The 56,513-nt window shown below is 62.7% G+C and carries 51 protein-coding genes, 2 tRNA genes and 1 pseudogene (1 of these 54 cut by a window edge); 33 read left to right on the top strand and 21 right to left on the bottom strand.

From position 1 onward, the window contains the following. Positions 1-116: 116 nt before the first annotated feature. The 4 genes from purH to htpX all read right to left on the bottom strand — a co-directional run bounded on the left by purH (position 117) and on the right by htpX (position 6,229). Entirely contained in the window at positions 117-1,733 is a 1,617-nt protein-coding gene (gene purH, locus ACWUKX_RS11545; RefSeq protein ID WP_456006775.1) for a bifunctional phosphoribosylaminoimidazolecarboxamide formyltransferase/IMP cyclohydrolase, read from the bottom strand. A gap of 231 nt (positions 1,734-1,964) precedes the next feature. Beyond that, complete coding sequence (locus tag ACWUKX_RS11540) at positions 1,965-3,689, bottom strand: heparinase II/III family protein (protein WP_456006772.1); 1,725 nt, start codon at positions 3,687-3,689, stop codon at positions 1,965-1,967. A 138-nt stretch (positions 3,690-3,827) separates the two neighbouring features. Beyond that, positions 3,828-5,222, bottom strand: a complete 1,395-nt coding sequence (locus tag ACWUKX_RS11535; RefSeq protein WP_456006770.1) for an RsmB/NOP family class I SAM-dependent RNA methyltransferase — start codon at positions 5,220-5,222, stop codon at positions 3,828-3,830. Further along, positions 5,213-6,229 carry a zinc metalloprotease HtpX gene (gene htpX / locus ACWUKX_RS11530; protein WP_456006768.1) on the bottom strand — a complete coding sequence of 339 codons (1,017 nt, stop codon included), beginning with the start codon at positions 6,227-6,229 and terminating at the stop codon, positions 5,213-5,215. Before htpX ends, ACWUKX_RS11535 begins: the two co-directional genes overlap by 10 nt. Positions 6,230-6,337: 108 nt before the next feature. On the opposite strand from htpX, the gene ACWUKX_RS11525 reads away from it, so the two are divergent. Further along, positions 6,338-6,577, top strand: a complete 240-nt coding sequence (locus tag ACWUKX_RS11525; protein ID WP_065011324.1) for a DUF1674 domain-containing protein — start codon at positions 6,338-6,340, stop codon at positions 6,575-6,577. A 21-nt stretch (positions 6,578-6,598) separates the two neighbouring features. Here the strand turns inward: ACWUKX_RS11525 and ACWUKX_RS11520 are convergent, their stop codons facing one another. Next, positions 6,599-7,270, bottom strand: coding sequence for an HAD-IA family hydrolase (locus ACWUKX_RS11520; RefSeq protein WP_456006765.1), 672 nt, complete (start codon positions 7,268-7,270; stop codon positions 6,599-6,601). A gap of 174 nt (positions 7,271-7,444) precedes the next feature. Between ACWUKX_RS11520 and ACWUKX_RS11515 the strand changes: the two genes are divergently transcribed. From ACWUKX_RS11515 to ACWUKX_RS11505, 3 genes are all read left to right on the top strand, one after another. Continuing rightward, positions 7,445-8,314, top strand: coding sequence for a transglutaminase-like domain-containing protein (locus tag ACWUKX_RS11515; RefSeq protein ID WP_456006762.1), 870 nt, complete (start codon positions 7,445-7,447; stop codon positions 8,312-8,314). A gap of 343 nt (positions 8,315-8,657) precedes the next feature. After that, positions 8,658-10,076: a pilus assembly protein TadG-related protein gene (locus ACWUKX_RS11510; protein WP_456006760.1), complete on the top strand. Its 1,419-nt coding sequence runs from the start codon at positions 8,658-8,660 to the stop codon at positions 10,074-10,076. Positions 10,077-10,634: 558 nt separating this feature from the next. Beyond that, entirely contained in the window at positions 10,635-11,903 is a 1,269-nt protein-coding gene (locus ACWUKX_RS11505; RefSeq protein WP_456006757.1) for a class I SAM-dependent methyltransferase, read from the top strand. Between the two features lie 59 nt (positions 11,904-11,962). On the opposite strand, the gene acs is transcribed toward ACWUKX_RS11505, so the two are convergent. After that, entirely contained in the window at positions 11,963-13,918 is a 1,956-nt protein-coding gene (gene acs, locus ACWUKX_RS11500) for an acetate--CoA ligase (protein ID WP_456006754.1), read from the bottom strand. 305 nt (positions 13,919-14,223) lie between these two features. Between acs and ACWUKX_RS11495 the strand changes: the two genes are divergently transcribed. After that, on the top strand, positions 14,224-14,496 hold the full coding sequence (locus tag ACWUKX_RS11495) for an usg protein (RefSeq protein WP_065011174.1): 273 nt from the start codon (positions 14,224-14,226) through the stop codon (positions 14,494-14,496). Between the two features lie 172 nt (positions 14,497-14,668). Here the strand turns inward: ACWUKX_RS11495 and ACWUKX_RS11490 are convergent, their stop codons facing one another. Together ACWUKX_RS11490 and ACWUKX_RS11485 are read right to left on the bottom strand one after the other, a co-directional pair. Next, a complete protein-coding gene (locus tag ACWUKX_RS11490) occupies positions 14,669-15,703 on the bottom strand; it encodes an aldo/keto reductase (RefSeq protein ID WP_456006752.1) in 1,035 nt (344 codons plus the stop codon). 135 nt (positions 15,704-15,838) lie between these two features. After that, positions 15,839-17,023 carry an MFS transporter gene (locus ACWUKX_RS11485; protein ID WP_456006749.1) on the bottom strand — a complete coding sequence of 395 codons (1,185 nt, stop codon included), beginning with the start codon at positions 17,021-17,023 and terminating at the stop codon, positions 15,839-15,841. A 137-nt stretch (positions 17,024-17,160) separates the two neighbouring features. Between ACWUKX_RS11485 and ACWUKX_RS11480 the strand changes: the two genes are divergently transcribed. After that, a complete protein-coding gene (locus ACWUKX_RS11480) occupies positions 17,161-18,069 on the top strand; it encodes a LysR family transcriptional regulator (RefSeq protein ID WP_456006747.1) in 909 nt (302 codons plus the stop codon). 71 nt (positions 18,070-18,140) lie between these two features. On the opposite strand, the gene ACWUKX_RS11475 is transcribed toward ACWUKX_RS11480, so the two are convergent. Together ACWUKX_RS11475 and ACWUKX_RS11470 are read right to left on the bottom strand one after the other, a co-directional pair. Beyond that, positions 18,141-19,190, bottom strand: a complete 1,050-nt coding sequence (locus ACWUKX_RS11475; protein WP_456006744.1) for an aldo/keto reductase — start codon at positions 19,188-19,190, stop codon at positions 18,141-18,143. A 227-nt stretch (positions 19,191-19,417) separates the two neighbouring features. Then, on the bottom strand, positions 19,418-20,080 hold the full coding sequence (locus ACWUKX_RS11470) for a YggS family pyridoxal phosphate-dependent enzyme (protein WP_065011178.1): 663 nt from the start codon (positions 20,078-20,080) through the stop codon (positions 19,418-19,420). 145 nt (positions 20,081-20,225) lie between these two features. On the opposite strand from ACWUKX_RS11470, the gene leuS reads away from it, so the two are divergent. Next, entirely contained in the window at positions 20,226-22,850 is a 2,625-nt protein-coding gene (gene leuS / locus ACWUKX_RS11465; protein ID WP_456006741.1) for a leucine--tRNA ligase, read from the top strand. Further along, positions 22,837-23,424: an LPS assembly lipoprotein LptE gene (gene lptE / locus ACWUKX_RS11460; protein ID WP_456006738.1), complete on the top strand. Its 588-nt coding sequence runs from the start codon at positions 22,837-22,839 to the stop codon at positions 23,422-23,424. The genes leuS and lptE overlap by 14 nt, the downstream gene beginning before the upstream one ends. A 107-nt stretch (positions 23,425-23,531) precedes the next feature. On the opposite strand, the gene fsa is transcribed toward lptE, so the two are convergent. Next, a complete protein-coding gene (fsa, locus tag ACWUKX_RS11455) occupies positions 23,532-24,185 on the bottom strand; it encodes a fructose-6-phosphate aldolase (protein ID WP_029349054.1) in 654 nt (217 codons plus the stop codon). A gap of 91 nt (positions 24,186-24,276) precedes the next feature. Here fsa and ACWUKX_RS11450 point away from each other — a divergent pair, with 91 nt between their 5' ends. From ACWUKX_RS11450 to lepB, 9 genes are all read left to right on the top strand, one after another. Beyond that, positions 24,277-26,460, top strand: coding sequence for a primosomal protein N' (locus tag ACWUKX_RS11450; RefSeq protein WP_456006735.1), 2,184 nt, complete (start codon positions 24,277-24,279; stop codon positions 26,458-26,460). A 111-nt stretch (positions 26,461-26,571) separates the two neighbouring features. Continuing rightward, positions 26,572-26,967: an AGROH133_08824 family phage infection protein gene (locus tag ACWUKX_RS11445; protein WP_456006734.1), complete on the top strand. Its 396-nt coding sequence runs from the start codon at positions 26,572-26,574 to the stop codon at positions 26,965-26,967. A 246-nt stretch (positions 26,968-27,213) separates the two neighbouring features. Continuing rightward, positions 27,214-27,774 carry a F0F1 ATP synthase subunit delta gene (locus tag ACWUKX_RS11440; protein WP_456006731.1) on the top strand — a complete coding sequence of 187 codons (561 nt, stop codon included), beginning with the start codon at positions 27,214-27,216 and terminating at the stop codon, positions 27,772-27,774. Continuing rightward, entirely contained in the window at positions 27,774-29,303 is a 1,530-nt protein-coding gene (gene atpA, locus ACWUKX_RS11435) for a F0F1 ATP synthase subunit alpha (RefSeq protein WP_029349046.1), read from the top strand. Before ACWUKX_RS11440 ends, atpA begins: the two co-directional genes overlap by 1 nt. A 33-nt stretch (positions 29,304-29,336) precedes the next feature. Beyond that, positions 29,337-30,221 (top strand): F0F1 ATP synthase subunit gamma, encoded by an 885-nt coding sequence (locus tag ACWUKX_RS11430; protein WP_456006727.1) that lies wholly within the window; start codon positions 29,337-29,339, stop codon positions 30,219-30,221. Positions 30,222-30,294: 73 nt separating this feature from the next. Beyond that, positions 30,295-31,866: a F0F1 ATP synthase subunit beta gene (gene atpD, locus ACWUKX_RS11425; protein ID WP_287330275.1), complete on the top strand. Its 1,572-nt coding sequence runs from the start codon at positions 30,295-30,297 to the stop codon at positions 31,864-31,866. After that, on the top strand, positions 31,866-32,105 hold the full coding sequence (locus tag ACWUKX_RS11420; protein WP_456006725.1) for a hypothetical protein: 240 nt from the start codon (positions 31,866-31,868) through the stop codon (positions 32,103-32,105). Before atpD ends, ACWUKX_RS11420 begins: the two co-directional genes overlap by 1 nt. Beyond that, a complete protein-coding gene (locus ACWUKX_RS11415) occupies positions 32,105-32,512 on the top strand; it encodes a F0F1 ATP synthase subunit epsilon (RefSeq protein WP_455840120.1) in 408 nt (135 codons plus the stop codon). Before ACWUKX_RS11420 ends, ACWUKX_RS11415 begins: the two co-directional genes overlap by 1 nt. Positions 32,513-32,604: 92 nt before the next feature. After that, positions 32,605-33,567, top strand: coding sequence for a signal peptidase I (gene lepB, locus ACWUKX_RS11410; RefSeq protein ID WP_456006722.1), 963 nt, complete (start codon positions 32,605-32,607; stop codon positions 33,565-33,567). Between the two features lie 51 nt (positions 33,568-33,618). On the opposite strand, the gene ACWUKX_RS11405 is transcribed toward lepB, so the two are convergent. Further along, the gene (locus ACWUKX_RS11405; protein ID WP_456006720.1) at positions 33,619-35,103 is read right to left on the bottom strand and encodes a mannitol dehydrogenase family protein; all 1,485 of its coding nucleotides are present in this window, start codon (positions 35,101-35,103) and stop codon (positions 33,619-33,621) included. A 176-nt stretch (positions 35,104-35,279) separates the two neighbouring features. Here ACWUKX_RS11405 and uxaC point away from each other — a divergent pair, with 176 nt between their 5' ends. The 9 genes from uxaC (at position 35,280) to recQ (ending at position 44,670) form a co-directional block, all read left to right on the top strand. Then, complete coding sequence (gene uxaC, locus ACWUKX_RS11400) at positions 35,280-36,689, top strand: glucuronate isomerase (RefSeq protein ID WP_456006718.1); 1,410 nt, start codon at positions 35,280-35,282, stop codon at positions 36,687-36,689. A gap of 36 nt (positions 36,690-36,725) precedes the next feature. Further along, positions 36,726-37,703, top strand: coding sequence for a TRAP transporter substrate-binding protein (locus ACWUKX_RS11395; RefSeq protein ID WP_456006716.1), 978 nt, complete (start codon positions 36,726-36,728; stop codon positions 37,701-37,703). Positions 37,704-37,779: 76 nt separating this feature from the next. Next, positions 37,780-38,334 (top strand): TRAP transporter small permease, encoded by a 555-nt coding sequence (locus ACWUKX_RS11390; protein ID WP_456006780.1) that lies wholly within the window; start codon positions 37,780-37,782, stop codon positions 38,332-38,334. A gap of 4 nt (positions 38,335-38,338) precedes the next feature. Beyond that, positions 38,339-39,619, top strand: a complete 1,281-nt coding sequence (locus ACWUKX_RS11385; protein ID WP_456006714.1) for a TRAP transporter large permease — start codon at positions 38,339-38,341, stop codon at positions 39,617-39,619. A gap of 9 nt (positions 39,620-39,628) precedes the next feature. Continuing rightward, complete coding sequence (locus tag ACWUKX_RS11380; protein WP_455840124.1) at positions 39,629-40,405, top strand: FadR/GntR family transcriptional regulator; 777 nt, start codon at positions 39,629-39,631, stop codon at positions 40,403-40,405. 27 nt (positions 40,406-40,432) lie between these two features. Beyond that, positions 40,433-41,290 (top strand): 5-dehydro-4-deoxy-D-glucuronate isomerase, encoded by an 858-nt coding sequence (gene kduI / locus ACWUKX_RS11375; protein WP_456006712.1) that lies wholly within the window; start codon positions 40,433-40,435, stop codon positions 41,288-41,290. Beyond that, positions 41,287-42,054 (top strand): 2-dehydro-3-deoxy-D-gluconate 5-dehydrogenase KduD, encoded by a 768-nt coding sequence (kduD, locus tag ACWUKX_RS11370; RefSeq protein WP_456006710.1) that lies wholly within the window; start codon positions 41,287-41,289, stop codon positions 42,052-42,054. The genes kduI and kduD overlap by 4 nt, the downstream gene beginning before the upstream one ends. A 19-nt stretch (positions 42,055-42,073) precedes the next feature. Then, complete coding sequence (locus ACWUKX_RS11365; protein ID WP_456006707.1) at positions 42,074-42,412, top strand: cupin domain-containing protein; 339 nt, start codon at positions 42,074-42,076, stop codon at positions 42,410-42,412. Between the two features lie 419 nt (positions 42,413-42,831). Next, on the top strand, positions 42,832-44,670 hold the full coding sequence (gene recQ / locus ACWUKX_RS11360; RefSeq protein WP_456006705.1) for a DNA helicase RecQ: 1,839 nt from the start codon (positions 42,832-42,834) through the stop codon (positions 44,668-44,670). A 59-nt stretch (positions 44,671-44,729) separates the two neighbouring features. Here the strand turns inward: recQ and ACWUKX_RS11355 are convergent, their stop codons facing one another. Beyond that, positions 44,730-45,053: a hypothetical protein gene (locus ACWUKX_RS11355; protein ID WP_029349021.1), complete on the bottom strand. Its 324-nt coding sequence runs from the start codon at positions 45,051-45,053 to the stop codon at positions 44,730-44,732. Between the two features lie 105 nt (positions 45,054-45,158). Next, the gene (locus ACWUKX_RS11350) at positions 45,159-46,082 is read right to left on the bottom strand and encodes an alpha/beta fold hydrolase (RefSeq protein ID WP_456006702.1); all 924 of its coding nucleotides are present in this window, start codon (positions 46,080-46,082) and stop codon (positions 45,159-45,161) included. Positions 46,083-46,261: 179 nt separating this feature from the next. Between ACWUKX_RS11350 and ACWUKX_RS11345 the strand changes: the two genes are divergently transcribed. Then, positions 46,262-47,236, top strand: coding sequence for a Tim44 domain-containing protein (locus ACWUKX_RS11345; RefSeq protein ID WP_456006778.1), 975 nt, complete (start codon positions 46,262-46,264; stop codon positions 47,234-47,236). Between the two features lie 24 nt (positions 47,237-47,260). Here the strand turns inward: ACWUKX_RS11345 and ACWUKX_RS11340 are convergent. Next, positions 47,261-47,781 (bottom strand): annotated as a pseudogene (locus ACWUKX_RS11340) (class I SAM-dependent methyltransferase); the annotation flags it as partial. Positions 47,782-48,089: 308 nt separating this feature from the next. Beyond that, a complete protein-coding gene (locus ACWUKX_RS11335; RefSeq protein ID WP_456006700.1) occupies positions 48,090-48,320 on the bottom strand; it encodes a hypothetical protein in 231 nt (76 codons plus the stop codon). A 414-nt stretch (positions 48,321-48,734) separates the two neighbouring features. Here ACWUKX_RS11335 and ACWUKX_RS11330 point away from each other — a divergent pair. Further along, positions 48,735-48,811: transfer RNA gene (locus tag ACWUKX_RS11330), tRNA-Arg, on the top strand. Positions 48,812-49,211: 400 nt separating this feature from the next. Here the strand turns inward: ACWUKX_RS11330 and ACWUKX_RS11325 are convergent. Further along, a complete protein-coding gene (locus ACWUKX_RS11325) occupies positions 49,212-49,988 on the bottom strand; it encodes an alpha/beta fold hydrolase (RefSeq protein WP_456006698.1) in 777 nt (258 codons plus the stop codon). 145 nt (positions 49,989-50,133) lie between these two features. On the opposite strand from ACWUKX_RS11325, the gene ACWUKX_RS11320 reads away from it, so the two are divergent. Then, complete coding sequence (locus ACWUKX_RS11320) at positions 50,134-50,604, top strand: MarR family winged helix-turn-helix transcriptional regulator (protein ID WP_456006696.1); 471 nt, start codon at positions 50,134-50,136, stop codon at positions 50,602-50,604. 171 nt (positions 50,605-50,775) lie between these two features. Here the strand turns inward: ACWUKX_RS11320 and ACWUKX_RS11315 are convergent, their stop codons facing one another. Together ACWUKX_RS11315 and ACWUKX_RS11310 are read right to left on the bottom strand one after the other, a co-directional pair. Beyond that, on the bottom strand, positions 50,776-51,555 hold the full coding sequence (locus ACWUKX_RS11315) for an SDR family oxidoreductase (RefSeq protein ID WP_456006693.1): 780 nt from the start codon (positions 51,553-51,555) through the stop codon (positions 50,776-50,778). Further along, positions 51,552-51,881, bottom strand: coding sequence for a nuclear transport factor 2 family protein (locus tag ACWUKX_RS11310; RefSeq protein WP_456006691.1), 330 nt, complete (start codon positions 51,879-51,881; stop codon positions 51,552-51,554). Before ACWUKX_RS11310 ends, ACWUKX_RS11315 begins: the two co-directional genes overlap by 4 nt. A 127-nt stretch (positions 51,882-52,008) precedes the next feature. On the opposite strand from ACWUKX_RS11310, the gene ACWUKX_RS11305 reads away from it, so the two are divergent. Beyond that, on the top strand, positions 52,009-52,905 hold the full coding sequence (locus tag ACWUKX_RS11305; RefSeq protein ID WP_456006689.1) for a LysR substrate-binding domain-containing protein: 897 nt from the start codon (positions 52,009-52,011) through the stop codon (positions 52,903-52,905). Between the two features lie 334 nt (positions 52,906-53,239). On the opposite strand, the gene ACWUKX_RS11300 is transcribed toward ACWUKX_RS11305, so the two are convergent. Beyond that, on the bottom strand, positions 53,240-53,956 hold the full coding sequence (locus ACWUKX_RS11300; protein ID WP_456006687.1) for a pentapeptide repeat-containing protein: 717 nt from the start codon (positions 53,954-53,956) through the stop codon (positions 53,240-53,242). 471 nt (positions 53,957-54,427) lie between these two features. After that, positions 54,428-54,517 (bottom strand) — tRNA-Ser (locus ACWUKX_RS11295). 323 nt (positions 54,518-54,840) lie between these two features. Between ACWUKX_RS11295 and ACWUKX_RS11290 the strand changes: the two genes are divergently transcribed. From ACWUKX_RS11290 to ACWUKX_RS11280, 3 genes are all read left to right on the top strand, one after another. Next, the gene (locus tag ACWUKX_RS11290; RefSeq protein ID WP_456006685.1) at positions 54,841-55,494 is read left to right on the top strand and encodes a 50S ribosomal protein L21; all 654 of its coding nucleotides are present in this window, start codon (positions 54,841-54,843) and stop codon (positions 55,492-55,494) included. 100 nt (positions 55,495-55,594) lie between these two features. Continuing rightward, entirely contained in the window at positions 55,595-55,864 is a 270-nt protein-coding gene (gene rpmA, locus ACWUKX_RS11285) for a 50S ribosomal protein L27 (RefSeq protein ID WP_023678077.1), read from the top strand. A gap of 118 nt (positions 55,865-55,982) precedes the next feature. After that, a protein-coding gene (locus tag ACWUKX_RS11280) for a GNAT family N-acetyltransferase (protein WP_065011195.1) crosses the window boundary here: on the top strand, positions 55,983-56,513 show its 5' portion. It continues 57 nt past the right edge of the window; 531 of the gene's 588 nt are visible here — the first part of the coding sequence; its start codon is at positions 55,983-55,985; its stop codon lies off the right edge, out of view.

The raw sequence follows: 56,513 nt of genomic DNA, 5'->3' as shown, positions 1-56,513 counted from the left end.
CCCAAACAAGACGCCAAATCCCCCGCAAACAAGCGAACAACCGCTGCAATCTCGCCGCCGCCAGATTTCGCTCGCAACTGTGCAACAGCCCCACAGGGGGAGAAGGGAAGAGGCGCTCAATGCCTGAAATGCCTCACGCCGGTAAACACCATAGCGATGCCGTGGGCGTCGGCGGCGGCGATGACATCGTCGTCGCGCATCGAGCCACCCGGCTGGATGACGGCGGTAGCGCCGGCTTCGATCGCAGACAGCAGCCCGTCGGCAAACGGGAAAAAGGCATCCGAGGCGACGACAGAATTTTTGGTCAGCGGCTCGGCCAGACCGGCAGCCTCGACCGCGTCGAGCGCCTTGCGCGCGGCGATGCGTGAGGAATCGACCCGGCTCATCTGGCCGGCGCCGATGCCGACGGTGGCACCGTCTCTGACATAGACGATGGCGTTCGACTTGACGTGCTTGGCGATGCGGAAGGCGAATTTGAGATCGGCCATTTCGGCCGGCGTCGGCGCGCGCCTGGTCACCACTTTCAGGTCGAGGTCGTCAACCACCGCATTGTCACGGCCCTGGACGAGCAATCCGCCGGAAACGGATTTCACGGTGGTGCCGGCCGCGCGCGGATCGGGCAGGCCGCCGGTGACAAGCAAACGCAGATTTTTCTTGGCGGCGACGATGCCGATTGCTTCTTCCGAGGCGCCTGGCGCGATAATGACCTCGGTGAAGGTTTTGACGATCTCTTCGGCGGCCTCGGCATCGAGGGTCCGGTTCATCGCGACAATGCCGCCAAAGGCCGACACCGGATCGCAGGCCAGCGCCTTGGCGTAGGCCGCCTTCAGCGAGGCGCCTTCGGCGACGCCGCACGGGTTGGCATGTTTGATGATGGCGACGGCGGCGGAGCGGGCCGGATCGAACTCGCCGACCAGTTCGAAGGCGGCGTCGGTGTCGTTGATGTTGTTGTAGGAAAGCTGCTTGCCCTGAAGCTGGCGCGCAGTCGCGACGCCCGGCCGCTTGTCGCCGTCGACGTAGAAGCCGGCGCTCTGGTGCGGGTTCTCGCCGTAGCGCATCACCTGGTCCAGCCTGCCGCCGAAGACGCGCCAGGTGGGATGCTCGATCTCCAGCGCTTCGGCGAACCAGCCGGAAATCGCCGCATCATAGGTGGCGGTGCGGGCGAAGGCCTTGGCCGCCAGCTTCTTGCGGAAATCCAGCGAGAGCGAGCCGAAATTCATCTCCAGTGCGTTGAGCACCGAGGCATAGTCCTCGGGATCGGTGACGATGGCGACATAGGCGTGGTTCTTGGCCGAGGCGCGGATCATCGCCGGGCCGCCTATGTCGATGTTCTCGACGATCGAGGCGTAAGCGGCGCCGGAGCGGCGGACATCCTCGAAAGGGTAGAGATTGGAGACGACGAGATCGATCGGCTCGATGCCATGATCGCGCATCGCCGCGGCGTGTTCGGGATCGTCGCGCACGCCGAGCAGCGCGCCATGCACGGACGGATGCAGCGTCTTGACGCGGCCGTCCATGATCTCTGGAAAGCCGGTAAGGTCGGAGACGTCGCGGACGGCCATGCCTGCCTCGGCGATCGCCTTTGCCGTGCCGCCGGTGGAGACCAGCTCGACGCCGGCCGCGGCCAGCGCCCTGGCGAAATCGATGAGCCCGGTCTTGTCGAAGACGGAAAGCAGCGCGCGGCGAACGGGAACGAGGTCGGGCGCGGGAATGTTCTTGGCGGCGACGGCCATGGGCTGGCGGCCTTTCACGGCTGGTTGGGAAAGTGTCCGCGCGCCGTAGCACATGGCGACCGGAAATCAAGCCGTTAGAGCGACGTGCGTCCACTTGGACGCACAGAGTACGCTCTAACATTTTTCGGCCTACGCATCGTACTTTCCGAAAATCGATTCCGGTTTTCGGGCCGATGCGTTACAGCATCCTTTGCTCCAGGCCTGGACCATTCGCCGCTGCCACCTGCAGTCTCAGCTTTTTGCCGGATGACCGGCGATGGCCGTTCGCGTCAGTTGCCAATGGACTTCGGAAACCTCCGATGCCTTGAAGGCCAGCACGACCTGCCGGCTGCGGCGCGGGCCGCCAAGACCGGCGAAATAAATCGATTCCTCGACCTCGGGGGCTACCTCGGTGCAGGTGAACACCCATGTGTCGGCCTGTTCGGCGGTCAGCACCAGGCGGCCATGCTCGTCCTGGAGCAGGCCTATGTCGGGATGGATGTGGAAGCGTACGGTGACGAAATCGCGGCCGTTGTTGCGGATCGCAGCATTGCCCGGCCGCAGAAGGCGATCCCTGCCGGCGAGCACATTGCCGTTCGTCGACAATTTCAGTTCGCGCTCATGCAGGAAGCCGAAGCGCGCGACATAGCCGTCGTGGCGAGCGAGAAAACCCTGGCTGCCTTGCTGATCGGTGCGCTTGCAAAGCACATGCTGCGGGCCGCCGATCAACGGCATGCCGAGCAGGTCGTTGACGCGCAGCGAGTGGCTGAAACGCGCCGACGAGGTGTCGTTGATGGTGGCGGTCGAATGGGCGGCCGTGGCGCGGGCAAGCGGCCGGAATTCGGCGGCGCCATAGGTGTCGACGCCGGCGTTGACGACATAGTGGCGGCGGCCGGAAGACAGCTCGAAGGCCAGGCATCCGGCGTGCGCCGCGTTGGAAACATCGATAGGCGGCGGCGGGCCGGTATCGGCGATCACGGTGACGCCGCCCATGGAGAGGCGCTCGTAGCCCGAATGCGGCGCGTGCAGCAACGGCGCGCCGGCGGTGTCGTCGTGGCGCAGAATGGTGGCGATGCGGTCATGGATGGTCGCGCCCATGCCGTTGAAGCGGGCGAGGCTGCCGTCCTGGTGGCGAAAGAAACGCAGCGCCGGCAGCATGCGATCGATGGCGCCCATCAGCGCCGCCGGCGGCGTTTCGGCTTGATTGGCATAGGTCTGGCGCAGCGGCAGAAGATCGGCGAGGGTTTCAAGAACGGCCATCGGATTGCGGGAAATATGGCCGCCGTCCGGCAGAATCTGACGGTCGAGCTCCTCGGCGAGGTTGCGTGTCGCACCGCGCAGCGCCGATGGCGGTGCCGGCAGTGACAGAGCGGCGAAGGCAAGCGCGATGCGGGCGCGCAGCCTGTCCTTGCCGTCCGGCATTTCGCGTGCCATCGCCCTGAGATAGCGGATCTGCATGGCCAGCGATTTCAGGAAGGCGCGGTAGAAGGGAAATTCAGCGCCCTGCAGCACCACCGAGGAATGCTGCAGCCAGGCAATGACGCGCTTGGCCGTCGTGCCCGGCTCCCAGGCGACACCGGAAATGTTGCTGCCATGGATAGTGATCCAGTCGGAGACCAGCGCGCGGGCATTGGCTGCGGCAAGCTCGGTGCCGGCGGCGCGCATATGGCGCAGCCAGCGAAAACCGTGCAGCGCCTTTTGCCAGCCGGGATTGGGCACGGCAATCTGGAAGGGCGACTTGCCGCCGGTCTCGACCAGATGCCCCGACAGCGGATAGCGGCCATAATAGATCTCGAGCGCGATCTGCGGGTCGGCCAGGCGCAGGTCCGGCGGAGCGATCAACACCCGTTCCGGCGTGCGGCCGGAGTAGCGCCAGCGATGGAGCGGCCCGGCACGCAGGCGCCGGCGCGTCTTGCGCCAGAACTCCTTCGCGACAAGCGTCCATAGACGCGTCGTGCTGCTGGCAGCGATCGCCAAAAGCCCTCCTCATACCCCTCAACCCGAAGACAAGTTATATGCTTCAAGAACTTATGCGAAGGCGAATTCCATGGAGGCCTTGGCGTTCAGCCTGTTTTCCGCAGGATTCTTCCTAAAATACTCGACAAATCCTCAGCATTAGCCGGCTCTGCGAAAGCGGGCGGCGAAGAAGCCGTCCAGGCCGGACCGTTCCGGTGACCCGAGCTCCAGATCGGCGGGCGTGGTGCGCAGCGTGCCTTGCGGCGTCAGGAACGGATCGATGCCGGCGATCTCGCCCGGGCGGAGCGGATCGTCGACGATGTCCGCCGTCCCGGCGAGGAACGCGCGGTAAAGCGCCTCGCCTTCGAGCGGGTCGAGCGAACAGTTGGAAAAGACGATGCGGCCGCCGGGCCTGACCAGGGTGACGGCTCGAGCGAGCAGCCTTCGCTGCAGATCGGCGAGTTTTTCGATGTCGGCCGCTGTCTTCGTCCAGGGCACGTCGGGATGCCGCCGCACCGTGCCGGTCGAAGAGCACGGTGCATCGAGGAGAACGGCGTCGAACAGTTGTTCCGGCTCATATTTGAGCAGATCGGCCTGGACGATCTCTGCGGACAGACCAAGCCGTTCGAGATTCTGCGATAGCCGCGCCAACCGGTTCTTCGAGGTATCGACGGCGGTTACATTGGCGCCGCCGAGAATGAGCTGAGCGGTCTTGCCGCCGGGGGCGGCGCAGAGGTCGGCGACGCGCAAACCCTTGATGTCGCCGAAGAGCCGGGCCGGAAGGCTGGCGGCGGCATCCTGAACCCACCAGGCACCGTCTTCGAAGCCGGGAAGTTCGGTGACGGAGGCGCTGAGCTTTTCCACTCGCACCGTGCCGGTCGGCAGCACGATGCCGCCGAGCCGCTCGGCCCACAGCGCGGGGTCGGACTTGATGGTGAAGTCGACTGGTGCCTCGTGCCGATGAGCGGCGAGAATTTGCCTGGCCTTGTCGACGCCATAGGCGGCTTTCAGCCGGTCGGAAAACCACTTCGGCGCTTCGTCGGTGGCGGCAAGCGCTGCAGCCAACTCGGCCTGCTTGGACCGCGCCAGCGTGCGCAGCACGCCGTTGACGAGACCGGAGAAGCGCACTGTGCGCGGATCGGATTTGGCGTGGGTCACGGCAAGGTCGACGGCGGCGCTGTCGGGAATGTCGAGGAACAGGATCTGTGCCGCTGCTACATGCAGAATGTGCGAAAGCGCGGTGGCGTTGGGCGGCAGCGGCTTTTCCAGGCGACGGGCCAGCAACCCTGATATGGTCATGCGGAAGCGCAGCGCAGTAACCAGTATGGCGCGCACCAGCGCTCGATCGCGCAGGTCGAGCGCCTTGTATTGCGGATGGCCGTTCTCATGGTCGGTCAGTCCGTCTAGCGGCGTCCTCGCATCGATGACGGCGGCAAGCAGCCGTGCCGCCGCCTTGCGCGCGGCGAGACCAGCGACGGGCTCGTCGGGGCTCGCTGCATTGTTTTCATGATCGCCTGAAATTCGGTGCCGGCGTTTCGCTTGGCTCACGACCACGGACCCTTGGGTCCGGTCGGATTGCGGCCCCAGGGATTGGATTTCGGCCTGGCCGGTTCAGTCGACTGCTCAGGCTGCTCGGCTGCCTTCTCCCACGGGCCCGACGGGCGCTGCACGTCCGCCTGCCGCGGCATCGGGGCCTGCCGCTGAGCGGGGGCGGATGCCATATCCCGCGCCATCGCCTGCAAGGCCGCGATGCGGTTGTCGGTGCTCGGGTGGGTGGAAAACAGGCTGTCCATGCGCTCGCCGGAAAGAGGATTGATGATGAAGAGGTGGGCGGTCGCCGGATTGCGCTCGGCATCCGGGTTGCGGATGCGTTCGGCGCCGCGGGCGATCTTGTCAAGGGCCGAGGCAAGCCAAAGCGGCTGTCCACAGATCTCGGCGCCGCGCCGGTCGGCCTCGTATTCGCGGGTGCGGCTGACCGCCATCTGCACGATCATCGCGGCAAAGGGCGCCACGATCATCGCCACCAGCACGCCAATAATGCCAAAGGAATTGTTGTTGTCGCGGTTGCCGCCGAAAAAGAAGGCGAAATTGCCGAGCATCGAGATCGCGCCGGCAAGCGTTGCGACAACCGTCATGGTCAGCGTGTCGCGGTGCTGCACATGGGCGAGCTCGTGCGCCATGACAGCCGCGACCTCCTCATGCGACAGTTGCTGCAACAGTCCGGTGGTGGCGGCGACCGCGGCATTCTGCGGGTTGCGACCGGTGGCGAAAGCGTTGGGCTGCGGGTTGTCGATCAGATAGGTTTTCGGCATCGGCAGGCCGGCCTGTCTGGCGAGGCTCTGCACGATGGCGTAATATTCCGGCGCGTTCCTTTCGTCGACCTCGACAGCGCGGTTCATCGACAGCACCATCTTGTCGGCGTTCCAATAGCTGAACAGGTTCATAGCGGCGGCAATCAGCAAGGCGATCACCATGCCGCCCGACCCGCCGATCAGATAGCCGACGCCCATGAACAGCGCCGTCATCGCTGCCAAAAGCATAGCAGTGCGAAGTGTGTTCATTGTTTGCTCCGTTTCTGCCGGCGCTGCGGAAAAATGGTCGATCCTTGTCGGCTCATCGTTATATGATGGGAAACGTGTCACCCTGTTTCAATCCGCCGGGAAAATCGCATGATCGACGAAACCAGTAAAACAGGCGAAGCCAGCAATACAAACGCCGATCCCGGTTACGGCGCGCCGCAAAAGACGCTGACGCCGGCAGCCCGCCGCGCTTTGGCGGAGGCGGAAGCACGGCGCGAACGCTATCGCCAGCAGGAAGCCGCGGTGCCGAAGGAGATCGGCGGCCGTGGCGGCAAGGAACCGGGCCGCTATGGTGACTGGGAGGTCAAGGGCCTGACCAGCGATTTTTAGGCACGACAGGATACCGGAGGGTCAGCAGACCTCGGCGGCGCGCTCCGGCTCAATGGCGATCCAGCCGCGGTCGTCGACAGCAATGCCGATCGCGTCATAACCGGCGATCGCAGCATGCGGCGTTTGCAACGGATGCTGGTGCGTGGCGCTGATCACCACGACCGCAGCACCTGCGGCCTCGGCCGCCGATATACCGGCGGGCGCATCTTCGAAAACGAGACAGTCGCGCGCATCGACGCCCAGCCGCTCGGCCGCCAGCCGGAAGCAATCGGGAGCCGGTTTGCCGTGGGAAACGTCCTCGGCCGCGACAAGTGTGGCGGGAAGCGGGATGCCTGCGGCCGCGATGCGAAGGAGAGCCAGCTCGCGCGGCGCGGAAGTGACGATGGCCCAGCGCTCGGGCGGCAGCGACGCCAGAAACGCCGCGGCGCCGGCAATCGGAAGGATGCCGTCGATATCGGCCGCCTCGGCCTGCAGAAGCGCATCGGCCTCGCGCATTGGATCGACGCCTGGAAGCGCCAGCCGAGCGATGGTCTCGATCGCCCGCACGCCGTGGATCGTCGGCAGGAATGCGGCAACGTCGAGACCTTGCCGGCGTGCCCAATCTGCCCAGACCCTTTCTGCCGCGGCAATCGAATTGACCACCGTGCCGTCCATGTCGAACAGGAAGGCTGCGAATTTCTTGCCTGCGAACATCTGCTATCCTGGGAGATTGTTTTGGAGGGACCAAAAGCCTGTCGACGACCGTAACGTGGCGTCGGCTGCGTGGGAAGGCGCGAGATCGCCTTTTCGACAATACGAGGGAACCACGGCGATCCGTCTCGCGTTGACCGAACTGTCTTCCACGATGCTCAAAAACGGGGAACCGCGATGCTGATTCGGCTCGGCTACGAAATTGCCATCGACTGTGCTGAAGCCACCCCGGTGATTTCGCTGCTCGAGATCCACAAGGAGCGCCAAGCCGATATCAAGCGGCAGACGCGCGTGCTGACCTCGCCTTCCGTCCCAACCCGGCTCTATCACGATCTCTATGGTAACACCTGCCGCCGCGTTACGGCGCCGGGCGGCGGCTTTCGCATTCTTTACGACGCCGTCGTCGAGGACAGCGGCGAGACCGACGAGGTCAACCCGTTGGCCAGGGAAGTGCCGGTGGCGGAGTTGCCCGACGACGTGCTGTGCTATCTGCTCGGCAGTCGCTATTGCGAAACCGATCATCTCAGCGATCTGGCCTGGCAGGTTTTCGGGCATGTTCCATCCGGCTGGGCGCGGGTGCAGGCGATCGTCGACTATGTCCACAACCGCCTGTCGTTCGGTTACGGCTATGCGCGCCCGACCCGCACCGCGGCGCAGGCGCATGAAGAGCGCGTCGGCGTCTGCCGCGACTTCGCTCATCTGGCGATCACGCTCTGCCGCTGCATGAACATCCCCGCCCGCTACGTGAACGGCTATCTCGGCGACATCGGCGTACCGGTCGACCCGGCACCGATGGATTTTTCGGCGTGGCTGGAAGTGTTCCTCGACGGCAAGTGGTACACGTTCGATCCCCGCCACAACATGCCGAGGATCGGCCGCGTCGTCATCGCGCGCGGCCGCGACGCGACGGACGTGCCGCTGCTGCACAGTTTCGGCCCGCACCGGCTCAGCCTGTTCAAGGTCTGGACCTACGAGCAGGAAAGCAACCTGTTCAATCCGCCCCATCGCGGCGTCGACAGGACCGCCAGCGCGCAGATGCTGGCATAAAAGCGCAAGCGCGAACGGCATGCGCCCCTTATTGCGATAATCCGGACTGTCCTACGGATCTGATGCGCCTGATCCGCTTCGGCACAGAACCTCTGTGCCGGATCGGGATCGCGTTCTTGTGCTCCACGGCACACGTCAGGATCATGGTAAGCGCTTCGTAAACGAAACTGCCGCAGCGCCTTTTCGTTTACCGATTGTTCATCTTGCCGCATTTCGAAACCAAGCAGAAACAACGGTTTGACAATGAGCCGCTGGCGTTGGTCCCTTGGCGGCGCCATTCCGGCCGGAATCCTGCAATGCGCCTTCACACGGCTTTGAGGTCGTGGCGAATGGAGGCGGAAGCATGCGGCATTTTGGGGGTCTTGTTCACGCGATCGGCGGCTTTGCCAGAGATCGAAGCGGAAACCTCGCGGTTCTGCTCGGCATGGTCGCGTCGGTTCTTGCGCTCGGTGTCGGCTTTGCCGTCAACGTTTCCCAGCTCTACAACGCCAGGTCGAGCCTGCAAGGCGTGGTCGATGCGGCGGTGACCTCGACAGCACGCGACCTGACGACCGGCGTCATCAAGGAGGCCGATGCCAACAAGTCGGTGCAAGCGTTTCTCGATGCCAACAGCCGAGCGGGCATCCTGAACGCCGACCAGATCGTCCTCGACCAATTGGCCGTCGACAAAATCGCCAAGACGGTTCAGGCGGACGTCCATGTCAATGTCGGCCTTTATTTTCCAATTTTCGGCATGGGCGACATGCAACGTGTCGCTGCATCGACGACAGCGCTCTATTCGGACAAGACGATCGAGGTGGCGATGATGCTCGACGTGACCGGATCGATGGCCGCCAACTGGTACACCAAGACAAACAAAATTGGCGACCTGCAGGTTGCGGCTTCGAAGGCCGTGAAGGATCTGCTTAAATGGAACCGCGCCAACAGCGATCCGCGTATACGCGTAGCCATCGTTCCGTACGCCGAAGCGGTCAACACCGGCGGATTGGCCAGCACGGTCTTCGTCGAGACGAGATATGGACCAAAGGTGCCGCCGCCCATCGATGCGCCGGTTCAAGTATCGGCCACCCCCGCGCCGGACAAATGCGCCACCGAACGCAAGGACAAGGACGGCTATGCCGATTACTCACCCGATGGGCCTTACACGGAGCGATTGGATAACAATGGCAGGCGGTATCTGGCTAAGGTAAACCGCGACTATCGGATGGGGACGTGTCCGTCCGCGGCACTCGTTGCACTGACAGCCGACGAGACAAAGCTGCTCGGCACGATCGCAGGCTTCAAGGCGGCAGGCGTTACGGCCGGCGGCATCGCCGCGCAATGGGGCTACTACATGCTGTCGCCGTCGTGGCGCTCAGCCATAGCCGAAGCCGGTCAGGGTGTCGGTCCCGCCAATTTCGACAGAAGGAAGGTGGCCAAGATCGCCATTCTGATGACCGATGGCCAGTTCAATACAGCTTTTGCCAAGGGGCGCGGTGAGCCCACCTCACAGGGTCAGGGCCAGACCGCACGAAATAACGCCGAAGCCATCTGCGACAACATGAAGCGCGATGGGATCGAGATATTCACGATCGGCTTTGCCCTGAACGATCCGACCATGACGGTGAACGAGAGGGACCAGGCAAAGAGCGTGCTCAAGAATTGCTCCACGGCAGACACGTCTTCGCTGAAGCATTACTACGAGGCTGCCACGGGGGCGGAGTTGACCGCCGCATTCGACGAGATCACCCGGAACATCGAGAAGCTTACCATCAAGCGCTGACGCATCGGCTCGAAAATCGGATTGGATTTTCGCAAAGCGCGATGCACAGATTCAAAGTTTGATGCGTACTTTGTGCGTCCAAGTAGGCGCACGCGCCTCCAACGTGCCCACAGCGAGTCGGACGCGCGATTACAGAACAGGAATTGCAGGAACGGAAAAGGCCGCCGCTTCTTGCGAAGCCGGCGGCCTTCCGTGTTTCCGTCCATGGCGCGGCTCATGGCGGCGACGTTACCTTAAGGTGCTGGAGCGTCCTTTGCGCGTCCAAAGGGCGCGCGGCGCTCCAGGCGTCGCCAGCCGCGCATCTCGCGCCTTAACGGGAAGACTGCTTCCCGAAAGTGCAATCCGCTGAGGCCACGTTCTGGAAAACGAAATCACTCGACATCGGATCACCTCCTTTCGATTTGTTGAACACGCCCTCATGATGGGGTGTCGATCCGCAAATGGCAAGGCGCCATGGTGAAAATGCCGTGCGAGCTTGTCGCTGGCGGCTTGCGACTGTCCGATCGGACAGGCAAAGTCGCCGTGGAACGCCAGCGTACTGAGCAGGGGAGGACGGGGATGGAGGCAGCCGAGAGAGCCGCACGGATCGTTCGAACGGTTATCGAGACGTTGCAGCCGGGTTTCGCGGTCAGGCTGTGGACCGGCGAGCGGATCGGGCCCGCCACAGGACCCGTGCTCACCATAAACGACCAGGACATCGTCTGGCAGGTGATGCGTCGGCCCAACCTCTCGACCCTGATCGAAATGTGGATTTCCAAGACCATCGACGTGGAAGGCGGATCGCTGTTCGATTTCTACGCTCTGCCTTCGCACGGCAAGCTCAGGACGAAGCTAAAGTCGTTGCCCAAGCTCGCGGTCCTGCGTGACCTGCCGGCCGTGCTGTTTTCGAGAAAACAGATGACGGCGCGGACCGACCTTTCCGGGCGCAACCCCTTCGTCAGCGGGTCGAACAGGCAAGCGATCCAGCACCACTACGACATTTCGAACGCCTTCTACCGGCTCTTCCTCGACGAACGCATGGTCTATAGCTGCGGCTATTTCACCGATTTCGCCAATGGCATCGACCAGGCGCAGAAAGACAAGCTCGATCATATCTGCCGCAAGCTCCGGCTGACGCCCGGCGAAAAGCTGCTCGACATCGGCTGCGGCTGGGGTGCCATGCTCATCCATGCCGCGAAAAATTACGGCGTCGTCGGCCATGGCGTTTCGCTGTCGGAAGCCCAGACCCAGCTCGCCCGCGAGCGCATCCGCGCTGAGGGACTGGAGGATCGCATCACCATCGAGATAAAGTCCTATGCCGAGCTGTCCGGCTCCTTCGACAAGATCTCGTCAATCGGCATGTTCGAGCATCTGGGCCTCGCTAACCACGCCGCTTATTTCTCGACCATTCATCGCCTGCTCAAGCCGGGCGGCATCTATCTGCATCACGCCATCACCCGGCGCGACAAGGGCAGCATCAAGAAGACCTTGCGCAAGGGCCCGGAATTCAAGGCGCTGATCAAATACATCTTTCCCGGCGGTGAGCTCGACACGATCGGCATGACGCTCGGCAATCTCGAAGCGCACGGCTTCCTCGTCTACGATGTCGAGAATTTGCGCGAGCACTACGCCCGCACCTGCCGTCTATGGGCCGAGCGCCTCCACGCACGCTTCGACGAAGCGATCGCCGAGGTCGGCGAAGCCAAGGCGCGCCTCTGGCTGCTTTATCTCACCGGCTGTTCGATCACTTTCGAACGCGCCTCGGCGCAGGTTTTTCAGACCGTCGTCACCAAGCGCGCGCGGGGCCCAAGCGGCCTGCCGCCGACGCGAGCGGACCTTTATCGGTAGCGCGGGGACGAGCCGATCTCATCCAATTGGGTTTCTGCCGACCGTCGATCGGATGTTTCTTATCCCCTCTTGTTCTGCCGGTTGGCGACGAGGTCGTCGACGACCGCCGGGTCGGCCAGCGTCGACGTATCGCCGAGCGCGGCAAAATCGTCCTCGGCGATCTTGCGCAGGATGCGTCGCATGATCTTGCCCGAGCGGGTTTTCGGCAGACCCGGAGCGAACTGGATCTTGTCGGGCGTGGCGATGGCGCCGATGTCCTTGCGGACATGGGCGACGAGTTCCTTGCGCAACTCCTCGCTCGGCTTCTCGCCGGCCATCAAAGTGACGTAGCAGTAGATGCCCTGGCCCTTGATGTCGTGCGGATAGCCGACGACGGCGGCTTCGGAGACTTTCTCGTGCGAAACCAGTGCTGATTCGACCTCGGCCGTGCCCATGCGGTGGCCGGAGACATTGATGACGTCGTCGACGCGGCCTGTGATCCAGTAGTAGCCATCAGCGTCGCGCCGGCAGCCGTCGCCGGTAAAATATTTGCCCTTGTAGGTGGAAAAATAAGTCAGCTCGAAGCGTTCGTGGTCGCCATAGACGGTGCGCATCTGGCCCGGCCACGAGTCGGCGATGCAGAGGTTGCCGCTGGCAACGCCTTCCAGCACTTTGCCGTCACCGTCGACCAGTTGCGGCTTGACGCCGAAGAACGGCCGCGTCGCGGAACCTGCCTTAAGGTGGGTGGCTCCGGGCAGCGGCGTAATCAGGATGCCGCCGGTCTCGGTCTGCCACCATGTGTCGACGATCGGCACCTTGCCGTTGCCGACGACGTTGAAATACCACTCCCAGGCCTCCGGATTGATCGGCTCGCCGACCGTGCCGAGCACGCGCAGCGATTTGCGCGACGTCCTGGCGACATGGGCGTCGCCGGCGCCCATCAGCGCCCGCAACGCCGTCGGCGCGGTGTAGAAGATGTTGACCTTGTGCTTGTCGATGACCTCCCAGAACCGGGACTGCGACGGATAATTCGGCACGCCTTCGAACATCAGCGTGGTGGCGCCGTTGGCGAGCGGCCCGTAGACGATGTAGCTGTGGCCGGTGACCCAGCCGACATCGGCGGTGCACCAGTAGATGTCGCCGTCATGGTAGTCGAAGACATATTGGTGGGTCATCGAGACATAGACAAGATAGCCGGCCGTGGTGTGCAGCACGCCCTTCGGTTTGCCGGTCGAACCCGATGTATAGAGGATGAACAGCGGGTCCTCGGCCTTCATCTTCTCGGGTTTGCACTCCGCTTTCACCGTCGCGACCTCGTCGTGGTACCAGACGTCGCGTCCGGCGACCCAGCCGGTCTTGCCGCCGGTACGGCGCACGACGACAACCTTCTCGACTTTCGTTCCGGCCTTGGCGGCGATCTCAATCGCCTTGTCGGTATTGTCCTTCAACGGGATGGGCTTGCCGCCGCGCAGGCCTTCGTCGGCGGTGATGACGAAGGTTGATTTGCAGTCGTCGATGCGGCCGGCCAGCGCGTCCGGCGAAAAGCCGCCAAAGACCACCGAATGAATGGCGCCGATGCGCGTGCAGGCGAGCATTGCATAGGCGGCTTCCGGGATCATCGGCATGTAGATGGTGACGCGGTCGCCTTTCTTGACGCCGTGCTTCTTCATCACATTGGCGAGCCGGCAGACATGCGCGTGGAGCTCGTTATAGGTGATCTTCCTGTCATCGTAGGGATTGTCGCCTTCCCAAATGATGGCGGTCTGATCGCCGCGCTTCTTCAGATGCCGGTCGATGCAGTTCCACGAAACGTTGGTCTCGCCATCCTCGAACCATTTGATCGAGACCTTGCCGTCGAAGGAGGTGTTCTTGACCTTGCTGTAGGGCTTGAACCAGTCGATGCGCTTGCCGTGCTTGCCCCAGAATTTATCCGGGTTCTTCACGCTGTCGGTGTACCATTTCAAATAGGTGTCATTGTCGATCAGCGCGTTCTTCTTCCACGCCGGCTGGACGCGATGGACATGAACCTCGGACATTTTTCCATTCCCTCCCAAGACCAACTGCCAGCTTGCCCGCCGAGCAGCATCGCGGCGCAGCGGCCGCGAATTCGCGCGCATTATTAACAGTTCCGCGGTGACGGCAACATTAGACGTTGGATTCGCGCGGCGGGATGCCGCAGACGTCGTTTTCGCCGCTATCAGCACTCGACTACGATCGCTGCTAACTGCATGTTTTTGCGTCGTAAACCTGGCCTCTAACTACGAAATATCAATAGACGATTAAGCAAATAGCGCGCACAATTTCAAATTGGGAGGAAAGGAGAATCAACCAGGGGACCGCGATGCGTGACCATTCCGAAATGGACCTGATGCTCAAGGGCTATGGCTTGACCACGGCCAAGATCCTTTATCATTTTCCCGATCATCCGCATCTGCTGCAGAGCTTCATCTGGCAGGACTACGACATCGCTCCGAAATTTCCGGTGCTGATCCGGTTCATCGAGTTCTGGCAGACCAAGCTCGATGGCCCGCTGCATTCGGTGAGCTATACTCACCAGAAGCTGATCGCGCCCAACGAATGGCACAAGGTCGACGGCGAGTTCGTGCTGCATTAGGGCGTGTCGATATTCAGGTGAGGCCGGCCTGCGAATGGCGGCTTCCTGCGCTTCCGGGGCTCACGTACTTTAAGTACGCTCCGCTCCGGTTCTCGGAAGCCACCATTCTCGGCGCGACCTAACCTGAACCTCAACATGCCCTGTCGCCGGGCGTTTGAAATATCGAGCGGGGTCAGACCGCAGCCGGGCTCAGCCGGGCAAAACCCTCCTGCCGGCGATAGGGGAAATACGGATAGGGTGCGGTGACCGCGCTTGCCGCGTCGAGCTTCTTGATCTGGTCTGATGTCAATGACCAACCGACGGCGCCGAGGTTCTGGCGCAGCTGTTCCTCGTTGCGTGCGCCGATAATGACAGAGGCGACGGTCGGCCGCTGCAGCAACCAGTTGATGGCGACCTGCGGCACCGTCTTGCCGGTTTCCTTGGCGGCGGTGTCGAGCGCATCGACGACCCTGTAGAGTTGCTCGTCCTCGACAGGTGGCCCGAAGCTTGCGGTGTCGTGCAACCGGCTTTTTTCCGGCAGTGGCTCGCCGCGGCGGATCTTGCCGGTCAGGCGGCCCCAGCCGAGCGGGCTCCACACCAGCGCAGCGAGGCCCTGGTCGAGGCCTAGCGGCATCAACTCCCATTCATAGTCGCGCCCGACCAGCGAGTAATAGACCTGATGGGCAACGTAGCGCGGGTAGCCGTGCTTGTCCGCCAGGCCGAGCGATTTCATCACTTGCCAGCCGGAAAAGTTGGAGACGCCGACATAGCGCAGCTTGCCGGCGCGCACGAGACTGTCCAGCGTCGACAGCACCTCCTCGATCGGCGTTGCGGCGTCGAAAGCGTGCAGTTGCAGCAGGTCGATGTAATCGGTGCCGAGACGCTTGAGCGCGTCCTCGACGGCTTTGATGAGACGCGAACGGGAGGAGCCGGCATCGTTGGGTCCGTCGCCCATCGGCAGCGAGGTCTTGGTCGAGATCAGCACGGCATCGCGGCGGCCCTTGATGGCCGCGCCGAGCACCTCTTCGGAGGCGCCGTTCGAATAGACGTCGGCGGTGTCGAACAGGTTGACGCCGGCCTCCAGGCAGATGTCGACCAGCCGCCGCGCTTCCGTCGCATCGCTATTGCCCCAGGCGCCGAACAGCGGCCCCGAACCGCCGAAGGTTCCAGCGCCGAACGAGAGCGCCGGGACCTTCAGGCCCGAGGCGCCAAGACGTCGATAATCCATGGTTTTGCTCCTTGTATTTTGGATTTGTTTGGGATCGTCACGACCGGCGGATGCCGGCACGCCGAGCACCGAGCTGCGCATGGCCCCGAAAATCGGAACCGATTTTCGGACAAGGATCATGCGCAAAATCACGTGCTACAGCGTCCTTTGCGCGTCCAACAGGACGCGCGGCGCTGTAGTATCGAGGCGCAGCGCCAGCGCCGCCACGGCCAACGCCGAGAGCGGCAGCAGGGCGGCGACCCAAGTCACGGCGCTGAGGCCGGGGCCATGGGCGATGACCACGCCGCCGAGCCAGGCGCCGGCGGCGTTGCCGAGGTTGAAGGCGGCGATGTTGAAGGACGAGGCGAGGCTCTGGCCGGCGCCTTCAGCCTTTTCCAGCACCCACATCTGCAGCGGCGCCACGGTGGCAAAGGCGGCGGCGCCGAGCAGGCCGACATAGACGACGGCCATCGCCTGGCTGTGCAGGGCGAAGGTCATCGAGCCGAGCACCAGCGCCAGCACAACGAGACTGCCGAGAACGGAAGGCACCCGCCAGCGGTCAGCGACCTTGCCGCCGGTGAGATTGCCGGCGATGAGGCCGCCGCCGAAGACAAGCAGGATCGGCGACACGGCTGCTTCCTCAAAACCGGTGATCTCGGTCAGCAAGGGGGCGATATAGGTGAAGACGGCGAAGACGCCGGCATAGCCGAGCACAGTGGTGGCGAAGCCAAGCAGGACCGGCGCGCGGCCGAGCACAGCGAGATCGCCGCGCAGGTCGCTCTTCTCAGGCGCCGCCTGGCTGCGCGGCACCAGCAGGAGAATGATGGCGAAGGCGACGATGCCGACCAGGGTTACCGCCCAGAAGGTCGCCCGCCAGCCGAAGGCCTGGCCGAGCCAGGTGCCGAAGGGCACGCCGAGGATGTTGGCGATGGTCAGGCCGGTGAACATCAGGGCGATCGCCGAAGCCTTCTTGTTGGGCGCCACCAGACCGGTCGCAACGACCGAACCAACGCCGAAGAACGTGCCGTGGGCAAAGGCGGTGAGCACGCGGGCAGCCATCAGTGTCCAGTAGTCGGGGGCGAGTGCGCAGGCTAGATTGCCCAGCGTGAAGATCGCCATCAGCGTCAGAAGCACGGTCTTGCGCGGCCAGCGGCTGGTGGCGATCGTCAGCAACGGCGCGCCAATGACGACGCCCAGCGCATAGCCTGAAATCAACTGGCCGGCGGCCGAGATCGAGACGCCGAAATCGGTGCTGACGTCGAGCAGCAGGCCCATGATGACGAATTCGGTGACGCCGATGCCGAAGGCACCGGCGGCGAGAGCGTAAAGAGCAAGAGGCATGGCGGTTCCCACTTCGATGATAGCCAGTTTTGACGACGGGACGCCGTGTCCTCCACGCCCCGACCCGGAAGATCGTGTCGCGATGTGCTGTGAACCAGCCTTGCGTCAGGCACATCGTCTGTGAAATAGATTCACGAATGGCGAGACCCGACATCAATCGCTCAGGCGAGATCGAAGTGTTCGTCCGCGTCGTTGAGGCGGGGAGCTTTTCGGCCGCCGCTCGCACGTTGCGGATGACGCCGTCGGCGGTGAGCAAGCTGATCGCGCGGCTGGAAGCACGTCTTGGCGCGCGGCTGGTCAGCCGTTCGACGCGCAAGCTGCAACTGACCCCAGAAGGCGCGGCCTTCTTCGACAGCGGCGCGCGCATCCTGGCTGACATGGCGGCCGCGGAGCGTGAGGCGGCGGCCGGTGCTGCCCCGCGTGGACGGCTGCGCGTCAACAGCTACGTGCCGTTCGGGCAGCACCGGCTGATCCCGCTCATGCCGCGGTTTCTCGAACGCTATCCGGAAATCGCCATCGATCTGGTTTTGACCGACAATGTCATCGACCTGATGGAGGAGCGCGCTGATGTCGCCATCCGCGCCGGGCCGCTCGGTGAATCACGTTTGGTGGCGCGCAAGCTCGGGCAGAGCCGGGTGGTCGTCGTCGCCGCGCCACCTTACCTGAGGAAGCACGGCGCACCCCGAACGCCGGCCGATCTCGATCATCACAACCGGATGGGTTTCTGCTTCGTGCGCCATGTCGACGGCTGGCCTTTCGTCGACGCGGCCGGCAAGGCGGTTGTCGTCCCGATCACCGGAAACGCGCTGGTCAGTGACGGCGAGGCGATGCGGCTGATGGCGCTCTCGGGCACTGGCATCGCCCGGCTGGCGCGCTGGCATGTGGACCCCGACATCGCCGCCGGGCGGCTGATACCGCTTCTGGAAGACTTCAACCCCGGCGACGAGGAGCTCACCCACGCCGTCTATGTCGGGCAGGGCAAGCACTTGCCGGCACGGGTGCGGGCCTTTCTCGACTATTTGGTCGAGACTGTCCGGCTGACCTGAGCCTAAAGAAGATCGGGAGCCCAAAGAAGATCGGGAGCCGCCGGCTCACGAAAATCGAAGATCAGATTGAATTACTTCTTCGGCGCAAAGGGCGCTGGACGCCGGCCCGCTGCCTGACGCTCAAGCATCCAGCCCGGATATTCAGCCGGCAGCGCGCTGACCTCGTCGAGACGAGCAAGATCGTCGTTGTCGAGCTTCAACTCGGTGGCGGCAAGGTTCTGTTCGAGCTGCTCCATGCGGCTGGCGCCTATGATCACGCTCATCACGAAGGGTTTGGCCAGCACATAGCCCAAAGCGACCGTGGCGACGCTGACGCCATGCTTGACGGCGATCTCGCGCATGACGGCAACCGCCGCCCAGGCGCGGTCTTCATTGACCGGCGGGAAATTGAAGCTGGCGCGACGGCCCTCGCCATTGCCGGGGGCACCGGGTCCGTGTTTGCCGGAGAGCAGACCACCCGCCATCGGCGACCAGACCATCAGCCCAAGCTTCTCCTCGTTGAGCAGCGGAACGATCTCGCGCTCCAGATCACGGCCGGCGATCGAATAGTAGGACTGGACCGTCTCAAAACGGGCGAAGCCCTTGCGTTCGGCGATGCCGAGCGCCTTGGCGATGCGCCAGGCCGCCCAGTTCGAGACGCCGACATAGCGGACCTTACCGCTGGCAACCAGATCATCGAGCGCCCGCAGCGTCTCCTCGATCGGCGTCACCGGATCGGTGCCGTGAAGCTGATAGAGATCGATATGGTCGAGCTGCAGCCGTTCGAGGCTGCTCTCGACCGAGTCCATGATGTGGCCGCGCGAGGAGCCGCGCTGGTTCGGGCCGTCGCCCATGGCGCCATGGACTTTGGTGGCGATGACCACATCCTGCCGCTTGATGCCGAGATTCCTCAGCGACTGGCCGAGAAGCCGTTCCGATGCGCCGAAGGAATAGACGTCCGCCGTGTCGAAGAAATTGACGCCGGCGGCGAGCGAGCGGGCGACGATCTCGTCGACGGCCTTCTGGTCGAGGCTGGCGATCAGGCCCCATTGGGCGTTTTCGCCTGCGGCGCCGAAGGTCATGGTGCCGAGGCAAAGTTCGGAGACGAACATCCCCGTGTTTCCAAGTTGATTATAGCGCATGGTGCAGCTCCGGAAGTTTTGGATGACTCGGCCGATATAGGAACGATACGGTTCGTTTCCATTATTGGCGTAACGGCCTAGTGGTTCTGGACCAAGTTCCGCGACCCGACGATCCGGCGTAGTGGGGAACAGGTCAGATAGTCCAAGGACTGAGGACCGTCACCCCCGTATCGTCGAAATCGGCGATGTTGCGCGTATCCAGAATGAGGTCGTGGACGAAATGTCTGCTAGCGGCTGCCGAAAATCGCCGATCCAACCCTGACGCTTGTCGCGCCGAAGGCGATCGCGGTTTCGTAGTCGCCGGACATACCCATCGAAAGCTCCTCCACACCTGCCTCCGTGCTGAGCTTTTCCAGCAGCGCGAAGTGCGGACCGGGATTCTCATCGGCCGGCGGAATGCACATCAGACCTTCGATGGCGAGGCCGTGGACGTCGCGGCAGCGGGTGACGAAGGCGACGGCTTCGCGGGGTTCGATGCCGGCCTTTTGCGGTTCCGAGCCGGTGTTAACCTGAACGTAGAGCCTTGGTGATCGGCCTTGTCTGGCGATTTCCTTGGCGAGTTCGGCAGCGATCTTCTCGCGATCGACCGTCTCGATGACGTCGAACAGCGCGACGGCTTCCTTCGCCTTATTGGATTGCAGTGGACCGATCAGATGCAGCTCGATGTCGGGGAAGGCTTCCTTCAGCGCCGGCCATTTGGCTTGTGCTTCCTGGACGCGGTTCTCGCCGAAGATACGCTGGCCGGCTTCGATGACCGGGCTGATATCGGCGGCGTCGAAGGTCTTCGAGACCGCGACCAGCGTCACCGCGCCGGCTTGCCGTCCGGCCTCGCGCTCGGCGGCGGTGATCTTCGCCTTGACCGTGAAAAACTGTTCGACGGCGCTCGCCATGCCTATATCTGCCCCTAGTTTCTATCCTACCGGATCGCCGCAGTTGACGGGTCCGGCAATCCATGGTGAACACCGCGACGACATTTCCTGAGCCGCCGGGCATTGTCCGGCCGTTCGCGCCTGCTTTTTAAGTGAAAAACATCCGATGGCAACCGAACGATACAATCCGCGCGCATCAGAGCCCAAATGGCAGAAGGCCTGGGACGCCAAGAAGCTGTTCGAGGCTGACAACGACGACCCGCGCCCAAAATACTACGTGCTCGAGATGTTCCCTTATCCGTCGGGGCGCATCCATATCGGCCATACCCGCAACTACACGATGGGCGACGTGGTGGCGCGCTACAAGCGAGCCAAGGGTTTCAACGTGCTGCACCCGATGGGCTGGGATGCCTTCGGCATGCCGGCCGAGAACGCGGCGATGCAGAACAAGGTCCATCCCAAGGACTGGACCTACCAGAACATCGCCGCCATGCGCGAGCAGCTCAAGGTCATGGGTCTGTCGCTCGACTGGGCACGCGAATTCGCCACCTGCGATGTCGACTACTACCACCGCCAGCAGATGCTGTTCCTCGATTTCGTCGAGAAGCGGCTGGTGACGCGCAAATCCTCTAAGGTCAATTGGGATCCGGAGGACATGACGGTGCTTGCCAACGAGCAGGTCATCGACGGACGCGGCTGGCGCTCGGGCGCGCTGGTCGAACAGCGCGAGCTGACGCAGTGGTTCTTCAAGATCACCGATTATGCGCAGGATCTGCTGGACTCGCTGGAAGGCCTCGACGAATGGCCGGAAAAAGTGAAGCTGATGCAGGCGAACTGGATCGGCCGTTCGGAAGGCCTGCTGATCCGCTGGCCGCTGGCCACTCCAGTCGACGGCGAAGATGAGCTGGAAGTCTACACGACGCGGCCCGACACCATCTTCGGCGCCTCCTTCATGGCGGTCGCAGCTGATCATCCGCTGGCGAAGAAGGCGGCCGAAAGCAATCCGGCGCTGGCCAAGTTCATCGACGAAGTTCGCCATATGGGCACTTCAGTGGCGGCACTGGAGACAGCCGAGAAGAGGGGTTTCGATACCGGCATCCGCGTCGTCCATCCGTTCGACGAGGCGTGGACGCTGCCTGTGTATGTCGCCAATTTCGTGCTGATGGAGTACGGCACCGGCGCCATCTTCGGCTGCCCGTCCGGTGACCAGCGCGACCTCGACTTCGCTAACAGATACGGCCTGCCAGTCATTCCGGTGGTGATGCCGGATGGCGAGAACCAGGGAAACTTCCAGATCATCGACGAGGCCTATGTCGGCGACGGCGTGATGATCAATTCGCGCTTTCTCGACGGCATGAAACCTGATCAGGCGTTCGACGAGGTGGCGAAGCTGCTGGAACAAAAGACCATCGGCAATCGGCCGATGGCCGAGCGCAAGGTCAACTTCCGCCTGCGCGACTGGGGAATTTCGCGCCAGCGCTACTGGGGCTGTCCGATCCCGATGATCCACTGCGAGGATTGCGGCGTGGTGCCGGTGCCGAAGGCGGACCTGCCGGTCAGGCTGCCTGACGATATCGAGTTTGACCGGCCGGGCAATCCGCTCGACCGCCATCCGACATGGCGGCATGTGAAATGCCCGCAATGCGGCAAGGATGCACGCCGCGAAACCGACACGATGGACACCTTCGTCGATTCGTCCTGGTATTTCGCGCGCTTCACCGCGCCCTGGGCGAACGACCCGACCGATCCCAAGGCAGCTACCGAATGGCTGCCGGTCGACCAGTATATCGGCGGCATCGAGCACGCCATTTTGCACCTTCTCTATTCACGCTTCTTCACCCGCGCCATGCGCGAGACCGGACATGTCGATCTGGCCGAGCCATTCAAGGGCCTGTTCACGCAAGGTATGGTGGTGCACGAGACCTATCGGGTCGGCAGTGGCTCCAACAGCCGCTGGCTTGCGCCCAGCGAGGTTCGGCTGGAGGACGTCGACGGCAAACGCCGGGCCCTCGAAATCGCCACCGGTGAAGAGGCGGTGATCGGCCCGCTCGAAAAAATGTCGAAGTCGAAGAAGAACACGGTGAGCCCGGAAGAGATCACCGACGGCTACGGCGCCGACACCGCCCGCTGGTTCATGCTGTCGGACTCGCCGCCCGAGCGTGACGTGGAATGGACCGACGAGGGTGCTGCCGGCGCGCACCGCTTCATTCAGCGTATCTGGCGCTTGGTGTCGACGGCTGCCGAATCGCTCGCTGCAGTCCAGCCGGCAGCGGCGAAGGAGGGCGAGGCAGGAACTGTTTCCAAGGCCGCGCACAAGGCGTTGAAATCGGTCGGCGAGGATATCGAAAAGCTCGCCTTCAATCGCGCCATCGCCCGCATCTACGAGCTCGCCAACGCGCTCACCACGCCGCTCAACGAGGCGGCCGAAGGCAAGGCCGATCCGGCGCTCAAGGCTGCGTGCCGGCAAGCCGTCGACATCCTCGTGCATCTGATTGCGCCGGTCATGCCGCATCTGGCCGAGGAATGCTGGCAGACGCTCGGCGGCACCGATCTGGTCGCCGAACGGCCCTGGCCTGTCTATGATCCGTCGCTTGTCGTCGACAGCGAGATCGTGCTGCCGGTCCAGGTCAACGGCAAGAAACGCGGCGATTTGACAATTGCCCGCGACGCGGACCAAGGTGCCGTCGAAAAAGCGGTTCTGGCTCTCGACTTCGTGCAGAAAGCGCTCGAAGGTAAGGCACCGCGCAAGGTGATCATCGTCCCGCAGAGGATCGTCAATGTCGTTGCCTGATCCGAGGAAGACAGAAGTGGCGCATTTGCTGCGCCGTACCGCGCTGTATGGCCTGGTCGCTTCGGTTGCGCTGGTTTCGGCCTGCACGGTGCGCCCGCTCTATTCGAGCGCGCCGCTGTCGGCCGGTTCGCAAGTCGGGGCTGCCGCCGAACTCGGGTCCATCTCGGTCAAGCCGGTCAACACCCGCTACGCCCAGCAGGTCCGCAACAATCTGATCTTCGCGCTTGGCCAGGGCGCGGGCGAGCCGGCGTCGCCAGCCTATTCGCTCGATCTCGGCGTTACCGAACTTGTTGAATCCGCTGCGACCGTGCAGGTCACGACCGATGACGACGAGCCGACAGCGGGCACGGTGACATTGACCGCGAATTATGTGCTGACCGACGCCAAGACCGGCAAGACCATCGCGACCGGCAGGCGCTCGATAGCGTCGTCCTTCGACAGGCCCCGTCAGGAATTTGCCTCCTACCGGGCGCGGATCGACGCCGAAAACCGCGCGGCGCGCGAACTAGCGGACCTGCTGCGCCTGTCGATCGCCCAGGATCTGGTCAAGCACGGCAAGACAGAGGCGGGTTAAAACTTTTCGGCGTGGATCGAGGCGTTCCGGCTACGCCGAGGTCTAGTTGCTCGCGCACAAAAAAGGCCGATTGCTCGGCCTTTTTACGGGAACGCGGCGTCTTAATTTCAGCCGATCTTCTGGCCGGTCTTGGCCCAGTCTGCGAGGAACTGCTCCAGGCCCTTGTCGGTCAGCGGGTGCTTGACCAGCGCCTTCAGCGTCGCCGGCGGGGCGGTGATGACGTCGGCGCCGATCAGTGCGGCCTGCTTGACATGGTTCACCGTGCGCACCGAGGCGGTCAGGATCTCGGTCTGGAAATCATAGTTGTCGTAGATGGTGCGGATATCCGCAATCAGCTCCATGCCGTCCCAGCCGCTGTCGTCGATGCGGCCGACGAAGGGCGAGATGAAGGAGGCGCCGGCCTTGGCGGCGAGCAGCGCCTGGGTGGCCGAGAAGCACAACGTAACATTGACCATGCGGCCCTCCGACCGGATGTCCTTGCAGGCCCTCAGGCCGTCGAGCGTCAGCGGCACCTTGATGCAGACATTATCGGCGATCCTGGCCAGGATCTTGGCCTCCGCCATCATGTCCGTGTATTCGGTGGCGACGACTTCGGCCGAGACCGGGCCCTTGACGATCTCGCAGATCTCTCTGGTGACGTCGGCGATCTTGCCGCCGGATTTGAGGATCAGCGAGGGATTGGTGGTGACGCCGTCGAGCAGCCCCAAATCGTTCAGCTCACGGATTTCCTTGACATCGGCGGTGTCGACAAAAAATTTCATGACGGTCTCCTGAAGAATTTTTCATGTGCATGTCATGCACATTTGGGGTCGGACTTTGATCTAGACCAAAGTCGGGGCAAGGTCACGCCTCATGATCGAAGATTCGCCCTTTGTCGCGGCCGCACCGGTGTTGGTGCCGATGCCCGCCGAGCGGCCTTACACCTACGCCGTGCCCGCCGGCATGCGCGTGGTGCCGGGCTCGATCGTGCGCGTTCCGCTCGGTCCGCGCCAGGTCGCCGGTATCGTCTGGGACGGCGCCGTCGAAAAGGTCGATGCCAAGAAGCTGCGCCCGATCGAGCAGGTCTTCGACTGCCCGCCGATCGACCGCGCCATGCGCCGCTTCGTCGACTGGATCGCGCAATACACGCTGTCGCCGCCCGGTATGGTGGCTCGCATGCTGCTGCGGGCGCCCGAGGCCTTCGACCCGGAACCGTGGATCGAAGGGCTGCAACGCACCTTCGCCAAACCCGACCGGATGACGGGTGCGAGGATGCGCGTGCTGGAAACAGCCGAAGGCGGGCTCGCCTGGACGCGGTCCGGTCTGGCGCATGCCGCCGGCGTCTCGTCGACCGTTATCGACGGACTGAAAGCGCAAGGCGTGTTCGATACGGTTATGATCCCGCCGCGACCGGTGGTCGCAGCACCCGATCCGAATTACGCCCAGCCTTCGCTGATGCCGGACCAGAGCGATGCGGCCGAGATGCTGCGCACCAATGTCGCCGCCGGCGCATTCGGCGTCACGCTGCTCGACGGGGTGACCGGATCGGGCAAGACGGAGGTCTATTTCGAGGCGGTTGCGGCGGCGCTCGACCGTGGCATGCAGGTGCTGATCCTGCTGCCGGAGATCGCGCTGACCCATGCCTTCCTCGAGCGCTTCCAGGAACGGTTCGGCGCCAAGCCGGCGGAATGGCACTCGGACCTGCCGCCAAGGATGCGCGAGCGCGTCTGGCGGCAAGTGGCGGAAGGTGGCGTCCGCGTCGTTGCCGGCGCGCGTTCGGCGCTGTTCCTGCCGTTCAGGGAACTCGGGCTGATCGTCGTCGACGAGGAGCACGACCCGGCCTACAAGCAGGAAGACCGCGTCTTCTACAATGCGCGCGACATGGCGGTGGTGCGCGGCCATATCGGCGGCTTTCCGGTGGTGCTCGCCTCGGCCACGCCGTCGGTCGAAAGCCGGGTCAATGCGAGCCAAGGCCGCTATAGCAGGGCGGTGCTTTCGGCGCGCTTCGCCGAGGCGGCGCTTCCCGACCTGAAGACGATCGACATGCGCCGCGCTCCGCCGGCGCGCGGCGGTTTCCTGTCGCCGGTGCTGCTTGGCCATATGCGGCAGACGTTGGAGAAAAAGGAACAGTCGCTGCTGTTCCTCAACCGGCGCGGCTATGCGCCGCTGACGCTGTGCCGGGTCTGCGGCCATCGCTTCGGCTGCCCGGTCTGCTCGGCCTGGCTGGTCGAGCACCGCTTTCGCGGCCAGCTCGTCTGCCACCATTGCGGACACAATGAGCGACGGCCCGATGCCTGCCCGGAATGCGGCACGCTTGATCATCTGGTCGCCTGCGGGCCGGGGGTCGAACGCATCGCCGAAGAGGTCGTCGCGCATTTCCCCGACGCCCGAACCATCGTCTTGTCGTCCGACCTGATGGGTGGCGTGCGGCGGCTGAGGTTAGAGCTCGAAGCCATCGCCAACGGCGAGGCCGACATCGTCATCGGCACGCAGCTCGTCGCCAAGGGCCACAATTTCCCAAACATGACCCTGGTCGGCGTGGTCGACGCCGATCTTGGCCTGGCCAATGGCGATCCGCGTGCCGCCGAGCGCACCTTCCAGCTGCTCAGCCAGGTAACCGGCCGCGCCGGCCGTACCGGCAAGAAGAGCCTTGGCCTGCTGCAGACCTTCCAGCCCGACCATCCGGTGATGCGGGCGATCGTCTCCGGCGATGCCGAGGCCTTCTACGAACGCGAGATTGCCGAGCGCGAGCGGGCGGCGCTGCCGCCCTTCGGCCGGCTCGCCGGCGTCATCGTCAGTGCGGCGACGCGGGCGGAAGCCGAAGGGCACGCCCGCGGCCTGCGGAGGGCGACGCCCCAGGCCTCCGACCTGTTCGTGCTCGGCCCGGCCGAGGCGCCGCTGTCGCTGATCGGCGGCCGCCATCGCTTTCGCCTGCTGATCCAGGGCGAGCGGCGCGCCGACATGCAGGGGTTCATTCGCACCATGCTGGCCGAGGGGCCGAAGATACGGGGCTCGGTGCGGGTGCAGGTCGACATCGACCCGCAGAGCTTTTTGTGAGAGGCCGTCAGCTCACAGGCTTTCCGTAATTCGCCGGCGCCATCTGGCGCATGTTTCTTCCTTCGCTAGAATGCCCGAAATTTCGAAACAGCCATTTTGCGAGGGGACAGTATGGAATTTGCATTTCCGTGGCCGATGAGCCAGGGCGAGTGGCTGGCGTGGTCGAGCGGTGTCGTGACCTTGCTGTTCGGCCTGCTGCTGTTCCTGGCGCCGGGGCTGGCCTTCCGGATTCTGCGGCTGCAGGTCAAGCCTGAGAAGGCGGCAGCGATCGCCGAAGGGCGCGGCCGGATGTCGGGTTTTTATCTTGGCGTCAGCCTGTGCTGCATTCTGCTGGCGCAACCGCTGCTCTACATGGCGCTTGGCTTTTCCTGGCTGTTCACCGCCTTCGGCCGCCTGCTGTCGATGATGTCGGACGGCGCCAACACGCCTTTCAACTGGGCGTCCATCGTGGTGGAACTGGTGCTGGCGGCGCTGCCGCTTGCCTTCGCCTTCGGCTTTGTGCCTTGAATCAAAGGCTAATTCGGGACCGACGGTCGAACCGCACCGCCAGATGCGACAATAGTGCCTGAAAACCATGCGGGACGACGCATTGCGGTCTTAAAATGCCTGTGCTAGACGGCAATCGACTTTCGGCCGGGGATAGCGGAAGCCGCGCCTCCGTGCTTGGAAAAATGCAGCAAGGTCAAAGATTTAGCTAGAGTTTTCGCTCGCGCCAACAATCTGCGGCCTGTCAGACAAGAGAAAAGACGGCCCGTGGCCCAATCGTCATCGCCAATCTCAGGTGTCGCAGAGCGCTATGCGGGTTCGCTGTTCGAGCTCGCGCTCCAGGCGAATTCGGTGGCCCAGGTCGAGGCCGACCTCAACAGTTTCGCGGCGATGCTCGAAGGCAGTGCGGAACTTGCCCGTCTGATCAACAGCCCGGTGTTCTCCAGCGAGGACCAGGCCAAGGCCATTGCGGCGATCGCCGACAAGGCAGGGATCACCGGCCTCACCGGCAAGTTCCTGCGCGTCGTCGCCCAGAACCGCCGTCTGTTCGCCATCCCCGGCATGATCAAGGCATTCCGCCAGGTCGCCGCCGAGCACCGTGGCGAGACCGCCGCTGAAGTTACCTCGGCGCATGCGCTGACCGACGCCCAGCAAACCGAGCTGAAGGCGGCGCTGAAAAGCGTTGCCGGCAAGGATGTCGCGATCACCGTGACCGTCGATCCGTCGCTGCTCGGTGGGCTGGTGGTCAAGATTGGCTCGCGCCAGATCGATACGTCGCTCAAAACCAAACTCAATTCGCTCAAGCTTGCACTGAAAGAGGTCGGCTGATGGACATCCGCGCCGCGGAAATTTCCGCAATTCTGAAAGACCAGATCAAGAATTTCGGCAAGGAGGCCGAGGTCTCCGAAGTCGGCCAGGTTCTGTCCGTCGGTGACGGCATCGCCCGCGTCTATGGCCTCGACAATGTCCAGGCGGGCGAGATGGTCGAGTTCCCCGGCGGCATCCGCGGCATGGCGCTCAACCTCGAAGCCGACAATGTCGGCGTCGTCATCTTCGGCGCCGACCGCGACATCAAGGAAGGCGACATCGTCAAGCGCACCGGCGCTATCGTCGACACGCCTGTCGGCATGGGCCTGCTCGGCCGTGTCGTCGACGCGCTCGGCAACCCGATCGACGGCAAGGGCCCGATCCAGGCGACCGAGCGCAAGCGCGTCGACGTCAAGGCGCCCGGCATCATTCCGCGCAAATCGGTGAACGAGCCGATGTCGACCGGCCTCAAGGCCATCGACGCGCTGATCCCGGTCGGCCGCGGCCAGCGCGAGCTGGTCATCGGCGACCGCCAGACCGGCAAGACCGCGATCATCCTCGACACGATGCTCAACCAGAAATCGGTGCACGAACACGGGCCGGAGAAGGAAAAGCTCTACTGCGTCTACGTCGCCGTCGGCCAGAAGCGCTCGACCGTCGCGCAGTTCGTGAAAGTTCTCGAAGAGCGCGGCGCACTCGACTATTCGATCATCATCGCCGCCACCGCTTCCGATCCGGCGCCGATGCAGTTCCTGGCGCCGTTCACCGCCTGCACCATGGGCGAATATTTCCGCGACAACGGCATGCATGCGCTGATCAGCTACGACGACCTGTCGAAGCAGGCCGTCGCCTACCGCCAGATGTCGCTGCTGCTGCGCCGCCCGCCCGGCCGCGAAGCCTATCCGGGCGACGTCTTCTACCTGCATTCGCGCCTGCTGGAGCGGGCCGCCAAGCTCAATGACGACAATGGCGGCGGTTCGCTGACGGCGCTGCCGATCATCGAGACCCAGGCCAACGACGTGTCGGCCTACATCCCGACCAACGTCATCTCGATCACCGACGGCCAGATCTTTCTCGAAACCAATCTGTTCTTCCAGGGCGTCCGCCCGGCGGTCAATGTCGGCCTGTCGGTGTCGCGCGTCGGCTCCTCGGCGCAGATCAAGGCGATGAAGCAGGTCGCCGGCTCGATCAAGGGCGAGCTCGCGCAATATCGCGAAATGGCGGCCTTCGCCCAGTTCGGCTCCGACCTCGACGCCGCCACGCAGCGCCTGCTCAATCGCGGTGCGCGCCTGACCGAACTCCTGAAGCAGCCGCAATTCTCGCCGCTCAAGGTCGAGGAGCAGGTCGCGGTGATCTTCGCCGGCGTGAACGGGTATCTCGACAAGCTGGCAATCGACCAGGTCAGCAAATTCGAGCATGGCTTGCTCAGCCACATGCGCTCGGCCGGCAAAGAGGTGCTCGACGGCATCCGCAAGGAGAAGGCGCTGTCGGACGATCTGCGTGCCAAGCTGAAGGCGGAGATCGACACTTTTGCCAAGACCTTTGCTTGAACGAAGCCGGACGGACGGGATCAGGTTTGAAGCATGCCTTCACTAAAAGACCTTCGTAACCGTATCGCCTCGGTCAAGGCGACGCAGAAGATCACCAAGGCGATGCAGATGGTCGCCGCGGCGAAGCTGCGTCGCGCGCAGGAAGCGGCGGAAGCGGCGCGCCCCTATTCGGAGCGCATGGGCGCTGTGCTGGCCAACATCACCCAGGCGATCGGCGGCGGTGGCGAGGCCCCGGCGCTGATGGCCGGCACCGGCAAGGACGACGTGCATCTGCTCGTCGTCTGCACCGCTGAGCGTGGTCTGTGCGGCGGCTTCAATTCGCAGATCGCACGCCTTGCCCGCGACCACATCCGCAAGCTTCTGGCCGACGGCAAGCAGGTCAAGATCATCTGCGTCGGCAAGAAGGGGTTCGACATCCTGCGCCGCGACTACGCGGCGCTGATCCTCGAGCGCGTCGACCTGCGCGAAGTGAAGACGCTCGGCTTCATCAACGCCGATGCCATTGCCAAAAAAGTCATCCAGCTCTTCAACGAGGGCGGCTTCGACATCTGCACGCTGTTCTATTCTCAGTTCAAGTCGGTTATCAGCCAGGTCCCAACGACGCAGCAGATCATTCCGGCAGGCGTGGCTTCCGCCTCCGCCGAGGTGGCCGGTGGCGGCAATGCCGTCTATGAATACGAGCCGGAGCCGGGCGAAATCCTCTCCGACCTCATTCCGCGCAACATTTCCGTACAGGTCTTCCGTGCGCTGCTCGAAAACGCGGCCGGCGAGATGGGCGCCAAGATGAGCGCCATGGACAATGCGACGCGCAACGCCGGCGACATGATCAACAAATTGTCGATCACCTACAACCGCCAGCGGCAGGCGCAGATCACCAAGGAATTGATCGAAATCATTTCGGGCGCCGAGGCGCTCTAGGCGCGCTCCGATGAAGGTCAGCGACCTTCAGGCGGATTGCGTGAGAAACAAAGAGACGAAAAGGGTAAAGACGATGGCGAAAGCAGCGACCCCCCAGAAGGCTGCCGCGACGGCGGCAGCACCGGCAAAGGCTCCGGCAGCGGCAGCGAAGGCCGCTCCGGCCAAGAAAGCGGCCGCGCCCGCCAAGGCTGCCGCGGCGAAGGCGCCGACCGTTGCCATCAACAAGACTGGCTTGGCCGGCAAGGTTCGCCAGGTCATCGGTGCCGTTGTCGACGTGCAGTTCGGCGAACATCTGCCGGCGATCCTGAACGCGCTGGAAACGTCCAATGTCGGCAATCGCCTCGTGCTCGAGGTGGCCCAGCATCTCGGCGAAAACACCGTGCGCTGCATCGCCATGGACTCGACCGAAGGTCTGGTTCGCGGCCAGGACGTCTATGACACCGGCGCACCGATCACCGTGCCGGTCGGCCCCGGCATGCTCGGCCGCATCATCAACGTCATCGGCGAGCCGGTCGACGAGGCAGGCCCGGTCGACGGCATCGAGATGCGCTCCATCCACCAGCCGGCTCCGACCTATGTCGAGCAGTCGACGGAAGCGCAGATTCTGGTCACCGGCATCAAGGTTCTCGATCTGCTTGCGCCCTATGCCCGCGGCGGCAAGATCGGCCTGTTCGGCGGCGCCGGCGTCGGCAAGACGGTGCTGATCCAGGAACTGATCAACAACGTCGCCAAGGCGCATGGCGGTTTCTCGGTGTTCGCCGGCGTCGGCGAGCGCACCCGCGAGGGCAACGACCTCTATCATGAGTTCATCGAGTCCGGCGTCAACAAGAAGGGCGGGGGCGAAGGGTCCAAGGCGGCGCTCGTCTACGGCCAGATGAACGAGCCGCCGGGTGCGCGCGCCCGCGTCGGCCTGACCGGCCTGACGGTTGCCGAATATTTCCGCGACCAGGGCCAGGACGTGCTGTTCTTCGTCGACAACATCTTCCGCTTCACGCAGGCTGGCTCCGAAGTGTCGGCGCTGCTCGGCCGTATTCCTTCGGCCGTGGGCTACCAGCCGACGCTGGCCACCGACATGGGTGCGCTGCAGGAGCGCATCACGACGACGACCAAGGGCTCGATCACCTCGGTGCAGGCGATCTACGTGCCGGCCGACGATCTGACCGACCCCGCGCCGGCGACTTCGTTCGCCCACCTGGACGCGACGACCGTGCTCAACCGCGCGATTTCGGAAAAGGGCATCTATCCGGCCGTCGATCCGCTCGATTCGACCTCGCGCATGCTCGACCCGATGGTCGTCGGCGAAGAGCACTACCAGGTCGCGCGCCAGGTGCAGTCGATCCTGCAGCGCTACAAGTCGCTGCAGGACATCATCGCCATCCTGGGCATGGACGAGCTGTCCGAAGAGGACAAGCAGACGGTGGCCCGCGCCCGCAAGATCGAGCGCTTCCTGTCGCAGCCCTTCTTCGTCGCCGAAGTGTTCACCGGCGCGCCGGGCAAGCTGGTCGATCTCGCCGACACCATCAAGGGCTTCAAGGGCCTCTGCAATGGCGACTATGATCACCTGCCGGAAGCCGCCTTCTACATGGTCGGCGGCATCGAGGAAGCGGTCGAGAAGGCACAGCGCCTGGCGGCCGAAGCGGCTTAATGGTCGAAGATGTAGATCCGGACTTCTGCTGTCACACGCTGAGAGAAGTGACAGCAGATATTCCGGAGCCCGCGTCGCCGTCAATATACCTTACCGAAAACGGGGTATTGATGATGGTCGTGGGAATTATTGAGGCAGAAAACGGTCTGGCGTACATGGACCAAGCGATGGCGTACTGTCCATTCTGCGGCACCCACATTCAGGACGTGGAAGCCTTAGCCAAAGAGAAGATTCAATAATGGCCGACAGCTTTCAATTCGAACTGGTCTCGCCGGAGCGCCTGCTGGTTTCCGAGCAGGTCGAGTCCGTCGTCATTCCGGGCGCCGAAGGCGAAATGACCGTCATGGCGCATCACGCGCCGGTCATGACCACGATCAAGCCGGGCGTCGTCACGGTGAAGACCGCGGCAGGCAAGGAAGAACGCTACGTCGTGTTCGGCGGCTTTGCCGACATCGTTCCGGCCGGCTGCACGCTGCTCGCCGAATCGGCGGTAGCCGTCGGCGACATCGATCGCGCCGACTTGACCCGCCGTATCCAGGAAGCCAGGGAAGACGTCGCCGACGCCAAGGACGACCAGACGCGCAGCAAGGCCGAGCAGTTTCTTAGCCAGCTCACCACACTCGAAGGCGCCATCCTGCCGGCTTGAAGAAAATCAGTCAGACAATTGCAAAGCGAGGCTTGCCTCGCTTTTTTATTTGATGGACAGTCCTGGCTTGTCTGCCTTGGGGGCGGTAGCCGGTGACTGAAGACACAAGGTCGAGATCCAGATGGTCGGCGGCCCTGGTGTCGGCCTTTGGCGGCCCGTTCGGCGGATTTCTTTGGATCGGAAGCGGCAAGCTGGCGGTCATAAGTCTGGTCGCGATCAGTGCCGCAAGCATCGCCCTTTGCTACATCGGGTTCCCGGTTTTGCCGGGCATCGATCTTTCCGGATTGGCCAATCTTTCAAGTATCGGCATAGCGATATTTTCGGTGGTGCTCGTTGTTCCCTTTGCGCATCGATTCAAGCCGGACAAGTGGTACGCGCATGGACTTTCGGTTCTGGTGCTGGCCTTTCTGGCCTCGTCTCTGGCTGCGTTTGCGATCCGGTCGTTCCTGTTTCAGCCATTCTCAATACCGGCCAGCAGCATGGTGCCAACGCTTGAGGTCGGCGACTATCTGTTCGCGTCCAAATTTGCTTACGGCTACAGCCGCCACAGCGTCCCCTTTGGCTTGCTGCCGATCGAAGGGCGGACGATCGACACGGCGCCGGCGCTAGGCGACATCGCAGTCTTCAGGCGGCCGTCTGATCCCAGTACCGACTACATCAAGCGCATTGTCGGCCTTCCTGGCGACAAGATCCAGATGATTGACGGCGTCCTTCACATCAACGACCATGCGGTGAAGCTTGAAGAGACCGGTTCTTACTCCTCCGATGAAATCCGGTCGGCCAAAGTGCAGCGCGAAACATTGCAGAACGGCGTCTCCTACTCGGTCCTCGACGTGATCGACGGATCGACGGGCGACAACACCCAGCCTGTTGTCGTTCCGGCCGGCCGCTACTTCATGCTTGGCGACAATCGCGACAGTTCCGCCGATAGCCGTTTTGATATGGGCACTATTCCGTATGAGAATTTGGTCGGCAAGGGCGTTCGCCTGTTTTGGAACTCCAGAGGTGTCGACTACTCGTCACGGCACACCTTGGACGGTCTGACAGGCAAATAGCTTCAAGTCGTCGCCGCCTCCACCACACGCACGGCGGCGCGCGGCTCTGCCTCATGTTTTCGCACCCTGTATGCCCAGCGCTGTGAAAGCGGCAGCCACGCCGCCCTGGCGCAAGCGTTCGAGATGGGCGGCCGCGAGGTCGATCAGCGTCAGGCGCTCAGCACCGCCCTTGGCGAAGCCGGCCAGGTCGAACACCGCCGCCACCGTTTCGCTCGCCGACAGATGCCGAGTGTCGAGTGCAGCCAGGGCCAAGTCGAGCGGGTCGGTGAAATGGCTTTCCGGCAAGCCTTCGCCGCGCGCCTCGCAAGCAGCGATCCAGGCGGCTACCACCAGCATCAGATGCGCGGGCGGCGCACCGGCACTCATCCGCTCCATTGCCGCGGCAACGATGCGCTGCGGCAGTTTCTGGCTGCCGTCATTGGCGATCTGCGCCGTCCGATGGGCGAGCGCGGTGTTCGAATAGCGCTTGGCAAGCTGGGCCGTGTAGTCGGCCGTGTCGAGCCCGGCGTCTTTCGGTAGCGTTGTGATGGCTTCGGCCCACAATCCGTCGACGAATTGCCGGATCGCCGGATCGGCGAAGGCGCGGTCGACCGTCTCGTAGCCGCTGAGCAGGCCGAGATAGGCGATGGCCGAATGCGAGCCGTTGAGCAGGCGCAACTTCATGTCCTCGAACGGCCCGACATCACCGACCATGGTGACGCCGAACCTTTCCCAGTCCGGCCTGCCCGCCGGGAAATCGTCTTCGACCACCCATTGGCAGAACGGCTCGGTCATCACAGGCCAGGCGTCCTCGATGCCGAGCTGGCCTGATATCCGTGCCCGGTCGGCATCGGTGGTCGCCGGCACGATGCGATCCACCATGCTCGACGGAAACGCCACCTCGTCGGCGATATGGCGGGCGAGATCGGTGCCTCGCAAAGCGGCGAATTCGACCAGCAGCCGGTGCAGCGTGGCGCCATTGGCCGGGAGATTATCGCAGCACAGCACGGTGAATGGCTGGATACCGGCGGCGCGGCGGCGCGCAAGCGATTCGACGAGAAAACCATGCGCCGTTCGCGGCGTGCGCGGGTTGGCCAGATCGTGGACAATGTCGGGATGGGCTGTGTCCAGTCCGCCACCCGCCGCCCTGAGATAGGCCTTTTCGGTGATCGTCAGCGTGACGATGGAGGTGCGCGGGTCAGTCAGCGCGACCAGCACCGCACCCGGACTTTCCGGGGCCACCAGCATCGACACGATCGAGCCTACGACGCGCAGGCTTTCGCTGTCGCTGCTCCTGACCGCCAGCGTGTAGAGCCCGTCCTGCGGCGCCAGCGCGTCGCGTGTGTCGGTGCTGCGCAGCGAGACGCCGACAATGCCCCAATCCATCTCTCCCGCCGCCAGGCAATCGTCGACATAGGCTGCCTGATGGGCGCGATGGAATGCGCCGACGCCGAGATGGACGATGCCGGGTAGGATATGGTTGCGGTCGTATTCTGGGACCGCGACCGAGGCCGGCAATGCCTGCCGCGCAGTGTTGGAAAGGCGTCTGTCTGTCATCGTGCGATGGGTCTGATCGAGCTGGTGCCGGGGTTGGTCGGCATGCGGCGTAACATCCGTTTCTTTCCCGCACAATGGGCTGACGTTGCGTAAAAGTCATCATACAACAATCTATTTTTTGTATGTTGACATAATTTCTTTCCGATCCTACCGATGGCTGGGTTGGGAGGAACGACGTGGCCGCATTGACCGATCCGGATTTGCTATTTCCCTCGGAGGCGCGTCCGCGTTCGGTTGCCCGCGAGCTTTATGCCGGGGTGAAGGACCTGCCGATCGTCAGCCCGCATGGTCACACCGATCCGCGCTGGTATGCGCTCAACGCGGCGTTTCCCGATCCGGCGCAATTGTTGATCGTGCCGGACCATTATATCTTCCGCATGCTGTTCAGCCAGGGCGTCCGGCTCGATGACCTTGGTGTTCCGACGCTCGACGGCTCACCGGTGGAGACCGACGGCAGGACGATCTGGCGGCGCTTCGCCGAGCACTATTATCTGTTCCGCGGCACGCCGACGCGCCTGTGGTTCGACCATGTACTTGCCCATCTGTTCGGCATTGAAGAGCCGCTGAACGCGGCGACGGCCGACCGCCACTACGATATAATTGCGACGCTGCTGCAGTGGGAGAATTTTCGCCCGCGAGCACTGTTCGAGCGCTTCAACATCGAGGTCATCGCGACGACCGAAGGCGCGCTCGACGATCTCAGATGGCACCAGATGATCCGCGACAGCGGCTGGGAGGGCCGCGTCGTCACCGCCTACCGGCCGGATGCAGTCGTCGATCCCGACTTCGAAGGCTTTTCGGCCAATCTCGATCGGCTCGGCGACATCACCGGCTGCGACACCGGCACCTGGGCCGGCTATCTCGATGCGCATCGCCAGAGAAGGGCCTTCTTCAAAAGTTTTGGCGCGACCGCGTCGGATCACGGCCATCCGACAGCGGAGACCGCCAATCTGTCGGATGCCGCCGCACAGGAGCTGTTCAACCGCATCCGCCGGGGCTCGGACCACGAGCGCGAGCGAAAGCTGTTTCGTGCCCAGATGCTGACCGAAATGGCCAAGATGAGCCGCGACGATGGGTTGGTCCTGCAGATCCATCCCGGCTCCTGGCGCAATCATTCGCCTGCCGTCTTCCAGAGGTTCGGCAGGGACAAGGGGTTCGATATCCCGATCCGAACCGACTATGTGACGGCGCTGAGGCCGCTGCTCGACTGCGTCGGGCTGGAGCGCGACCTCACCATTATCCTCTTCACGCTCGACGAGACCAGCTATGCGCGCGAACTGGCGCCGCTCGCCGGCGTCTACCCGGCGCTGAAGCTCGGGCCGGCCTGGTGGTTCCACGACAGCCCTGAGGGCATGCGCCGGTTTCGCGAGATGACCACCGAGACGGCCGGCTTCTACAACACCGTCGGCTTCAACGACGACACCCGCGCCTTTCCATCCATCCCGGCTCGCCACGAGGTGGCGCGTCGGGTCGATTGCGCCTTTCTTGCGCGTCTCGTCGCCGAGCATCGGCTCCGGGAAGACGAGGCGCACGAGCTGGCGCAGGAACTTGCCTATACGCTCGCAAAAAAGGCGTACCGGCTCTAACGGCGCTTGCCGCCATCGTTCAACGGGAGGAAACCAATGCTGCATTTTTCTAGACTGGCGGGAGCTACGCTACTGGCCGCCGCACTGATGGCCGGAACGGCAAGCGCCCAGACGGTTCTGCGCTCGTCCGACACGCACCCGGACGGCTATCCGACGGTCGAGGCGGTCAAATATTTTGGCGAGCTTGTCAAAGAGCGCACGGCCGGCCGCTATTCGGTCGATGTCTATCATTCCGCGCAGCTCGGCGAGGAAAAGGACACGATCGAGCAGGTGCGCTCCGGCGTGATCGACCTCAACCGCGTCTCGATGGCGCCGTTCAACGGACTCATCCCGGAAACCACCGTGCCCTCGCTGCCCTACATCTTCCGCTCGGAAGACCATATGCACAAGGTCATGGACGGGCCGGTCGGCGACCAGATTGCGGCGGCGTTCGAACAAGTCGGGCTGGTGCTGCTCGCTTTTTATGACGGCGGCGCGCGCTCCTTCTACAATTCGAAGAAGCCGATCAACACTGTAGCCGATCTGGCCGGCATGAAGTTCCGCGTCATCCAGTCCGACATCTTCGTCGACATGGTGGCTGCACTCGGCGCCAACGCGACGCCGATGCCGTACGGCGAAGTGTATTCGGCGATCGAGACCGGGGTCATCGACGGCGCGGAGAACAATTTTCCGAGCTACGACACCGCCAAGCATGCGGAAGTCGCCAAGTTCTATTCGCTCGACGAGCACACGATGGTGCCGGAAGCCTTCGTCATGGCGAAGTCGAGCTGGGACAAGCTGACGCCGGAAGACCAGGCGATCTTCAAGGCGGCCGCCAGGGAAAGCGTCGCCAAGCAGCGTGAGCTGTGGGCCGCCAAGGTCAAGGAATCGCGTGCCAAGGTCGAGGCGGCCGGTTCGCAGATCACGACACCGGACAAGCAGCCCTTCATCGACGCGATGGGTCCGGTCTACGAAAAGCACGTCAAGGACGACAAGCTGAAGTCGATGGTCGAGGCCATCAAGGCCGTGCAGTGATCAAGCGGCGGCGCGGGCATTCCGCGCCGCCATCCTCTTGCGGAGAGAACCGGTGACCTCCAGCTCAGAACAGAGACTGCTCCTGCCCGGCATCGCGCGGGTGATCTCGCGTGTCAGCACGGCGGCGCTGTGGATTGCCGGCGTCGGGCTGGTGCTGATGACCGCCTTCGTCGCCTGGCAGGTGTTCGGCCGCTATGTTCTGAACCGGTCGCCGAGCTGGACCGAGCAGGGCTCGGTGATGCTGATGAGCTGGTTCATTTTCCTCGGCGCTGCCGTCGGGGTGCGCGAGAACTATCACCTCGGTTTCGACGTCCTGCTCTACGTGCTGCCGAAAGGCGGCAAGCGTTGGCTGAGGATGATCTCGGACCTCGTCGCGCTCGCCTTCGGCATCGGCATGATCTGGTATGGCAGCCAGCTGGTCGCATTGACCTGGGGCGCCACCTTGCCGTCGCTCGGCATATCAGGGGGCTGGGACTACGTCCCGCTTGTCGCGGGAGGCGCGCTCATCGTGCTCTTCACGCTGGAGCGTATCGTGCTTCGCCTCTCCGGTGCACCGATCGACGATGCACTCGATGAACTGCCGCCTGCGGAAGTCGCAGCCGAACTCGACACAGCGAACGTGAAGGTCTGACGCCATGGAACTCTGGATCCTTTTCGGCGTCTTCACCATACTGATGCTTATCGGCACGCCGATCGCTTTCTGCCTCGGCGTCGCAAGCTTTGCCACCGTCCTCTACATGGGCCTGCCGCCGCTCATCGTGTTCCAGCGCCTGAATTCCGGCATGAGCGTCTTTTCGCTGCTGGCCATTCCGTTTTTCATCTATGCCGGCGACTTGATGGTGCGCGGCGGAATTGCCAGCAAGATCGTTGCTTTCGCCGGCTCGCTCGTCGGGCATTTGCGCGGCGGCCTCGGGCAGGTCAACATCGCGACCGCCACACTGTTCGGCGGCATTTCGGGCTCCGCGGTGGCGGAGGCAGCGGCTGTAGGCGGCTTGATGATCCCGCAGATGAAGGCGCGTGGATATGGCGCGGATTACGCGGTCAACGTCACCTCGATGGCGGCACTGATCGCGCTGCTCCTGCCGCCGTCGCACAACATGATCATCTACTCGATCTCGGCAGGCGGAAAGATTTCGATCGCCGACCTGTTCACGGCCGGCGTCGTCCCGGGGCTGCTGTTGGCCCTGGCACTGATGATCACCGCCTATTTCGTGGCGCGCTCCCGCGGCTATCCGACCGAGCCGTTTCCAGGCTTCACCGCCGTCGCGCATCTCTTGGCTGTCGCGGTACCCGGCCTGCTGCTGATCGCGATCATCTTCGGCGGCGTACGATCGGGCGTTTTCACGGCCACCGAGAGTTCCTGCATCGCCGTCATCTATGCGTTGCTCGTTACTGTCTTCGTGTACCGGCAGATGACCTGGGAAGGGTTCGTTCATGCCACCCATGGTGCGGTGCGCACCACGGCCATGGTGCTGCTCATCATCGGCATGGCGGCGGCGTTCTCGTGGCTAATGGCTTTCCTGAAAGTGCCGGCAGCGCTGATAGCCTCGATGAACGCGATCTCGGAGGATCCGCTGGTCGTACTTCTCCTGCTCAACCTCTTGATGCTGTTCCTAGGCACGTTCATGGACATGGGGCCGACTATCATCATCTGCACGCCGATTTTCCTGCCCGTGGCGCAGGCCTACGGCGTCGATCCGGTGCATTTCGGCGTCATCATGATCCTCAACTTCGGCATCGGGCTGAACACGCCGCCGGTGGGCGCGGTGCAGTTCGTGGCGTGCGCAGTGGGCAAGATATCCGTCTGGGAAGCGATGCGCTCGATCTGGCCATTCTATGGCGCAGGCCTCGTGGTGCTGGGGCTCGTCACTTACATTCCGGCCATCTCGCTATGGCTGCCGAGCGTCTTCAAATAGGGGTTGGCAATGGCATCGGATACGGCGATCAGCCTGAAGGTCGAACGCAAGCCCAAGCTGTCGGAGACCGTGGTCGCGTCGATCCGCAAGCAGTTGCAGGCGGGCGAGATCCAGCCGGGCCAAAAGCTGCCGACCGAGGGCCAGCTGACCGAAACTTTCGGGGTCAGCCGCACCGTCATCCGCGAAGCGCTGGCCAAGCTTGCCGCCGACGGTCTGGTCGAGCCGCGGCAAGGCGCCGGGGTCTTCGTCACCGAGCATATCTCGACGATGTTCGGCACGCTGGCCGCGGATATGGGCAGCAAGGATTCGATCGCGCTCAACGTGCTCGAGGTGCGCCTGGCGATCGAGATCGAATCCGCCGGGCTCGCCGCTATCCGTCGCAATGCCGCGCAGGAAGCGGCGATCCAGGAGGCGTTCTTCGAGTTCGAGCGGCTGCTCTTGAACAGCGAGCCGACGGGCCCAGCCGACCTTGCCTTCCACCGCGCGATCGCCAGCGCCACCAACAACCCGTTCTATGTCGAGATGCTCGATGTGCTCGGACGGCGCGCCATTCCTTGCGACGTGACGTCACCGTGGTCTACCGAGCTCGCCCAATCCGACCTCTACCAGCGTGGGCTGCAAGGCGAGCATCTGGTGATCCTGAACGCCATTATATCAGGCGATGCCGAGGCCGCGCGCGAGGCCATGCGCGCGCATCTCACCGCGAGCCAGCAGCGCTATCGTGAGCGCTTGCACGCGCGTCAGAGTTTTTATGCCGAGTCTGTCAAGGCCGCGGCAACCGAATGACCAATGAGGCAGCCCAATGGGACAGCAATGAATCACACTGACAATCACACTGACTTCACCTCGCGCTTCGCCATCGACCCTGTTACTGCCGCGGCGATGGGGACGGACGAGCTCCGTCATAATTTCCTGATCGAAGGCCTGTTCCAGCCAGGCCGCATCGGCCTGACCTACACTCATTACGACCGCATGATCGTCGGCGGCGCCATGCCCGCGGGCACCCCGCTGCCGCTGGAAGCGATCAAGCCGACCGGGACAAAGAATTTTCTCGATCGCCGCGAACTGATCGCCGTCAACATCGGCGGCGCCGGCATCGTGAAAGCTGGCGGCCGATCCTACGAGCTGCAGCCGCGCGACATGCTTTATCTCGGCATGGGCGCCAACGAGGTGTCGTTCGCCTCAGTCAACCCAGCCGAGCCGGCTAAATTCTATCTGCTCAGCGCGCCGGCGCATCAGAGCCATCCCAGCCAGCTGATCCGCATCGGCGATGCCAAGCGGCTCGATCTCGGCAGCCAGGCCACCTGCAACGAGCGCTCGATCTTCCAGTTCATCCATGCCGAAGGCGTCAAAACCTGCCAACTCGTCGTCGGCATGACCCAGCTTGCGTCAGGCTCGGTCTGGAACACCATGCCGTGCCATGTGCATGACCGGCGCATGGAGGCCTACTTATATTTCGACCTGCCGGAAGCAGCGCGCGTGTTCCATTTCATGGGCGAGCCGGATGAGACACGCCATCTCGTCATGCGCAATGAAGAAGCGGTGCTGTCGCCGGGTTGGTCGATCCATTCGGGCGCCGGCACCTCCAACTACGCCTTCATCTGGGCGATGGCTGGCGACAATGTCGACTATACCGACGTTGATCCGATAGCGATGGAAGAGCTGCGGTGAGCGACCTCTCCGCATTCAGCCTGGCCGGCAAGCGCATCCTCGTCACCGGCGCCAACACCGGCATAGGCCAGGGTATCGCCCTGTCGATCGCGCGTGCCGGTGGTGCGGTGGTCGGCGTCGGCCGTTCGGCGATGGACGAGACGGCGGAAAAGGTCGCTGCGGCGGGCGGACGCTTCGAGGCGGTGCGCTGCGATCTTGCCGACCATGCCGCTGCCCAGGCGATGCTCGATCGCATCTGGGACGAAACCGGACCGCTCGACGGACTGGTCAACAATGCCGGCATCATCCGGCGCGCCGACGCCGTCGATCTGACGCAGGCCGATTGGGACGACGTCATGGACGTCAATCTGAAGACAGTCTTTTTTCTCAGCCAGAGCTTCGCCACGCGCGTGCTTGCCGATCCGGAACGTCGCGGCAAGATCGTCAACATCGCGTCGGTGCTGAGCTTCCAGGGCGGCATCCGCGTCGCCTCCTATACGGCGTCGAAGCATGGCGTGCTCGGCATCACCCGGTTGCTCGCCTGCGAATGGGCGTCGAAAGGCATCAACGTCAACAGCATTGCGCCCGGCTACATCGAAACCAACAATACCGAGGCGCTGCGTGCCGATCCAGACCGCAGCGCCGCCATTCTGGCGCGCATTCCAGCCGGGCGTTGGGGCGGGCCGGAAGATATCGGCGACGCGGCCGTCTTCCTGCTGGCGCCGGCGTCAAACTACATGCATGGCGCAGTGGTGCCGGTGGACGGCGGCTGGTTGGCGCGATGAGGCCAGATGAGGATGGGCGATGACTGGAACCAAGATATTTTCGCACGCCGACGAGGGCGCATGGACGCCGACCCCGGATGGCAATCGCAGGCGCGTGCTGCTGCACACGGACGAGTTGATGATGGTCGAGTTCGGTTTCGACAAGGGCGGTGTCGGTGCGTTGCATTCGCACCCGCATGTCCAGGCGAGCTACGTCGCCGAAGGCCGCTTCGAGGTTACCATCGACGGCAGAACCGAGGTCTTGGAAGCTGGAAGCAGCTTCATTGTCCCTTCCAATCTGGTCCATGGCGTCAAGGCGCTCGAGGCCGGGCGCCTGGTCGACAGCTTTACGCCGCACCGCGCCGATTTCCTCGCCTGACGCTACAAGAACGAACGCAGGTCACTACGCAGCGGCAGCTATCTTCGCAAACGAAAGCCCGCGCCTCCGGAGAGACGCGGGCGTGTTGCCTGGGCGCTTGTGGCGCCGCGGTACTCAAAACATCACCGCAGAACCTGAACCTGCCGAATTATGATGAAGATAGGATTAACCCGGCCAGAGCCGACGCGATATTCACAGGCAAAGCGAATAGGGCTGGAATCATGATCCCATATCCGCCAATGAAGGAGATATTCTTTCAGACGGCGCCGACGGAGACGGGACTTGAGGGGTGATCGAGCATTCGAATCTGCGGTCAAGGCAGGCATCTGCAGATTCGCGGGGGAGCTGTGGCAGGTCACATCGCAAGTGGCCGTTCCCACGCTACTTTTTCAGGCGGCGCCGATCGTAGAAATTCCCTGATGCAGGTATCGGCGGCGAGCGTCCGGGCGGAGGATCCCAAGCGGCGTGTCCTGAAGGATGTGTTCGGCTTCGATAATTTTCGCCCCGGCCAGGATGCTGTGACGGAGGCACTGCTGGCCGGGCGTCATGTGCTGGCTGTGATGCCGACCGGCGCTGGCAAATCGCTCTGCTACCAGGTCCCGGCGCTGGTCCTTGGCGGGCTCACCATTGTCATTTCGCCGCTGGTGGCGCTGATGCAGGACCAGGTCGCCGCATTGCTCCTTGCCGGCGTGGCGGCCGATACGATCAATTCCTCGCTCGACCGCGATGCCAATATCGCCACATGGCGCCGTGTCGCGGCTGGCCAAACGCGCCTGCTCTATCTTGCGCCGGAGCGGCTCATGACCACACGGATGCTTGAGGCGCTGGCCAGGCTCGACATCCGGCTGATCGCTGTCGACGAGGCGCATTGCATCTCCCAATGGGGTCCGGCGTTCCGGCGCGAATATGAAGAGTTGTCGCGGCTGCGCGGCATCTTTCCTGATGTGCCGATCATTGCGCTGACGGCGACAGCGGACGAGACGACGCGCACCGACATCGCCGCACAGCTGTTCGCTGGCTGCGTCGAAACCCTGGTGCTGGGCTTCGACCGGCCGAACATCAAGCTTGGCATCGAGGCCAAGCAGGACGGCAAGCGTCAATTGCTAAGCTTCGTAGAGCGTCATGCCGGCCGCAGCGGAATCGTCTATTGCCTGTCGCGCAAGAAGACGGAAGAGATGGCGGCGTTCCTCGACCGCAACGGCGTGCGCGCGCTCGCCTATCATGCCGGCATGAGCAAAGAGGCGCGCGAGGCCAACCAGAACAGCTTCATGACCTTGTCCGGCGTCGTGATGGTGGCGACCATCGCCTTCGGCATGGGGATCGACAAGCCTGACGTCGCCTATGTCTTCCATACCGACCTGCCGGGCAGCCTCGAAGCCTATTATCAGGAAATCGGCCGTGCTGGCCGCGACGGGCGGGCTGCCGAGGCACATATGCTCTTCGGTCTCGGCGATATCCGCATGCGGCGGCTTTTCATCGACGACGAGGACGCACCGGCGGAGCATAAAAGACGCGCGCATGGCCGGCTCGACACGCTGATCGGTTATTGCGAAACGGCCCAGTGCCGTCGCCAGATCCTGCTTGGCTACTTCGGCGAAACAGCAATGCCTTGCGGCAATTGCGACAACTGCCTTGACCAGACGCCGCAAGCGGATGGCGAGGCGGAGGCGCGGATCGTCTTCGCGGCCATCGCGCAGACCGGCGAGCGCTTTGGCGCTGCCCATATCGTCGACGTTCTGCTCGGCCATGAAACCGAGAAGGTCCTGGCCAGGAACCACCACAGGCTTGCCAGCTTCGGGACCGGTGTGGCGCACAAGAAGGATGTCTGGCTGTCCTTGGTCCGCCAACTCGTCGCGGGAGGATTTCTGACACTGGACTCAGGCGGCCATGGCGGCCTCGCCATCGCCGAAAAAGGTCGTGAGCTGGCCCGTGGCGACGTCTCGTTCCGCTATCGCGTCGAGGTGCGGAGCCGCGCGTCGCGTGGTAAGACGCGTCCCGCTGCTGCTGCGGGTACGGAAGACCTGGATACCGCCCTCTTGGCCACGCTCAAGGCGGTACGGCTGCGTCTTGCCCGGGAGCGCCAGGTGCCGGCGTTCGTGATCTTCTCCGATCGTACACTGATCGATATGGCCGAACGCTGCCCGCGCGACCTCGACGCCTTTGCCGCAGTCAATGGCGTCGGCGCCGCGAAGCTCAGGGAATTCGGCCAGATATTCCTTGGCGCAATCGCCGCGCACCGGTCCGGGGTGTCGTTCTGAAGATTGCATCAAGGCGATCGCGCCGACGGGTAGCCACTTAGACCACTGCGGCGGCGCAATCAGCACTTGCTTCGTCTCACCGCCGCGATCGCAGCCTCCTGCTGCCGCAGCTGCTCGATTTTTGCGCTCTGGCGGGCAGTGACGGCAGAGGCGACACGCCGGGCGCCCCATAGCCAGTCCGGAATATTGCTTTTCGCGACTTTGCCCCGAGTGATCGCTGTCGCCGACATCTCCTTGGCGACTTCGCCCATGGCCACGTTGAGTTCGACGCAGCTCATCTTGTCGTATTTCGCGGCATCAAAGGATGCGTGGAAGGGCGATGCGCAACCTCCGATAAATACGAAGCTGCAAATCAGGGGCGTGGCTGCAGTGATCGCCTTCATTTTTTTATCAAGCAGGTTTGACGCCGACCGGGCGAATATCAGACGGTTCTCGATCTCGGGCCGCGGAGCGTTCCCGAGGTTTTGCGTAACGGAAGCATGTGACCTCTACAATACTCTGTTCGACGCGTCATTCCCCCTATTATCCCCGAAGAACTTCGAGAGAGCCGCTCCGGTCTGGTGAGGGTGCTCTTCGGGAAAGAAGTGCCCGCCCGGAACAGGGCTTCCTTCAACCCTGTCGGCCCATTTTCTCCAAATAGCCAGCGGTCCGCCTTCCCTTGTATACCAGGTCTCAAGGCCGCCTTCGCTACTCCACAGTGCCAGTAGCGGGCACTCAATGCGACGACCATTTGCCTGGTCCGCCGCGTCATGCTCACGATCGATCGTGGCAGCGGCCCGATACTCTTCGCAAATCGCATGAATATGAACGGGATCGCGAAGCGCCTCGACATAGGCGTCCCTGACCTTCGCAGAGAACATTTCTGCCGGGGACCCCCACTGCACAATCGCATTGTCGACGATGGCATCCGGCGCGGCGCCTATCAGTCGCTCCGGCAGAGGCTCCGGTTGCGCAAGAAGGCTCCAGGGCCAGAAGCCGAGAGCCAGTCTGGCGTCCGCCCTATCCCACGCGGCGGCGGTGGGGATGACGTCGAGGACCGCGATCTTGGAGATTTCATCGGGGTGATCGAGCGCCAGGCGATAGGCGACCCGCCCGCCACGATCATGTCCAGCAACCATGAACTGCTTAAATCCCAGCTGTTTCATGACTTGAACCATGTCGCCGGCCATGGCGCGCTTGGCGTATGGGCTATGATCGGCAGAGGAGACCGGGCACCCGCTTTGCCCATAGCCTCGAAGATCGGCGGCGATCACCGTAAAGTCGGGCGCCAAGGCCACGGCAATATCCCTCCACATCAGATGCGTTTCGGGAAAACCATGAAGCAGCAGCAGCGGCGGACCGGTTCCGCCGACCCTTGCGAAAATGGTCGTGTCGTCCAGTTGCAAGCTGGTGGCTCTGAAACCTGCAAACACCGTTCGTCTCCTCGGTGTGCCTCAGGCGACAACGCACAAGGTGGCAGAAGGATCACGGTCGGCTGCCGTGTCTGGAGTCAAGGCGGCCCCGAATTCTGAATATGGAAGGTGGGCCCACTGATATTTCGGTCGGCGCACCCCATATGAGCGCGAAGAGTATCGCCTAGGGATTTGCCATGATGATTTCGCGTTCGAGCCGGTTTGCAGTTTTGTTTGCAGGACTGTTCCTGGCATTGTCCATGGTCACGGCCGATTACGCCGAGGCGCGGCGTGGCGGCAGCTTCGGCAGCCGCGGCACGCGCACGTTCGAGTCGGTCCCGCCGACCAGGACGGCGCCACAGCCGGCCGCGCCGGTGGAGCGCTCGATGACGCCCGCAACGAACAATGCGGCCCGCCAGACGCAGACATCCCAACGACCGGGGATCTTCAGCGGCCTCGGCGGTTCGATGATGCGTGGCCTGCTGCTCGGCGGTCTGATCGGACTTCTTTTGGGCCAAGGGTTCGGCGGCTTGGCCGGCATGTTGGGCCTGCTGCTTCAAGGACTGCTGATCGGCGGCGCGATCATGCTGATCATCCGCTTTTTCCGGTCGCAATCGGCACGCAACCAAGCGCCCGCCATGGCCGGTGTTCCGCGGAGCATGGGGAACTTTGGGCGAAACGCGGCAGCCCAGCCCGAGGCGGATAACGTCTCATCTTTCCCCATTCCAGGCATCGGGTCAGGATTTGGCCGGACGGCTCAAGCCTCCGATGAAATTACAATGACGCAGGCCGACCTCGACATATTCCAGCAGCGGTTGACGGAGGTTCAGGAAGCATTCGGGCGCGAAGATCATGCTGGTTTGCGCCGGCTGGCGACCCCCGAGATGGTGTCGTACCTGTCCGAAGAACTTGCCGACAACGCAAAAAAGGGCATCAGGAATGATGTCTCGAATGTCAGCCTGTTGGAGGCCGATATTGCGGAGAGCTGGCGGGAAGATGATCGCGACTACGCGACGGCTGCGTTGCGCTACGAGTCTCACGACGTGATGCGCGATCGCGCCAGCGGCAAGATCGTCGCGGGCGAAGCCGATCGACCGACGGAAACAACCGAACTGTGGACCTTCACGCGCCAGAACGGTGGCGACTGGAAGCTCGCAGCAATACAGCAACCCTGACTGATCCACTGCAGCCGCGGCCGTTCAGGTCCTCTTGCGAGCCACGACGTAAGGACGGCTGTCGTTGTCCTTCGTTGCGTGGCTTTCGGTGGCAAGAACGCCGAAGCCCGCGGCAGATATATGCTGGCTCAGGTCTGCCGTCCGGAAGACGCCTGCATGAGGTGCTTTGCCGATCGCGCGCATCGCGGGCAATAAGGCAAGCCGGATGAGTGGGTTCATATCCCCGACGCAGGGTGTCTTGGAGATGAACAGGCCCTCCGCTGCAAGTAAGGTGTGGATGCGGCGCAGCGTGCCAGGCAGATCGCGGACCAGATGGAGATAGTTGAATCCCAGAACCGCGTTAAACTGCGCCGCGTCAGGCATAAGCTCTTCTACGGTCGCGATGCGGAAGACAAGCCCGGGATGGGGTCAGCGGCATGTATCTCATTGGCAATCGCGATTATTCCAGCGGAAATATCCGTCGCAAGATAGTTTTGAACATCGCTCGCCAGCCGGAGCGCCGTTGTTCCTGTTCCGCAGCCCAGTTCCAACACCCTGCCACTCGGCGACTTACGGCGGCAAGCCCTGGCGCTACGCACTCATCCAGCATGATGCGATCGCCGAAAACATGACCGTTGCCGGTCTTGCCGGGGAGTTCGCTACACGTCCCACGTAGTCTTTAAGCTTGGGGTAGAACGCTTCCGCGCGAACGTACTTCCCTTTCGGCCCGTCAGCTGGTCTGTGACTTATCATTTGGTCAGTCGGGGAGCTCGACCCTACCGCCTTTTTTGCGATTTCGAGCATGGATCTTTCTACGCGCCAATGCTTACCGCGCGATAATGCTCTGTGTCTGGGGCACGTGCAGCAGTCTTCATTATGCCGAGGTAAAGTCGGCCTGATCCGGTATCGCAAAAGCGCGCTGTTCAGCACGGTCGAGAGCGCTGCTCTGCACGAATTGCGACAGGGGCGGATCGAAGCGAAGGAAGCTGAACAGCCGACAGTGCCCGGCCCACTGCTTCGGGTCGCCCCCCTCGACCGCGAGGCGAGTATAATCGATGCGTTGGTGCCAGGCTTCTGAATTGATAATCACGACGATGGTAGTCATTCTCGACGATAAGAGTTGCTGCCATTTATTCGGACAGGAGCTTCCGGTTCGATTGAACCGGTAGCGGTGAACGGAAAGGGCACAAACACCCTTCGGCCGCGATTTCGCCAATAGAAATACCGCAGAAACGTGCCACTTTGGCGGAGGATCTGCGCCCTCCGAAGGCAGGGCTAAGTCAAGCCTGCTGATTGAGGGTGTTGAGAAAGTCGAGGAAAACCAAGCGATTGGTGAAACTCGGAGGAAGCAACAAAATCGGTTCTGAGGTCGCGGAAGCACGGCGGAAGCAAGCTGAAAGGAGGTTCTGGAGGACGAACGGTGACAATCGGCAGGGCTAAACCCGCCGCGCTTGTGCCGATGCGATTATCTGATTCGGGATTGACCCTGCTCGATCTCGGACACTATGTGAACATTGATGCACCCGTAGCTCAGCTGGATAGAGCGCCACCCTCCGAAGGTGGAGGCCACACGTTCGAATCGTGTCGGGTGCGCCACTTCTTCCATTCCCACCACGCCAATCGAAAATCACGTCAATCGCCGCCGGAACTATGTCCGCGCGAAGAGCAGAAAATAGTCCGGAGCCAATAAAGCTTAGCAACGGCTACGATCGGTGGCGAAAAAGTGCATCGCTTAGGGTCGTGTTTTGAGCCTAGGCAAGGCTCGCATATTCGTCGTTGGAGGACCGCTTTGCGCCCCCAATGCGGCCATTGCCACTGCGTCTGCAATTCCTGTAAGCAGACGTTGTTGATCTCCGATGCGGATGCATAACGGCAGATCATGCTGACTGGTCCGATGACGCCCCTCGCGATGTTGGGTGAGGTATCGGATACAGCCCAAACAAGGTTAGGGAAACTGGCAGACGGCCGTTGCCGCCTGCCTCGTCGTCACCGTAGTTCACTGGGCGACTTTCGTGCTCCGCGCGGCCTCGTCGATGACGGCGGCGATAACGGCCGGCTGCGTGAAGAGCAGTGCATGGCTGGCATCAACCTCGGTGACCTTGGCGCCTATGCGCTTGGCCATGTCCTGCAGCATGCGTTGGTCGAAGGCCTTGTCCTGACGAGCGATGACGGCCCAGCTGGGCTTGGTGTGCCATGCGGCATTCTCGAGCTTGACGCCGAACGACGACAGATTGATCGGCACCTGGGAGTTTTCCAGGAAGGCGGCGTCGTCATCGGTCGTATCCGCTGCAAAGCCCGCCTTGAAGGTGCCAGGCTTGAGGATGCCATAACCATCGGCCGTGGGTTCGATCACGAATTCCGGCGGCGTCGTATAGCCTTCGTACTGCTGTGCGGTCGTCTCGCCGGCGTCGGGTGACAGCGCGGAGACATAGACTAGGCCCGTCACTTTTGGGTCGATGCCCGTTTCGGTGATCATAACACCACCCCAGGAGTGGCCGACGAGAATGGTGGGGCCGTCCTGTCGTTCGATCGCTCGCTTCGTGGCCGCGACATCATCGGCGAGGGAAGTCAGCGGGTTCTGCACGATGGTGACCTTGTATCCACGCTGAGTGAGATTGTCGTAGACGCCGCGCCAGCCCGATCCGTCGGCGAACGCGCCGTGGACGAGAACGACGTTCCTGACCACCTGGTTGTGAGGGATCTTTTCGGCGGCGTTGAGAGCCGATGCGATGCCGATTGCTGCGGTGGCGGCGATAATGGTGGTGGTCTTCATTGTCTCTCTCCTTGTATAACGGCGATAACGATTATCGCGATAATTGTTGTCTACCGACCTTTCTGGCTTCTGTCAATAATCATCGTTATCGCGATATATCTTTTCACGAAAACGTTAGCTATAAACGTGTCAGAAGGAGACCCTCATGGCCCGACAGAAATCAAACGACCCCGTGCCGCTCGACAATCAGGTCTGCTACGCCATCTACTCCGCCGGCTTGGCCATCCAGCGGCTTTACAAGCCGTGGCTCGACGAGCTTGGCCTGACCTATCCGCAATATCTCGTACTCAACGTGCTCTGGCAGGAGGACGAGCAGACGGTTGGCCATATCGGCGAGAAGCTCGCCCTTGAGTCGAGCACGTTGACGCCGTTGCTCAAGCGCCTAGAAAGCGCGGGGCTGCTTCGGCGGACGCGCAACCCCGATAATGAGCGCCAAGTGGTGGTAGGCCTGACCGATGAGGGCCGCGCACTTCGATCGCGAGCCGGCTGCCTGGGCGATGCGCTTCTTGGTACATCAGGGCACACGCCAGATCGACTTGGTGTGCTTAATCGACAGGTCAGACAGTTGCGTGACGATATCTACGCAAAGCTGGGCAGCTGGGCCGCGCCTTCGTGAGCCTATGCGCCGAGCACGGTATCGATGTGCACTTGATCGACTATGAGAACACCTATGCATAGCTGGCCGCGGCGGCATTGTCCTGCCGCGGCATTGGGATTCGACGAGCTTGGCCCTCGCGAATCCCTTCAGTAGCTGAAGGTCGTGATGGGCCGGCACCCCGTCATGTCCTCAAGCGGTCGGAACAGTTCCGCCGTCGATCACATGCTCTGTCCCGGTAATGGACGCTGCTCGATCGGATGCAAGGAACGCAATCAGATCGGCGACCTCTTCCGGTTTGGCAGGACGCCCGAGCGGTATGCCGCCGAGTGTGTTCATGATCACCTGCACAGCCTCGTCATAGCCAATGCCGGCCTCCTCGGCTATGCGCAGGGCCAGGCCGTTGGCTTTCGGATCGGCGATCCAGCCGGGAGACACCCGCACCACCCGCACGCCCTTGGGAGAAACTTCCTTGGAAATGCTCTTGCTGTAGGTGTTGAGGGCGCCCTTAGCCGAAGCGTAGCCGGTCGTCGCTTGCGGAAGCGGGAGATTTCTCTGGATTGACGTGACATGGATGACGACACCACGTCCCTGAGCCACCATGCCAGGGATAAGCGCTCGATCTAGCCTGACCGCCGGAAAGAAGTTGAGATTGAACTCCTTGTCCCATTCCTCATCCGTGAGGGCAGCAAAGCCACCTGAAGGGGCAGAAGAGCCGCCAAGCATGTTGACGAGGACGTCCAGCCCGCCGAGGTCGCGATGCACCGCGTCGACGACGGTTTGGACCCCAGCCTTAGTAGTCAGGTCGGCTTCGACGAATGCCGCCCCGGTGAAATCCGAGGGCTTGGTGCGAGCGGTGGTGAGCACACGGGCACCGAGCTCCTTGAAGAGCTCCACGGTTGCGGCGCCGGCGCCTGAAGTACCGCCGGTGATCAGGGCCCGACGCCCCTGCAATGTAAGGAACGGAGTCATACAGTGATCTCCAGTTCGGCGACCCGGTCGCCCGCAAGCACGAAGAAGAACCGCAGATCGATCGGGCTGCCTGGGAACGTGCCGACGACATGGGCCGTGACCTGTGTCTTGCCGTTCTCCGTGCCGATAAAGACTGGCTCTACCGTATAGGTGTAGAGCTGGCCGGCTTCCACCATCCACTCCCGGATCGCATCGCGCCCGCGATGGGTCTTGCCCTTGTCCTTCACGATGCCGGTTTCGGTGAAGGCGGCTGCGATGGCATCCGGGCTGCCTGTCCGGTCTGCCTCGAAATAGGCTTCGATGGCCTTGGGTAGTTTGATTGTCATTCGGTTCTCCCATCCTTTCGACTGCGGCTTCGACCTCTATTCGAGATCGACTGGCTCGAAGGTAGATCAACGTTATTGACTGGATAAGCGGGATAAACGAGCATGAGGCGTTGCGAAAAGAGGGACAATGACACGCTCCGTACTCGCTGATCTTGACGCGGTTCTCAGCATCGCCCGCCTCGGCTCGTTCAGAGCTGCCGCCCTTGATCTCGGCATGTCTACGACAGCCTTGAGCAACTCCATCGCGAAGCTCGAGCGGCGTCTCGGCATTCGTCTGTTCAACCGCACAACGCGCAGCGTGTCTCTAACCGATGCTGGGAGGACTTTTGTCGAGCGCGTCGGGCCGGCAATGACAGACATCCACGATGCCATGCTCGCGGCTCAATCGCTTCAGGAGACTCCGACCGGCACCTTGCGCATCAATGCGTATGCGTCGGCAGCCCGCGAGGTGATGGCGCCAATCATCCTCTCCTTCCTTCGGCGTTATCCGCAGGTGCATATCGATCTGGTCACGGAGGGACGGCTTGTCGACATCGTGGCGGCCGGCTTCGATCTGGGCCTGAGGCCGGCGGACCTGGTTCCGAACGACATGATCGCCTTACAGATCGGCCTAAAGCGCAGGAATGCCGTCGTTGCATCTCCGGACTTCCTGCGCACTCATGGCACCCCAATTGTTCCGGCCGACCTGTACCGGTTTCGGTGCATCCGTGCGCGTCTGCCAAACAACGCATTGCTGCGGTGGAAATTTGAAAAGGAGGGCAACGCTGTCCAGATCGATGTGCAAGGCTCGATCACCCTCGATGAATCAAGCCTTGTCAGAATTGCGGCGCAGGATGGAGTTGGGCTCGGATACGTCATGGAGGCGGACGTGCGCGATGACATTGCTGCCGGGCGGCTGGTGCGCGTTCTCGAGGACTGGACACCCTCTTTGGCCCCACTCGCGCTCTATTACCCAGGCAGGAAGAATCCGCCGGCTGCCTTCACCGCATTCATTAAGGCTGCCCGCGATTTTGCGAATGGGTAACGCTCCGGTGCACAGATAAATGCTTGAACGAGACCGTTCCAGTACCGCTCGACGCCAGAAGGGATTCAAACGCAAGACCTCAATCCTTATGGCAGTAACGCGCCCTCATATAGGTTATTGAGCCGACTACGGCCGTATCCGAAAAGCGGACATCCGATCGATTAGGTGGCAGGTTTGCGCCGAAGCGGACACGTCGGACTGCCTTACTGATCAGCCGCCGCGCTTACACGCGCTCCAGCGCGATCGCGATACACTGACTACATCCCTCCGAAGGCAGAAGTTACAGGTTCGAATCCTGTCGGGTGCAGCATTGCCGCAGTTCGCTTGCCGACAACTATTCCCGCTGGAATTGACAGGGCCAATCTTCAGGCCTCGTCAAGCCAGAAGGCAACTCGGTCCGGGCGTCTCCGCAAGCCATGTTGAGTTGCCACTGCGACAGACCCGCCGAATTGGAAAGGTCGACGCCCTCGATACGGGTCAGAAAGAAAAAGGCGCGGTCAAAGTCTATCGGCGCGGTGAACGTCGCTCCTCGGAAGTCCGCCCGTGCGAGATTGGCAAACGAGAAGCGGCTGCCGCTGATATCGGCGTCATGGAACTGCGCACGCCCCAATTCTGCCTTTGTGAAATCAACATTGGTCAGATTGGCGTCCTGGAAATTCGAGCGCTGCATTTCCGCGCTCGCAAACACAGCGCCCTGCGCGTCCATACGGCTGAAGTCGGTCCTGTAGGCCTCGATTCTGTCGAACCGGGCGCCTTTGGCGGTCGAGTCGGCCAGGGAAGCACGCACAAGCGTTGCCTTCTCAAGATTTGCCGCAAGGAGATTGCTGTTCCTGAGGTCGGTCGAAGTGAAATCAACACCGAACAGGTTCGCCCCGCTCAGGTCCTGTCCTTCTAGGATGAGAAGCTTCTTGTCACACTCGTGCCAATTGACGCCAGGCGTCGCGGCTGCGTGGCAATTGTGAGCAGCAGTGGCGTTCTGCCAAGCAAACACAGTGCAAACCGCTAGAACCAAGCCGGATGCGGCGTAAGCTCTGGTTCGCCTCAAAGTCATTGTTGCTGGACCTCTGCTACTCGCCGACACTCAATCTTACCACATCTGCTGACACTCGAGAGTGCTCCTCGTCTACACCACCCGTCAACCCGGGAGCAGAGGACATGACGATGGTCGCCGCAGATGCGCAGCGGACGTCAACAATGGGGAGCCTGCTCGGGTGCTGACCGCCACCGCCGGCGTCCGCTGCCGACAAGCGTGAATCCGCTTGGGTCCGCACCGATCGGTACTTCCCGACGGCGAGGTGACCCGGCACGGGGTGCTAGTCGCGTATCCTGATTCCGCTGTCGCATGAACCCCACGACTTCGCTTAGCGAGGCCGAAGTTGATCACTGCCATCTACCAGGTCGAAGCATCAACCCCGCATATTTGTGTCGTAAGCTGACGTGCCGCGGATACGCCGTTTTCGGTAGGCGGGCTTTATGGCGGGCGCGCAACCTATTCTTGGATTTTTATCAAAACAATTGGATATGGCGGAGAGGGAGGGATTCGAACCCCCGATGGGCTTGCACCCATGCCGCATTTCGAGTGCGGTGCATTCGACCACTCTGCCACCTCTCCGCGGTCATGGTCCGCCATTGCCGGCGCGGCGCACTAGATAACGGCTGGGCGGACAGGTTACAAGGCCCAATCTGCCCGGCGAACCGGCTTCTTGTCACGCTGCCGCCCGGCTCTGTGTTGTCGGCGCCTGGCTTGAATGCGTTCGTGGCTCGCATGCTGGCCGCTTGCCTTGACTTGCGCCCCACCTTCGGTTAGGGACAGCGCGCAATCGGCGTGGAGGGTTCTTCCGCGCCGCTTGCTTTTTGAACCCGCAGACTGACAAAAATACGGCCGAACCGCCTGAAGCGGTTCATCAAGGCCGACCGAACAGCGAAAGGCAAAAAATGTTCGCAGTCATCAAAACGGGCGGCAAGCAGTATCGCGTCGCCGCCAACGATCTCCTGAAGATCGAAAAAGTCGAAGGCCAGGTCGGCGATATCGTCGAGATCGGCCACGTGCTCGCGCATGGCGAGGGCGAGAATGTCACGTTCGGCGCGCCGTTCGTCGACGGCGCCTTGGTCACCGCCGAGGTCGTCGAACAGGGCAAGAACCGCACCGTCATCGCCTTCAAGAAGCGCCGTCGGCAGAATTCGCGCCGCAAGATAGGCCATCGCCAGCTTTTGACCACCGTGCGGATCGCCGAGATCCTGCTGGATGGTGCCAAGCCGACGAAGAAGGCTGCGGCCAAGACCGAGGCAAAGGCTGCTCCGAAGAAGGAAGCCAAGGCAGAGGCTGCGCCGAAGGAAACCGACACCAAGGCAAGCGAAACCGCGGCTCCGCTGTTCAAGGCGCCGAAAGGCGAGCCGGACGATCTGACCGTGATCAAGGGCATCGGCCCGGTTGCGGCCGGCCAGTTGAACGAGCAGGGCATCACGACCTTCGCCCAGCTCGCCAAGCTGTCCGACAAGGATGTCGCCAGGATCGATGAGCATATGCCGTTCAGCACCGACCAGATCACGGACTGGCGCGAGCAGGCCAAAGAATTGGCGAAGAAGTAAAGCGAGCCGGCGCAATTGTCGCCGGATCGGACTTGAAACGGAACGCGAACGCGTTCATAAGACCTTTTAAGCGCCCTTGCGGCGCATCGGAGTTAGTTAGATGGCACACAAGAAAGCTGGCGGTTCGTCGCGCAATGGTCGCGACTCCCATTCCAAGCGGCTCGGCGTGAAGAAGTTCGGCGGCGAAGCCGTGATTCCGGGCAACATCATCATTCGTCAGCGCGGCACGACGTGGCATCCCGGCACCAATGTCGGCATTGGCACGGATCACACGCTGTTTGCGCTCGAAGCTGGCGCAGTCACCTTCAACAAAAAAGCCAATGGCCGAACCTACGTATCGGTGAACCCGATGACGAAGGCCGCGGAGTAGCCGGTTCCGTACGAGAACACCGGCACCCATCTCGGGAACCGGTGTCTGGCCAAGCCAGGAAATGGATCAGGGGAGATGGGTTTCCATCTCCCCTTTTTCTTGTGCCTGGAGGACTGACATGGTTGCCGAAGCGGAAGACACAGACGGTGAAAGTTACGCGATAGATTGCCCGGTCCTGGTGACCGAGCGGCTGGTCCTGCGGGCGCCGCGCGAAAGCGATATCGAGCAACTGGTGGTGCTCGCCGACAACCGCCACGTCGCCGAAATGCTGGCCCGCATGCCCCACCCCTATGGCGAGGCCGAGGCACGCGCCTTCCTGGCGATGACGGCATCGCGCCGGGCCGGGATTGCCTATGCCTTAACGCTGGCCGGTACCGAAACCTTCGTCGGCTGCGCCGGCCTCAACACCACCGATCGAGGGCTGGAGCTCGGCTACTGGATCGGCGAGCCCTACTGGAAGCGCGGCTATGCGACGGAGGCCGCACATGCGCTCGTCGACCTCGCCTTTCAGAAGACGGCGATTCAGGTGCTGCATGCCTCGACGCGGGTCATCAATCCGGCCTCACGCCGGGTCATCCACAAATGCGGCTTCCAATATGCCGGCCAAGGCATGCTGAACTCGATCGTCGCCGGCCAGGTGCCGGTCGAG

The sequence above is a fragment of the Mesorhizobium sp. f-mel genome (genome assembly GCF_053850215.1).
Note: the sequence above shows the minus strand (reverse complement) of the source record. Positions and strands in the feature narration are given on the sequence as shown.

Coding starts and splice junctions, on each gene's coding strand:
- ACWUKX_RS11515 (WP_456006762.1), top strand. CDS start 7,445: ATGCTGATTCGGCTCGGCTACGAAATTGCCATCGACTGTGCTGAAGCC.
- ACWUKX_RS11445 (WP_456006734.1), top strand. CDS start 26,572: ATGGAATTTGCATTTCCGTGGCCGATGAGCCAGGGCGAGTGGCTGGCG.
- kduI (WP_456006712.1), top strand. CDS start 40,433: ATGAATCACACTGACAATCACACTGACTTCACCTCGCGCTTCGCCATC.
- ACWUKX_RS11525 (WP_065011324.1), top strand. CDS start 6,338: ATGATCGACGAAACCAGTAAAACAGGCGAAGCCAGCAATACAAACGCC.
- ACWUKX_RS11485 (WP_456006749.1), bottom strand. CDS start 17,023: ATGCCTCTTGCTCTTTACGCTCTCGCCGCCGGTGCCTTCGGCATCGGC.
- ACWUKX_RS11315 (WP_456006693.1), bottom strand. CDS start 51,555: ATGACTCCGTTCCTTACATTGCAGGGGCGTCGGGCCCTGATCACCGGC.
- ACWUKX_RS11365 (WP_456006707.1), top strand. CDS start 42,074: ATGACTGGAACCAAGATATTTTCGCACGCCGACGAGGGCGCATGGACG.
- ACWUKX_RS11490 (WP_456006752.1), bottom strand. CDS start 15,703: ATGGATTATCGACGTCTTGGCGCCTCGGGCCTGAAGGTCCCGGCGCTC.
- ACWUKX_RS11405 (WP_456006720.1), bottom strand. CDS start 35,103: ATGACAGACAGACGCCTTTCCAACACTGCGCGGCAGGCATTGCCGGCC.
- ACWUKX_RS11325 (WP_456006698.1), bottom strand. CDS start 49,988: ATGAAGACCACCACCATTATCGCCGCCACCGCAGCAATCGGCATCGCA.
- purH (WP_456006775.1), bottom strand. CDS start 1,733: ATGGCCGTCGCCGCCAAGAACATTCCCGCGCCCGACCTCGTTCCCGTT.
- recQ (WP_456006705.1), top strand. CDS start 42,832: ATGCAGGTATCGGCGGCGAGCGTCCGGGCGGAGGATCCCAAGCGGCGT.
- ACWUKX_RS11415 (WP_455840120.1), top strand. CDS start 32,105: ATGGCCGACAGCTTTCAATTCGAACTGGTCTCGCCGGAGCGCCTGCTG.
- ACWUKX_RS11520 (WP_456006765.1), bottom strand. CDS start 7,270: ATGTTCGCAGGCAAGAAATTCGCAGCCTTCCTGTTCGACATGGACGGC.
- rpmA (WP_023678077.1), top strand. CDS start 55,595: ATGGCACACAAGAAAGCTGGCGGTTCGTCGCGCAATGGTCGCGACTCC.
- ACWUKX_RS11395 (WP_456006716.1), top strand. CDS start 36,726: ATGCTGCATTTTTCTAGACTGGCGGGAGCTACGCTACTGGCCGCCGCA.
- ACWUKX_RS11305 (WP_456006689.1), top strand. CDS start 52,009: ATGACACGCTCCGTACTCGCTGATCTTGACGCGGTTCTCAGCATCGCC.
- ACWUKX_RS11470 (WP_065011178.1), bottom strand. CDS start 20,080: ATGGCGAGCGCCGTCGAACAGTTTTTCACGGTCAAGGCGAAGATCACC.
- ACWUKX_RS11290 (WP_456006685.1), top strand. CDS start 54,841: ATGTTCGCAGTCATCAAAACGGGCGGCAAGCAGTATCGCGTCGCCGCC.
- lptE (WP_456006738.1), top strand. CDS start 22,837: ATGTCGTTGCCTGATCCGAGGAAGACAGAAGTGGCGCATTTGCTGCGC.
- ACWUKX_RS11505 (WP_456006757.1), top strand. CDS start 10,635: ATGGAGGCAGCCGAGAGAGCCGCACGGATCGTTCGAACGGTTATCGAG.
- ACWUKX_RS11495 (WP_065011174.1), top strand. CDS start 14,224: ATGCGTGACCATTCCGAAATGGACCTGATGCTCAAGGGCTATGGCTTG.
- ACWUKX_RS11420 (WP_456006725.1), top strand. CDS start 31,866: ATGGTCGAAGATGTAGATCCGGACTTCTGCTGTCACACGCTGAGAGAA.
- htpX (WP_456006768.1), bottom strand. CDS start 6,229: ATGAACACACTTCGCACTGCTATGCTTTTGGCAGCGATGACGGCGCTG.
- ACWUKX_RS11385 (WP_456006714.1), top strand. CDS start 38,339: ATGGAACTCTGGATCCTTTTCGGCGTCTTCACCATACTGATGCTTATC.
- ACWUKX_RS11355 (WP_029349021.1), bottom strand. CDS start 45,053: ATGAAGGCGATCACTGCAGCCACGCCCCTGATTTGCAGCTTCGTATTT.
- leuS (WP_456006741.1), top strand. CDS start 20,226: ATGGCAACCGAACGATACAATCCGCGCGCATCAGAGCCCAAATGGCAG.
- fsa (WP_029349054.1), bottom strand. CDS start 24,185: ATGAAATTTTTTGTCGACACCGCCGATGTCAAGGAAATCCGTGAGCTG.
- ACWUKX_RS11320 (WP_456006696.1), top strand. CDS start 50,134: ATGGCCCGACAGAAATCAAACGACCCCGTGCCGCTCGACAATCAGGTC.
- ACWUKX_RS11480 (WP_456006747.1), top strand. CDS start 17,161: ATGGCGAGACCCGACATCAATCGCTCAGGCGAGATCGAAGTGTTCGTC.
- ACWUKX_RS11345 (WP_456006778.1), top strand. CDS start 46,262: ATGATTTCGCGTTCGAGCCGGTTTGCAGTTTTGTTTGCAGGACTGTTC.
- ACWUKX_RS11300 (WP_456006687.1), bottom strand. CDS start 53,956: ATGACTTTGAGGCGAACCAGAGCTTACGCCGCATCCGGCTTGGTTCTA.
- acs (WP_456006754.1), bottom strand. CDS start 13,918: ATGTCCGAGGTTCATGTCCATCGCGTCCAGCCGGCGTGGAAGAAGAAC.
- atpD (WP_287330275.1), top strand. CDS start 30,295: ATGGCGAAAGCAGCGACCCCCCAGAAGGCTGCCGCGACGGCGGCAGCA.
- ACWUKX_RS11335 (WP_456006700.1), bottom strand. CDS start 48,320: ATGACTACCATCGTCGTGATTATCAATTCAGAAGCCTGGCACCAACGC.
- ACWUKX_RS11450 (WP_456006735.1), top strand. CDS start 24,277: ATGATCGAAGATTCGCCCTTTGTCGCGGCCGCACCGGTGTTGGTGCCG.
- ACWUKX_RS11380 (WP_455840124.1), top strand. CDS start 39,629: ATGGCATCGGATACGGCGATCAGCCTGAAGGTCGAACGCAAGCCCAAG.
- ACWUKX_RS11430 (WP_456006727.1), top strand. CDS start 29,337: ATGCCTTCACTAAAAGACCTTCGTAACCGTATCGCCTCGGTCAAGGCG.
- atpA (WP_029349046.1), top strand. CDS start 27,774: ATGGACATCCGCGCCGCGGAAATTTCCGCAATTCTGAAAGACCAGATC.
- ACWUKX_RS11510 (WP_456006760.1), top strand. CDS start 8,658: ATGCGGCATTTTGGGGGTCTTGTTCACGCGATCGGCGGCTTTGCCAGA.
- ACWUKX_RS11475 (WP_456006744.1), bottom strand. CDS start 19,190: ATGCGCTATAATCAACTTGGAAACACGGGGATGTTCGTCTCCGAACTT.
- ACWUKX_RS11310 (WP_456006691.1), bottom strand. CDS start 51,881: ATGACAATCAAACTACCCAAGGCCATCGAAGCCTATTTCGAGGCAGAC.